The sequence below is a fragment of the Ideonella sp. genome (genome assembly GCF_036277275.1).
Taxonomy (GTDB): domain Bacteria; phylum Pseudomonadota; class Gammaproteobacteria; order Burkholderiales; family Burkholderiaceae_C; genus Ideonella.
This window is the reverse complement of sequence record NZ_DASUNH010000062.1, coordinates 1-42,756: the sequence shown is the minus strand read 5'-3', so window position 1 is coordinate 42,756 and position 42,756 is coordinate 1. Positions and strand designations below refer to the sequence as shown.

The following is a 42,756-nucleotide window of genomic DNA, read 5'->3' as shown; positions in this document are numbered from 1 at the left end:
GACGAGCAGGTGGCGAGCCTCGCGCTGGCTGAAGGGCATCGCCGCGTGCACTTGGCGCGCGGCACGCACCGGCTGCTCGTCAAGCTGTTCAACGACCGCGACCGCGCGTTCTTCTCGGTGGTGCTGGCGCCATGACGTTCTCTTTCCATTCCCGCGTTCATTTCACGAAGGCCTGACCGTGCAATTCAACTTTCTCGAACAACTGGCCGCCGGCGGCGCCGGCATCTGGGTCATCGCCGCACTGTCGGTGCTGGCCATCGCCGTCGCGCTCGAACGCTTTCATCGCTTCCGTGCCAGCGCGGTCGTGCCGGCAACGCTGGTCGACGAGGTGGTGCCGCTGTGGCAGGCCGGCCGGTTCGACGAGCTGGAGCAACTGCTGAAGCAACGCGACAGCGTGCTGTCCCGCGCACTGCGCTTCGTGCTGGCGCACCGCGCACGCTGGTCGGTCGACGAGCTGTCGACGCGGGCCGGCGAGTTCGCCTCGCGGCAGCTGCGCGCGCAGCAGCAGCGCGCCTATCCGCTTGCGGTGGTAGCCACCGTCGCACCGATCGTCGGCCTGCTCGGCACGGTGATCGGCATGATCGAATCGTTCCACGTCATCGCGTTCACCGGTGGCATGGGTGATGCGTCGCTGCTGGCCGGTGGCATCTCGAAGGCGCTGCTCAACACCGCCGCGGGCCTGGCCGTGGCACTGCCTGCGCTGGCGCTGCACCACTTCTTCCGCCACCGGCTGGTCACCTTGGGCCTGGCGCTGGAAGAGCAGCTCGAGCGGGTGTTCGACGCCTGCGTGCGCAGCGGGAGCCACTGATGCGCATCGATATCGGCGACGACGAACAGCCCGAGATCAACCTGATCGCGCTGATCGACTGCATCTTCTTTCTGCTGATGTTCTTCATGGTGGCCACGTCGTTCAAGCACCAGGACGACAACAAGCCGCTGACCGAACTGCCGATCACGCTGCCTCAGTCTGCGGTGTCGCTGGACAAGGCCACCGCGGCACCCGACGTGCTGGTGCTCGGCGTCGACGCGAAGGGCGGCGTGTACTGGGGCCGCGAACGGGTGACGAAGGTGGTGCTGCGCGAACGGCTGCACGCCGCGGCCGTGCGCAACCCGGCGCAGCCGATCCGTATCGATGGCGACACGCAGGCCGCCTACCAGGAGGTCGTCCACCTGCTCGACCTGTGCGCCTTCGAGGGCCTGACCCAGGTCTCGATGCGCACGCGCAATGGACGCTGACGACCCCCGGCGGACCTGCGCAGTGAGCCCGTGGCGAGTCATCGGCAGGTGACGCCGGCTGTTCGCACACTTCCTGCGCTACATCAATGCGCGACGCACCGGCCGCTCCGCGTCGGCGCGCAACCCGAATGGGCCGAGGATGCGTTTGTGCTGCGTCAAGGCCGCGAGGGCGGACCGTCGATCCAATGGCCTTGGGTGGTCGGGCATGCGGCGCTTCGCCATGAGCGAAACGCCGGGATGCCCATGCTGCCGATCGTCTACCACACCATCGAATCGCCTTGAGCATGACCCTTACCGAACAGCTGCTTGAAGCACTGGCGCGCCGCGGCGCGACCGAGGTCTTCGGCATCCCTGGGGATTTCGCGCTGCCGTTGTTTCTCGAGATCGAACGCTGCCGCCGGTTGCCGCTGTACACCTTGTCGCACGAGCCGGCCGTGGGCTTTGCCGCCGACGCCGCGGCACGCGTACGCGGTGGTCTGGGCGTGGCCGCCGTCACCTATGGCGCCGGTGCCTTCAACCTGGTCAATGCAGTGGCCAGTGCCTATGCCGAGCGTGTGCCGCTGGTGGTGTTGTCGGGGGCGCCGGCCGCTCAGGAGGCCAGCAGCGGCTTCATGCTCCATCACCAGGTCAAGACGCTCGACTCGCAGTGGCGGGTCTTCGCGGAGCTGACAGTCGACCAAGCCAGGCTGGACGACGCCCGCCAGGCGCCAGCGCAAATCGCTCGCGTGCTGGACGCCGCCCTGCGCGAATCGCGCCCGGTGTACCTCGAAATCCCACGCGACATGCCACTGCGCGCTTGCGCGGCGGTCCCGGCCCCGATGACGGAACCGTCGGATACGCTGACCTTGGCCGCCTGCGCGGACGAACTGCTGGATCGCTTGCGCGCGGCCAAGCGGCCGATGCTGATGGTCGGCGTCGAAGTGCGGCGCTACGGCCTCGAGGCGCGTGTCGCTGCGCTGGCCCGCCGGTTGGCCATCCCCGTGGTCACGACCTTCATGGGCCGCGGCCTGCTGGCGCAAGCGGACGTCGCCCTCGAAGGCACCTACCTCGGCCTGGCCGGCGATCCGGCGCTGTCGACGGCGGTTGAAGAGTCCGACGGCCTGCTGCTGCTCGGCGTCATCCTGTCGGACACCAACTTCGCGGTCTCGGCGCGACGCATCGATTTCCGCCGCGCGATCCTGGCGTTGGGTGGCCAGGTGTCGATGGGTCACCACGTCTACCACGACGTGGCACTGGCGGCGCTGGTGGACGCGTTGCTGGAACGCGTGCCCCCGCGCGCCGTGGCGCCACGCCGGCAGGCGTGCACACCTGCCGCCGGCCAGCGTGCGCCGGTCGACCCAGCCTCGGCGGTGCGGCCGGCCGACGTCGCCGATGCGGTCAATGCGCTGATGGCCGAGCACGGCGAGATGCCGATCGCCTGCGACGTGGGCGACTGCCTGTTCACGGCCATGGACATCGGCCCGACGCCGCTGGTCGCGCCCGGCTACTACGCCACCATGGGCTACGGCGTCCCTGCCGGCCTGGGGATTCAGGCGGCGACGGCCGAACGGCCCATCATCCTGGTCGGGGACGGCGCGTTCCAGATGACCGGCTGGGAACTGGGCAACGCCGCGCGCAATGGATGGGACCCGATCGTGCTGGTCTTCAACAACGCCGGCTGGGAGATGCTGCGCGCCTTCGAGCCGAGAGCGCACTTCAACGACTTGGGCCGCTGGGACTTCGCGCAAATGGCGCCAGGGCTCGGTGGCGATGGCCACCTGGTCACGACACGCGGCGAGTTGACCGCGGCGCTGGCGAGTGCGCGGGCGAAGCGCGGCCGCTTCCAGCTGATCGACATCCGGCTGGCGGCCGGGGCCTGCTCGCCAACGCTGACCCGCTTCGTTCAGGCCGTGCGGCGCCTGTCTGCGCCGTCGCCCAGCACGCCGGCGCCGGCCGAACTGGCATCGCCCCTGCAAGAAAGCTGACGCGGCCGGCGCGGCCGTGCGTCAGCACCCCGGACCGTCGCCGCACCCGCACGAACCCACGGGACGCAAGGTCAACGGTGCCACGCTACAGTGGCCCGCCCCTTCTTCCGACGGCCTCGCCGTCTTCTTCGCATGCACCCGATCACCTTGCAGGCGCTGGCTGCCTTTCCGCAGCAACTGGAAGCGCACTACGCCGCCGTGCCGGCCGAATTCAAGCACTGGACGCCGCCATCGTGGGCAGGCGTGCCCAGTGAGCCGCTGACCGCCATCGAGCAGGTCTGCCATGTGCGCGACATCGAGGTCGACGGCTACCAGGTCCGCCTGCAGCGCACGCTGCGCGAAAACCACCCGACTCTCGTCTCGCTGGACACCGACGGGCTCGCGAAGGAGCGCCGCTACGGCGATGCGAACGCCGCCGACGTGTTGGCTGACTTTCGCCGGGCCCGCGCGCAGACCGTGGCGCTGCTGGGCAGCCTGACGCCCGCGCAGTTCGACCGCACCGCGCTGTTCGAAGGCTACGGCCCGGTGACGCTGCGCGGCCTGGTGCACTACCTGTGCAGCCACGACCAGCAGCACCTGGCCGGGCTGCAGTGGTTGATGGGCCAGATCGAGGCCTCGCGCCTGCCGGCCGAGCCCGCACCGGCATAGGGCTTGCAGGGCGTCGTCGAATGACCGCCCTGTCGATCCTTTTCATCGGCCTGCTGCTCGGGGTGCAGCACGCGACCGAAGCCGACCACTTGGCGGCAGTCGCCACCTTGGCCACCCGCCCCACCGGCTGGCGGCAGGCGGTGCGCCACGGGATGGCCTGGGGACTGGGCCACACGCTGACGCTGCTCGCCTTTGCCGGAATGCTGTTGGTGCTGGGCCAGGTGGTTTCGCCGGCGCTGGAGCGCGGGTTGGAAACCGGCGTCGGCATGATGCTCGTGCTGTTGGGCGCCGACGTGCTGCGCCGCCTCTGGTGCGACCGCATCCACCGCCACTTGCACCAACATGCGCAGGCGGCAGGCACCCACACAGTGCAGGCGTCGGCGCCTGTGCATGCGCACCCCGGCCGCTGGCCGCTGCGCGCGTTGGCGGTCGGCATGATGCACGGGCTGGCCGGCTCGGCTGCGCTGGTGCTGATGAGTCTGCAGGCCACGCCGGCACCGGCGCTGGGGCTGGGCTACGTCGCGCTGTTCGGGCTCGGCTCGATCGCCGGCATGGCGGTGTTGTCGGCGGTCATCGCGCTGCCGCTGCAGCGGTCTGCCCGGCGCCTGACCCGCCTGCACCGGGTGCTGCAGGCAGGCGTCGGCTTGTTCAGCTGCGCACTCGGCGCCTTCACGATCGCACGGCTGGCTTGCTGAGCGCCCCCGCCGATACCAGGCGCCCCGGCTGCTGCACGGCCTTGGCAACGGTGCGCGCTGTGGGGCCCGACCCGGGCGCTTGCGGCGGCATGGCAAGCTCATCGTGATCGCCGATCACGAAGACGCCCACGGCGTCGACCAGACTGGCCGCCTGCTGATGCAGGCTCTCGGCGGCAGCGGCGCTCTCTTCCACCAACGCGGCGTTCTGCTGGGTGACCTGGTCGAGCTGGGTCACCGCATCGCCGATCTGCCCGATGCCCTGCGTCTGCTCGATCGTGGCCGAGCTGATCTCCTCGATGAGGTCGCTGACGCGCTTGACCTGTGCCACGATGTCGTCCATCGCCCGGCCGGCTTGGGCCACTTGGTGGCTGCCCGACTCGACCTTCTCGACGCTGTCAACGATCAGCGACTTGATCTCCTTGGCGGCCGCGGCCGAGCGCTGTGCAAGCGTGCGCACCTCACTGGCCACCACGGCGAACCCACGGCCCTGTTCCCCGGCGCGCGCGGCTTCGACGGCCGCGTTCAATGCCAGGATGTTGGTCTGGAATGCGATGCCGTCGATGACCCCGATGATGTCGGCCATCTTCTTGCTCGATTCGGTGATGCCCCCCATCGTCTGCACGACCTGCCCGACGACGAGGCCGCCATGGCCGGCCGCGGCCGACGCCGACCCGGCCAGCTGCGTGGCCTGGTGCGCTGTATCGGCGTTCGTCTTCACCGTGGCCATGAGCTGCTCCATCGAGGCCGCGGTCTGCTGCAGGTTGCTGGCCTGCTCTTCAGTACGCTGGCTCAGGTCGGCATTGCCGCCGGCGATCTGTGACGAACCGGTGGCGATGCTGTCGCTGCTCGCCCGCACCTGGCTCACAAGGCGGCGCAGTGATCGCTGCATTTCGTACATGGCCGCTACCACGCTGCCCGGAACGGCGCGCGATGTGTCGATGGCGGCGTTCAAGTTGCCTGCGGCGACTTCGCTGGCGGCCCGTGCAACGGCCTCCGGCTCACCGCCGAGCGACCGCGTGACGCCACGCGTGATGAGAACGCCGATCGTGATGCCACTGATGGCAGAAACGCCCGTCAGTATCAGCATCAGCAGGCTGATGAAACGGAACTCCTGCCTGCCTTCTTCTGCGGCTCTTGCACCGTTCTGCTCCTTCAGTTTCGTGAGCACCGCGAGCTGCTCGTCAACGCTCTTGTTGCGCTGGCGAACGGATTGGTCCAACCGGCTCAGATCAGGGTCGGCAGCTGTCAGCGCCACCTTGGATACCGCAGCGAAATACGCATCCGCCTGCGGGATCAGCTGCTCGATCAGGGAGTCGAGCTTGGCCAGTTCCTCTTTTCCCTTCGCCAGGTAGAACAACGGGCGCGCTTTGTCGAGCCAGGACCGCAGGCCTTCGACCGATTGCTTGAAGACTTGCAGCGAAGCCTGGCGTTCCTGCTCAGTGCCAGCCAGGGCGAACTGCGCCCGGGCGCGACCCATGGCGATCAAATTGATGTTCGCCTCCTTGACGTAAGAGATGCCCAGCAGCTCCCGTTCATAGAGCGACTCGCTCGCGTCGTTGAGGCGGAGCAGCCCATGGATTCCGGACGCAGCGACCATGGCGCCCAGAAGGATCATCGTGGCGAAGGCCAGCAAAAGGCGCGTCCCGAGGCGAAGGCGTTTGAACATAGGGTCCGTCAATGGTGAAGCGCCCTTGGGAGGGCTACCCACAAGCTTTCGGATCACCCACAAGCTCCTGTAGGGCGCTCATGCGCTGTTGGACGCACGGGTGAAGGGAGGTTGATCTCTGTCAAAGAATGACGTCGGCGACCGGCTTTGCGGGCAAATGTGCCGGGAACGGGCTTCCAGAGATGGCCGATGGCGAAGGTCACGCTCTGCGAAGCGCGGGCTCGCGGCAGGCCGCTGTCATCGTTTGTCATCACTTCGCCGCCGTGCGGCTGGGCGCCGGGCGGCTGCCCGCTCCTAACATCGGCGCCATGAGCGAGACCCCGATCACGGTGCTGATTGCCGACGACGAGGCCGAATTGCGTGGGCTGCTGCAGCGCTACCTCGGTGAGCAGGGGCTGAAGGTGCGGGCGGTGCACGACGCCGCGTCGGCCGAGCGGCTGCTGGTGCGTGAACGCTTCGACGTGCTGGTGCTGGACGTGATGATGCCGGGCGAAGATGGCCTGTCGCTGTGCCGGCGCCTGCGCCATGCCGGCGAGACGGTGCCGATCCTGATGCTGACGGCACGCGGCGACCCGATCGACCGGATCATCGGGCTGGAGATGGGCGCCGACGACTACCTGCCCAAGCCCTTCAACCCGCGCGAGCTGCTGGCACGCATCCAGGCAATGGTGCGGCGGCAGAAACTGCTCGGTGCGCACGGCGGCCCGCTCGGCGACCAGCCGGTGCACTTCGGCCGCTACACGCTGCATGCCGCGCGGCGCCAGCTCGAACGCGACGGTGAGCCGGTGGCGCTGACCACCGGCGAGTTCCAGTTGCTGCACGCCCTGGTGATGAACCCGAACCGCGCCCTGGGCCGCGAAAAGCTGATCGAACTCGTCAAGGGCCAGGACCGCGAGCACGAGGTGACCAGCCGCAGCATCGATGCGCAGGTGATGCGCCTGCGGCGGGTGATCGAGGAAGACCCTTCGACACCGCGCCACATCCAGACGGTGTGGGGCCGTGGTTATGTCTTCGTGCCGGATGGCGGCAGCACACCCGGCGGCGATTGACGATGGCCTGGCTGCCGCGCACGCTGTTCCAGCGCAACCTGCTGCTGATCGTCGCGTTGATCCTCGTCGGCCAGCTCGGCAGCGCCTGGCTGTTTCGGACCCTGGTAACACTGCCTCGCACGACGTTGCTGATGGAAAGTACGGTGCGCGAGCTGCAGGCCATCGAAAGTGGCTTGGCCACGCTGCCAGTCGAGCAGCGGCGGTTGTTCGTCGAACGCTTCAACGCCCAGGTGCAACAGGCGGTGGATCGCAGCGAGGGGCCGGCGCAAGAGCTTCACAGCTGGCGTGCCACCCGGCTGCAGCGCGTGTTCCTGGATCAGCTGGCCGAGCGCTGGGCACAAACCGGCCGCACGCTGCAGTGGCGGCACCCGGGAGGTCGCCTGGTGCAGGTGCGACTGGCCATCGACGACCAGCCTCATTGGGTCACGTTGCCCGGCTTGCCACCGGCGCCTGTGGTCTCGACCGCCTGGATCGCGGCCAGCCTGGCCACCGCGTTGCTGGCGATCATCGGGGCCTGGGCGATCCAGCGCCGCATCAACCGGCCGCTGAACGCACTGGTCAGGGCCTCGGCCGCACTGGGGCGCGGTGAGCGGCCCGAGCCGCTGCCGGTGGACACCCCGCGCGAGATCGCCAGCGTCTCGCAGGCCTTCAACGACATGGTGGCCAGCCTCGCGCAAAGCGAGCGCCAACGGGCGCTGATGCTGGCCGGGCTGTCGCACGACCTGCGAACGCCGCTGGCCAAGATGCGACTGGCCACCGAAATGCTCGACGGCCGTGCGGAGGCCGAACTGCTGGCCACGGTCAACCGCAACATCGAGGCGATGGACAGGCTGCTCAGCCGCTTTCTCGATTTCATGCGCAGCAGCCAGGGCGAGCGCGAACCGCTGGTCGAAGCCGACCTGAACGTGCTGGTACACGAGGCATTGGCGCTGTGTCCGCATGACGACGTGCAGCTTCGATTGAGCCCGCTGCCGTTGCGCGCGATGCGGCCACACGGCGTCGTGCGGCTGGTGCTGAACCTGGTCGTCAACGCCCAGCGCCATGGCGCACCGCCGATCGAAGTGGCCACCGGCGAACAGCACGGCGCGCTGTGGCTCGAGGTGCGCGACCGTGGGCCGGGCATCGAGGCTGCTCGCGTCGAAGCGCTGAAAGAGCCGTTCGCCCGCGGTGACCAGGCGCGCGGCGGCCCCGCCGGCGCCGGCCTCGGGCTGGCGATCACCGACCGGGTTGCCAAGGCGCACGGTGCCCGCTTCGATCTGTTGCCGCGCGAAGGCGGCGGGCTCGTCGCGCGGGTGACGTGGCCGGCATGACGCGCTGGGTGACAGGCGTCGACTGGGCGCCCAGGCCCGACCGCCTGTCGACGCGCCGCCTGGATGCCCGGCCAGCATCACCGCGGTGAAAATTCAAAACGACAAAGAAAGAAAACAAAAAGAAATATAAGGAAAGCATTTTCTCGATAAAACTTTTCGAAATCGATTTCACGAAAAGAGGTGTTTACCCGAATCGAACAAGCCTTTACCAAGGCAAGCATTCTCACTTCTGGCCTCAAACGTATACTGCTGCCGTCACTTCTGCCCGCCTTGCGTGATTTCGTATGAACCAATTTCGAAAGCTTCGTATCACGCCGATTCGAAAACTTCGACTGGCGCGCCAACCCCGCGTCCGACGCTCCCGGCGTTGGCTTGCCACCCTGGGCTGCACGGCGGCCTGCAGCGTGGGCTGCGGCAGCGCCATTGCCGCGCCGGCGGTGAAGGAAGCACCGGGTCAGGAAAACGCCATGGCGCTGATCGAAACCCCGGCCCACATCAACCGCCTGGCCTGGGCCTGGCTGCGCGAGTTTCAGCGCGACCTGCAAGACGATTGCGACAACCGGCTCGAAACCAACCGACGATGAACGCCCCGATGAACCGTTCGCGGTCGAGCTGCGCTTCGATCGGCTGAGTCCACGCAGCGAGCATGCGGACGCGAACCGCGTCACACTGCACCCCGCCGCCGGATTAGTGGCGACAGCAGGAGATGCGCCATGCCCTTGGTCACCCGTCGCCACGGCCTGCAATTGCTCAGCACACCACTGCTGTCGGTGCCACTGCACTGGCCGGCCTTGGCCGCCACCCCGGGTGCGGCGGCGCTGCAGTCCTGGCCCTTGCGCACGCCTGAGCGCACCGGCATTCACGACGTGGCACCGGCGCCCGATGGCGGCGTCTGGTTCACCGCGCAGCGCAGCGGCCACCTCGGCTGGTTCGATCCGAAGAGCGCACGTGTCGAGTTGGTGGCACTCGGCCCCAACTCCGCGCCGCACGGCGTGATCCAGGGGCCGGACAAGGCGGCGTGGATCACCGATGGCGGCCAGGGCGCCATCGTGCGCGTCGGCTGGCCGGACCGCGAGGTGCGTCGCTTCCCCCTGCCCGACGGCGCACCGTACGCGAACCTGAACACCTGCGCCTTCGACGGTGACGGCGTGCTGTGGTTCACCGGCCAGAGCGGCATCGTGGGCCGGCTCGACGTGGCGCGTGGCGACATCCGCGTGAAGGATGCGCCGCGCGGCCGCGGGCCATATGGGATCTGCACGACACCGGCCGGCGACATCTGGTGGTGCTCACTGGCCGGCTCGTTCATTGCCAAGGTCGACCGGCGCGGCGGCGAATCGACGATCGTCGAGCCACCGACCAAGAACCAGGGCGCGCGCCGCGTCTGGAGCGACAGCCGCGGCCGGATCTGGGTCAGCGAATGGAACAGCGGCCAGCTCTCGATGCACGATCCGAAGGACAAGAGTTGGCGCCAATGGAAGCTGCCGGGCGATGCTCCGCGCACCTATGCTGTCTATGTCGACGGCCGCGACCACGTGTGGGTCAGCGACTTCGGTGGCAATGCGGTGCTGCGGTTCGACCCGGCCAGCGAACAGTTCGAGCGCTTCCCGATGCCTCGCGAAGCCGCGAGCGTGCGCCAGATTCTCGGCCGGCCGGGCGAAGTGTGGCTGCCGGAGAGCGGCACCGAGCACATCTCGGTGATCCGTACCTGATCCGTCTTCAGGCGGACGACGTGCCGCGAACCCATTCCGCCCAGAACTCGATGCAGGCCCGGATCTTCGGCAGCCGCTGCCGGGCACTCGCCATCACCGCGTAGATCGGCACCGACTGCGGATCGACGAAAGCCGCCAACACCGGCACCAACCGCGTCCCGCGCACCAGCGGATCGGCCGCCACCGTCGCCAAACGACCGATGCCCAGGCCCTGCAACACCATGTTGGCGGCCAGGCCGGTGTCGTTGGTGCGCCAGAAACCGTCGGCCACCAGCTTGATCGGATCGCCGCCGACGACGAACGGCCAGTGGTTCAGCTGCGGCGCTGCGGTGTTGGTGATCAGGCGGTGGCGGTGCAACTCATCGGGGTGACTCGGCAGGCCGACGTTGTCGGCGTAGGTCGGTGATGCATACAGCGCGCGGCCCAACGTGCCGATCTGGCGCGCGACCATCGTCTCGGGCAGCGTCGTGGCGGTGCGGATCGCGATGTCGATACCGTCGCGTGCCATGTCGGCCAGACGGTCACTGACCTCCAGCTCGATCCGCAGCGCCGGATGGCGCTCGTTCAGCGCAGCCAGGCTGGGCAGCAGCAGGTACTGCGCAATCACCGTGCTGGCCGCCACGCGCACCAGCCCGCTGGCCTCGCGCGCCTGGGCCGCGAACTCGCCCTCCAGCGCTTCGAGCGTGCCTGTCAGGCGCTGGCAGTAGCCGAGAAAGGTCTCGCCCTCGGCCGTCAAGGCCAGGCCGTGTGTCGAGCGGTGGATCAGCCGCGCGCCACAGGTCTTCTCGATCCGCGACAGGGCACGCGAGACCTGGCTCACCGGCACATCACGCTCACGCGCCACCGCCGACAGCGTGCCCAGTGCGGCCACGCGGGCAAAAAGCTTCAGGTCGTCGAAGGCCAGATCGTCCATCGTTGCGATGGTAGGCCGGCTCGCTGCGCGATCGGTGTTGCGGCGACTGCAAAACGGCTTTGGTCGGTGTGCCGTTTCCGGCCCGAAGCCCGCTGCCTAGAGTGCCCTCACCGACAAGAACCGAGGCCGACACCATGCGCAACGACACCCTCTTCCCCCGGCTGACCGCGCCCGAACGCGCACGGCTGATCACCCTGGCCCAGGCCGAAGCGACGCGGCTGCGGGCTCAGGCGATCCACGATGCCTGGTCAACGCTGTTCCGTGCCATCGCATGGTTGACCACGGGCGGCTGGCGCCGGCGGCGGCGTGCACTTTCGCCGTAGGCGGTGTCGGGCCGTTCTCGGGGAAACTCCTGAACCTTCGCAGCGGGCGTAAGCTGCGGGCCGGCAGGGATGGCACCTGCCGGCAAGAAAACAAAGACGGAGACCCGAAGAATGAGCGCTTCCACCGATTCGCTGCGGCACGACCGACTGGCTGCCGTGCTGTCCCTGGCCGCGGCCCGACTGGCGCCAGAGCGCCGCGCACTGTTCGAGGGCTTTGCGCGCGAATGCTTCCGCCAGCTCGACGCCGACGACCTGGCCGAGCGAACGTCCGAAGACCTCGCCGGCGCGCTGCTGTCGCACTGGCAGTTCGGCGCCACCCGCAGCCCTGGCGGCCCGAAGGTGCGGGTGCTGAGCCCGACGGTGGCCGAAAACGGCTGGGCCTCGCGCCACACGGTGATCGAGATCGTCAACGACGACATGCCCTTCCTGGTCGATTCGACGTCTGCCGAGATCAACCGCCAGGGGCTGACGCTGCACCTCATCGTGCACCCGATCTACCGTGTCGAGCGCGCCGCCGACGGCACCCTCACCGGCATCAGCGCCGGCACCGATACCGGCCCCGGCACGCCCGAATCGTGGATGCACATCGAGATCGACCGCCTGGTCGACCCACAGCAGAAGGCCAGCCTGGTCGCCGGGATCGAGCATGTGCTGAGCGACGTGCGCGCGGCGGTCGAAGACTGGAAGCCGATGGTCGCGCGGCTGCACGAGACGATCGCCGAGCTGGCCCAGACGCCCGACGTGCTGCCCGCTGAGCAGGTGGCCGAAGGCGGCGCCTTCCTCGAATGGCTGGCCGACGACCACCTGACGCTGCTGGGTTACCGCCAGCACGAGCTGGTCAACCTGGCCGGCGACAGCGCGCTGCGGCTGGTGCCGGGCAGCGGGCTCGGTGTTCTTCGAGAGACCGAAGCCGACAAGGCCTCGTCGGGCCTGTCGCAACTGCCGGCCAATGCGCGCGAACTGGCCCATGCGCCGACGCCGGTGCTGGTGGTCACCAAGGCCAACACGCGCTCGACCGTACACCGGCCGGGCTACACCGACTACGTGGGCGTCAAGCGCTACGACAAGAGCGGCAAGGTGATCGGGGAGCACCGCTTCGTCGGCCTGCTCACCTCCACCGCCTACAGCGCCCGCGTGGCCGAGACGCCGCTGCTGCGCGGCAAGGTCGAGGCCATCGCCAACCGCGCCGGCCTGCCGCCGGGTGGGCACTTGTCGAAAGCGCTGGTGCACATCCTCGAGACCTTTCCCCGCGACGAGCTGTTCCAGATTTCTGACGACGAGCTGTATGAAACGGCCCTGGGCATCCTCGCGCTCGGCGACCGCCAGCGCTTGCGCCTGTTCGTGCGGCGCGACCCGTTCGACAGGTTCGTCTCGTGCCTGGTCTATGTGCCGCGCGAGGCCTATGCGACCGACCTGCGCATCAAGTTCCAGCGCATCCTGATGCAGGCCTTTGCCGGCACCAGCGCCGAGTTCGATGTGCTGCTGAGCGACACGGTGCTGGCGCGCATCCACTTCACCGTGCGCACGACGCCGGGCCAGGTCCCCGCCATCGACCGCAAGGAGCTGGAGCGCAAGCTGGCCGAGGCCGCGCGCCGCTGGGATGACGGTCTGCGTGATGCGCTGACCGAGGCCGAGGGCGAAGCCCGCGGCATCGCGCTGTTCAAGGGCTGGAGCACCGCCTTCCCGCCCGAGTACCGCGAACGCGTGCCGGCCCGTGCCGCCGTGCCGGACGTGCGCACCGTGGCCTCGCTGTCGGCGGCGTCGCCGCTGGCGCTGGCGTTGTACCGCCCGCTGGGTGGCGGCCCCACGGCACTGGGGTTCAAGGTCTATCGCCGCGGCGAGCCGATCGTGCTGTCCGACAGCCTGCCGATGCTCGAGCACATGGGCGTGCGCGTGCTGGGCGAGCAGAACTACAGGCTGACGGCCGACGGCGCTTCGATCTCGCTGCACGACTTCGATCTGCAGGCGACGGTGTCCGACGAGATCGAAGACGAGACGCTGGCCAGGCTGTTCGAAGACTGTTTTGCCCGCGTCTTCCGCGGCGAGGTCGAGAACGACGACCTGAACCGGCTGGTGCTGCGCGCCGGGCTGGCGGCGGACGAGATCGTCGTGCTGCGGGCTTATGCGCGCTACCTGAAGCAGATCGGTTTCGCGTTGTCGCAAGGGGCGGTCGAAGCGACGCTGACCACCCACCCGCGCATCGCCCGCATGCTGGTGCATCTGTTCAAGTTGCGGCTCGACCCGAACGGGCGCGACGAGCAAGCCGCGGCCTCGCAAGTCAACGCGATCGAACAGGCGCTGGACCGCGTCAGCAATCTGCAGGAAGACCGTGTGCTGCGGCAGCTGCTGGCGCTGATCCAGGCCACGCTGCGCACCAACTTTTGGCGCACCGGCATCGGCCACTCGGGCGCGCCGGGGCCGCGGCGGTCGTTCCTCAGCTTCAAGTTCGAATCGGCCAAGGTGCCGGGCCTGCCCGAGCCGAAGCCGCTGTTCGAGATCTTCGTCTACTCGCCGCGTTTCGAAGGCATCCACCTGCGTGGCGGCAAGGTCGCGCGCGGCGGGCTGCGCTGGTCGGACCGGCCGGAAGACTTCCGCACCGAGGTGCTGGGTCTCGTGAAGGCGCAGATGGTGAAGAACACCGTCATCGTGCCGGTGGGCTCCAAGGGCGGCTTCGTGCTGAAGAAGGCGCCACCGTCGACCGACCGCGACGCGTTCATGAAGGAAGGCGTCGCCTGCTACCAGGACTACCTGCGTGGCCTGCTCGACCTGACCGACAACCTGAACGGCACCACCGTCGTGCCGCCGCCGCAGGTCGTCAAGCTCGATGCCGACGACCCGTACCTCGTCGTCGCAGCCGACAAGGGCACCGCGACCTTCTCGGACTACGCCAACGCCGTCAGCAAGGAATACGGCCATTGGCTCGGCGACGCATTCGCCTCCGGCGGCAGCGTCGGCTACGACCACAAGGCCATGGGCATCACCGCCCGCGGCGCCTGGGAAAGCGTCAAGCGCTTCTTCCGCGAGCGCGGCACCGACATCCAGACCACCGACTTCACGGTCGTCGGCGTCGGCGACATGTCGGGCGACGTGTTCGGCAACGGCATGCTGCTGTCGCGCCACATCCGCCTGATCGCGGCGTTCGACCACCGCCACATCTTCATCGATCCCACCCCCGATGCGGCGGCCTCGTTCGCCGAGCGCGAGCGCATGTTCAAGCTGCCGCGGTCGTCCTGGGCCGACTACAACGCCGAGCTGATCTCGGCTGGCGGTGGCGTCTGGGCACGTTCGGAAAAGTCGATCCCGATCTCGCCGCAGGCGCGCGCTGCGTTGGGCATCGAGGCCGATCGGCTGGCGCCGACCGAGTTGTTGTCGGCGATCCTGAAGGCGCCCGTCGACCTGCTCTACAACGGCGGCATCGGCACCTATGTGAAGGCGACCAGCCAGACCCATGCCGACGTGGGCGACCGCGCCAACGATGCGATTCGCATCAACGGCCGCGAGCTGCGCTGCAAGGTGATCGGCGAAGGCGGCAACCTCGGCTTCACGCAACTGGGCCGCATCGAGGCAGCGCTAAACGGCGTCTCGCTGAATACCGATGCGATCGACAACTCGGCCGGCGTCGACACCTCGGACCACGAGGTCAACATCAAGATCCTGCTGGGGCTGGCGGTCGCCGACGGCGAGATGACCGAGAAGCAGCGCAACTCCACGCTGGCGCAGATGACCGACGAGGTCGCTGCGCTGGTGCTGCGCGACAACTACTTCCAGACCCAGGTGCTGTCGGTGACGCAACGGCTGGGCGCCAAGCTGCTCGACCAGGAAGCGCGCTTCATGCGCTTCCTCGAAAAGGCCGGGCGGCTGAACCGCGCGATCGAGTTCCTGCCGACCGACGACGAGATTGCCGAGCGCGCGGCCCACGGCATCGGGCTGACCACGCCCGAACGCGCGGTGCTTTTGGCCTACTGCAAGATGTGGCTGTTCGACGAGATCATCGCGTCCGACCTGCCGGAGGATCCGTGGATCGGCAGCGCGCTGGAGCGCTACTTCCCGGCTGCACTGCGCGAGAGCATGGCCGGCTACATCCCGCGCCACCCGCTCAGGCGCGAGATCGTCGCGACCCATGTGCTCAACAGCATGGTCAACCGCGTCGGCTCGACCTTCGTGCACCGCCTGGCCGACCAGACCGGCGCGAAGCCGGCGCAGGTCGTGCGCGCCTACCTGTGCACGCGCGAGGTGATGGGCCATGTGGCGCTGTGGCAGCAGGTCGAGGCGCTCGACAACGTGGTGCCCGACGCGGTGCAGTCCGAGATGCTGATCGAGGAAGGCTGGCTCACTGCACGGGCCACCACCTGGTTCCTGCGCTACAAGCGCCTGAACGAGCCGATGGAGCAGACCTTCACCCGCTTCCGCGATGCGGTCGAGGCTCTGCGCGAGCCGCTGGCCGCGCAGGCCGCGTCTTCCCCGCAAGCCCAGGCCTGGGTCGCCGCCGGCGTGCCGGCCGCGCTGGCCCACCGCGTGGCCAGCGCCGACGGGCTGTACGCCGCCCTCGACATCGCCGAAGTGGCCGAGGGTGCCAAGCGCCATGTGACCGAGGTCGGCGAGGTGCACGTCGGCGTGGCCTCGCGCCTGGGCCTGGCCAGCCTGCGCCAGCAGATCGACGCATTGCCCGCCAGCAGCCATTGGCAGAGCCTGGCGAAGAACGCACTGGGCGACGATCTGGCCGGCCTGCAGCGCGCGATCACCCAAGAGGTGCTGGGCTCCAGCGAAGGCGGCTCGGCGCAGATGCTGGCCGCCTGGGAAGCGGCCAACGCGGTGGCGCTCGAACGAGCCCAGCGGGTGCTGCTGGAGCTGGCCGACGCGAAGAACGCCGATCTGGCGATGCTGTCGGTCGCGCTGCGGGAGCTGCGCAACCTGGCCTGAGTCAACGCTCCGTATGGACGGGCGCGCGAAGCGCCGCCCCCTTCAAGTGGCGTGCGCGGTCTTGCAGGCCGCGGGGGGGGCCAGAGGCCCCCCTTCGCCAGGCATGAACAGTCCTCAGGACTGTTCATGTCCGGGCTCAGCCCCCTTCCGGGGGCAGGCCCCGGAAGGGGCCGTGGGGCTAAGGTTGATGGCAGACGGCCTCGATGTTGTGGCCGTCGGGGTCGCGCACGAAGGCGCCGTAGTAGTCCTTGTGATAGTGCGGCCGCAGGCCCGGCGGGCCGTTGTCGGTGCCGCCGGCTTCGATGGCGGCTTTGTAGAAGGCGTCCACCAGTGCGCGGCTGTCGACGCGGAACGCCACGTGGATCGGCGGCTTGTTCGGCTCGCCGCCGTGGATCCAGAAATCCGGCTTCGGCGCCTCGCCGAAGCCGGCCACGCCGACCCCGCCGGTGAACTCCTTCGGCACTTCCATCAGCATCGTGTAGCCAATCGGTGCCAGTGCGTTGGTATAGAAGCGCTTGCTGCGCTCGTAGTCGCTGACGCCAACGCCGGTGTGGTCGATCATCGGAGGCCTCCTGGTGCCTTTGAGTTGAAAGGGCGGATCCTGCGCCAGCGCCTCGAAAGCTTCAAGCCCGGCCCGACATTTTTGCGACGCCTCGGCATCGGGCTCGACAGGTTGCCGTCTGGATGGCGTGGCGGACGAGCCCGCCCTGCCCCGCTGGGGCCGGGCCTCGCCAAGTGGTGAAGTCACGGCGCCCCGTGGCAGGGTGGTGGATCGTCGTATGAGCCTGTTCCCGGTCATCCTGTCCCCACACCCCTGACAAGAGCGCTGGAGGGACCGAGCGCAACCGCAGGCTGTTGCCGAAACGAGCTGTCACCAACTCGCCCCGTCGACATGACTTGCGGGATGCCGCACCGCTGAACCCTGCAACCACAATCGCCGCGATGCAAACCGCTGAACGCCCTCGCCGCTTCATCGTGATCCCGAAGGACGGGCTGGCCGACGAGACCAGCTCGCCTGCGAAGACCGCACGCTGGCTGGCGGCGCCGGTCATTACCACGGCGCGCGCGGCCGACCATGGCCCCGCCGCCGTCGCCAAGACCGGCGCACCGGCGCTGACGATCGTCAACACGGCGCCTGCCGACGGCTCGGTGCTGGTTGATGCCGACCATGTGACGCTCGACGAGGTCAAGGCACGCGCGCCAGAAGGCGCCAAGGTCTTCGAGGAGCAGTGGTACCCGCTGGAGCGGGCGCGCGGCCCGTGGCAGGCACTGCGCGCACCGGCCAAGGCCAGCGGCGGCGCGCGGCACAAGGTCTTCCGCTGGACGGTCACCGTGCGGGTCGACGGCGACAAGCCCCGGTTGCTTGGCGACGCGCTGGTCACGGCGATGCTCGACGAGGACCAGGGCATCGGCATCGCCGCGACGACCGACCGCTACGGTCGCGCTCAACTCGACTTCGACGAACGGCCCGCTGGAGTGCAGGCGCTGTACGTCGACCCGCTGCACGGCGGCTGGCCGGTCCGGCTGGAGGCGGTGGCCGTGTCGGAAGACAGTTTCGACCTGCGGGTGCCGCCGGTCGAGCTGCACGCCCCGGATGCCCGCGGCCTGGTCTACGGGCGGCCAGCGGCCGTCGCCGGACAAGGCGTGACGGTCGGCGTGGTCGACACCGGCGTCGGCCCGCACGAGGTGCTGGCCATTTCCGGTGGCCGCAATACCACCGAAGAGCAACCCCGCCGCTGGCGCGACTGGGACGGCCACGGCACCCATGTCGCCGGCGTCGTGGCCGCCACCGCCAGCGAATGGCGGCGCGGCGAAGCCAGCCACGTGCAACTGCACGCCTACCGGATCTTCGAGGACGGCGTCGAGGAGGCATCGACCTTCGCGATCGCCGCCGCGATCAAGCAGGCAGCGCTGGACGGCTGCGACCTGGTCAACCTGAGCATTGGCGGCAGCACCGCCGACGGCGCGGTGCGCGACGCCGTCGAACAGGCCTGGGGCCTGGGCTGCGTGTGCGTCGCAGCCACCGGCAACGATGGCAGGGCCAATGTTGCCTACCCGGCGCGCTACCCGAAAGCGGTTGCGGTGTCGGCGATCGGCCTGCACGAAAGCTGGCCAACCGGCGCCCACCTCGACTGGACCCTCAGCGCCGCGGTCGGCAAGCACCTGGGCGGCAAGCCGAGTTTCTTGGCCAAGTTCTCGAACCGCGGCGACAAGGTCGCGCTGACGGCGCCGGGTGTCGCGATCGTCTCGACGATCCCGAACGACCGCTGGGGGGTGATGTCCGGCACCTCGATGGCCACGCCGGTGGCCACCGGCGTGCTGGCCAGGCGGCTGGCGGGCAGCGCCGTGCTGGCGATGCCGCGTGACGCCCGGCGCGCCGAGGCGATCCTGGCGCTGGCCTCGGAGCACGCCGAAGACCTGGGGTTGCCGGCGGCTATGCAAGGCAAGGGGCTGGCGCGATAATTGAGCCCATGGCGAGGTATGTGTTTCATTTGCCGTTGAGTCTGGACTCCAAGGCCGTGTCTGCCGCGAAGCGCAAGGCCACAGCGCTCGGCGCAACCGTCGTGCGGACGGCCGCCGGGCAAATGCTGGTCGAAACCACCCCCAGCAAGGCAGCCCGGGTGGCCGAAGCGCTGCCCGATTGGCGGTACGCGCTGGAACGCGTGGCAGCCCGACTGCCCGAGAAATCGCCGCTGTCGCGGGCCAAATACGCTGCCGCCCGCTGACATCCACGGCCCCCCGCCGGGTCAGAACATCCGAAGGGCCCTTCATCGCGAAGGGCCTTTCCGCTTTCAGGGGCCACGCGAGCCCCCGCCCCTTCAGTCCGCGTCGCGCACCAGCAGCAGCTTGCCGCCCCAGTGGTCGCGCGTCACCACCCCTTCGGCAAACCACACACGCCAGCTGTAGACAGGGTTCTCGGTCCAGTGCGTACCGCTGTGATAGATCTCGGTGTAGAAGCCCGGAAAGACCGAGCGGTCGATCGACGGACGGTTCACGCGGGTGTCGACCAGGCTGGCCAGCTCTTTCACATTGGGTGCCCGCCAAGCCTTGCCACTCGAACTGGCCTGCGCCCTGGCATGGTCGATGGCCATCGGCACGGTCAGGAAGGTCGTCGGGGTCCCGCTGCAGGTTTCGCCCGTCCACGCCTGGCCTTCGGCACAGCGGCGCCAGATCAGGCGGGTGGACTTGTCCCGCGCCTCGGCACCGTCGACCACCCAGCGGTGGGCCGGCATCGCCTGGCCCTGGCGCACCAGGCGGATCGCAAAGTGGTCGAACTCGCCGCTTTGCCAGATGGTTCCACCGTACCCATAGGCCACCGCCCAGCGATAGTGCGGGCCGCCACCATTGACGACGGCGCTGCTCGATGTCCAGTGGAAATCCGACGCCGAGTGAGGGAACCAGGCCGTGTCGATCATCGGGCCGCCGTCTGGCACGCTGTAGTCGACCAGGCTCTGCATTTCGCGCAGCTTCGGCAACCGCCAGTCGGTAGCACCGCACAACGCCATCGCATTGACGGCCGCCACATAGCCGCTGGCGTCATCCGCCTGGCCGCTGCCTCGATTGGTGAAGCGGTCATTCACGTCGCGCGGGCCACCATCCGCGGTCTTGACCTCCCACATCGAGCCGGTGACCCGGTCTCGCACGCAAGACCAGGCGGCCGCGTCGCGCGGCAGCACCTCGCCGTTGGCACCGATCTTTTCGAAGCTGAAGCCGGCGCGGCCATCGGCCTTGCGAGGCGACAAGGCGTCGCGGCCGAACTCGCCGTCGTGGCCCGTGCCTGCGCATTCGGGCGTGAAGACGTAGCCACGCACGTCGTCGTAGACAACACATTGCGTCACGCCGGTGTCATTCAGGCGCGCCTTTCGCAGGGCCTGGATGTCGGCCTCCGCACCGATGCCCATAGCGGGCATGGCAGCCATCGACACGGCCCATGGAAGACCCCGCATTCCGATGGAACGCAGCGACCGTCGGGCCCGAACGGCCGGGTGGTTGGAGTGCGGCATGTCGAGTACATCCTTTTTGATGGTTAGATGTCCCAGTATGCAGCCATCCGCGGCCTCGGGCATCAGAACGGCATGGAAAGCGCGCCGCGCGGAGCCTACTTGTCGATGAAGTGCGGGTCGTTGGCCATTTCCTTGAAGGCCTCGAGGCCGGTTCCCTGCAACTCATAGCCCGAGCCTTCGTAGGTGCGGTCTTCCTTCTTCAGCTTGCCCGGGTTCTGCCACCACAAGAAGGCCTTGATCTGCGGATGGGTCTTGAGGAATTCGCGTGCCGTCTTCAACCACAGGGTCTGCGGGTCGGGGTTCTTCTTGGGGTCGCTGACCGCGCCAGTCTCGGCGACCATCAGCGGCTTGCCCATCGGGGCGGCGGCGGCATAGAAGGCCAGCATGCCCGGGTCGGTGGCGAATGACTTGGCCTGGTTGCCCTTGTTGTAGTTGTCGATGCCGATCCAGTCGACATAGTCATTGCCGGGATAGAAGTACTTCCACTGCCCTGTTTCCCAGGCGTTGTGGCCGGGCGCGAAGACCCACTCGATGTTGTTCGCGCCAACCTTGCGGAACAGGTCAACGATGTGCCGCCATGCGGCGATGTACTTGGTGCCGGCCCGCTGCAGATCGGTCTTGACCTTGAACCCGGTGAAGCAGGTATTCACCTGGTTGTTGGTCATCTCGTAGTTGTAGCGCACCAGGATCGGCGGGCCACCGAGCGCCTTGACCTGCTCGGCCTGCTTGCGCATCTGCTCGTCATAGGTGCCTGCAATGATCGCGTCGGCCGTCGCGCAGCCCTTGGAGGGGTCGCTGCGCTGGAAGACGACCCGCCAGGACAGCATCGAGCGACGACCGTTGGCCCGGTTCCACTTGACGCGGTCGGTGTCGGGGAACAGCGCCCAGTCCTGGTGGTCGTTGTCGATCGTCAGCTTGCGGCCGATCGCCTTCTCGAAGGCCTCGAACTTTTCCTTCGAACGCACATCGTGCTGCGAACCCACGTGGGCCCCCAGCATCACGTTCGGTTCGGCCAAGGCGTTGGAGCCGGCCAGCAGGGCCAGGCAGAAAAGCGGCAGCAGGCGGTTCATCATCGTCACTCCTGAAATCCAGGGGAAAGGGGCGGCAGCGAAAGGCACTGTTCAGAAGGGCCTCGTCGTCCGGATGGAGCAACCGATGTGCCCGCAGCGTCGCCGGTTCCAACCGCCGCGCAGGTTAGCGGAGGTCACGTTGCTCCGTATGCCCCGATCGTTTCCATCGGTTTCGCGCAACACCATGGCGGCTGCGCGCCGCACGTGCATGGCGCGTCGTCACGCACCCGAGGCAGTTCAGGTCGGCACCGGCGCAGCGCTGAACGGCCAGGGGGCACCGTCGCCGACGTTGGGGCTCAACGCCTGCGCGACCACGTCCAACGGCCGGTTGCTGGTGGTGCGGATCTCGCCCTCGTGCAATGCCTTCTGCGGCCCGCCGTAGACGGTCGCGAGCAGGCTTTCGGGCTGCGCCTCTTCGGTCGCATGCAGGCCGACCCATGCATCGCGGCCCGCACGCTTGGCCGCATACAACGCGAGGTCGGCCAGCCGCACCACGTCTTGCCAGCCCAGCGCATGGGGGCGCCACGGCAAGTACGGCAGGCAGGCGAAGCCGATCGAGCACGTCACCGTCAGCAGCTTGCCGCCCTCGGTCAGGAACGGCGTCTCCGCCACCACCGTGCGCATCCGCTCGGCCAGCTCTTCGGCGCGGGCACGGTCGGTATCGCGCGCGACGGCCAGAAACTCTTCGCCGCCCCAGCGCACCAGGTAGTCGGACTCGCGCATCACCGATCGAAGCCGGCGTCCGAACTGCACCAGCACCGCGTCGCCGACCGCATGGCCGTGCACGTCGTTGACACGCTTGAAATGGTCGACGTCGAGCAGGAAGAACACGCTGTCGGTGTCGACCGGCGTGCCGCCGCCGGCACGCGCTTCCTGCCAGCGGCGCAGGCTGGCCGCGATGTCCTGCTCGATGTGGTCGGTCAGGAAACGGCGGTTGTGCAGGCCGGTCAGCGGGTCGGTGATGCTGGTCAGTTCGAGCACCAGCGACTTGTCTTTCAAGGCCTTGTGCAGTGCCTCGAGTTCGGCCGTGCGCTCGCGTACCTTGCGCTCGAGCTGGACGTGGCGGGCCCGCAGCAGGCGTGTGCGCAGTTGCACGATGACCACCAGCAGGCTGAACACCGCGAGCGCCACCCCGAGGCGGAACCACAGCGTCTGGTGCCAGGCCGGCCGCACACGGACGGCCAAGCCGACGACGCGCTCGCTCCAGACGCCATCGCGGTTCGAGCCGCGCAGCATCAGCCGGTAGCTGCCGGGCGGCAGGTTGGTGTAGGCCGCAAGCCGGCGCGTGGCCTCGGTCTCGATCCAATCGGCATCAAAGCCTTCGAGCTTGTACGCGTAGCGGTTGCGCTCAGGCGCGGAGAAATCGATGGCGGAGAACTCGACCGCCAGGCTGTTGGCTTCGGGGGGCACGATCAGCGCAACGGCCGCCGAGGCCGCACCGGCAGACTCGGCCGCCGCAAAACGCGCGGCCGGCATGCTGCGGCCGCCGACCTTCAGGTCACTGATCACCACCGCCGGGTGGTAGCGCCAGGGCTGCAGCCGTTCGGGCCGCACGATCGTCAGCCCCCCGGCGCCGCCGAACAGCAACTCACCTTCGGCGGTGCGAGCCGCCGAGCCGGTCCAGTAGGTGGGGAAGACAACGCCTTCGGCCCGTCGTAAAGCACGCACACCCATCCCGGCAGGGTCGATCATCGCCAGGCCGTTGTCGGTGCTGGCCCAGATCTGGCCTTTCGAGTCTTCCAGCAAGGCATTGACGTTGCCGTCGGGCAAACCCTGCGGCGTCCCCAGGCGCGTGACGCGGGCGGTGCCATCGTGCAGCGGCAGCACGTCGATGCCGCCGCCGTAGGTGCCGACCCACAGCCGTCCGTTCGCATCGGGCAGCAGCGCAGTGACGAAGCCCGCCGACAGCCCGCGCGGCGATGCCGGATCCGGCAGATAACGCGTCACCTCGCCGGTGGCGGGGTCGTAGTGGTTCAGGCCATTGCGCGTGCCGACCCACAAGGTGCCGTTGGCGCCTTTGGCCAGCACGACGACGCGCTGATCGCTCAGCCCACCCGGCGCCGCCCCGCGCAGCACCGGCGTGGCGATGCGGCTGCGCAGGTCCAGCTTCCACAACCCGTCGGTCTGACCGCCGATCCACAAGGTGTCGCCGTCGGCCAGCACCGCCCAGGTCGACGCGGCTTGATCGCGACCGGTCAGCGTCACCCGGGCCACGCGACGACCGTCTGCACTGGCGTGGTACAGGCCGCGCTTGGTACCGATGAAGACACCGCCATCGGGCGCGTGCTCCATGCCCAGCACGATGTCCTGCGGCAACGCAGTGTCGGGATGGGCCGCATCGGGTTTCAGCAGACCGACGCGCGCGCCGGTGCCATCCAGGATGTCGACGCCGCTCTTGTGGGTCCCGAGCCAGAGCCGACCCTGCGGCATCGGCAGGATCCAGCTGATCTCGGTGCTGGCGCGGGCCGCCAGCGGGGCATCGCCGGAGGCGGCGCCGAAGCGCGTGAGGATCGCCGATTGGCGCGGGTCGTGCCGGCTGACGCCGCGGTTGGTGGCCACCCAGACCAGGCCGGCGCGATCGCGGTGCAGGTCGCGCAGCGCGTTGTCGGGCAGGCTCATCGGCCAGGTCGGCACGTTGCGGATGCGGTGGGTTTCGCCACGCGCCAGGTCGACCGAGACGATGCCCTGGCCGACCATGCCGATCCACATCTCGCCGGGCTGCACCTCGGCCAGCGTGACGACCTGGCGGTCGCGCAGCAGGTCGACCCCGTCGGGCGACGAGGTCTCGTAGACCGGCCGCGCCGGGCCCTGGCCATGGTCTTCCAGCACGAACGTGCCGTGTTGCAATGTGCCGACCCAGAGCCGCCCGGCGCTGTCTTCGGCCAGCGTCTGTGGTTCGGGCTGCGCGGCGTGGCCTGACAGCAGCCGCACCTGCACGAAATGGTCGCCGTGCGGTTCACGGCGGAACAGCCCAGCGGAGCTGCCGACCCACAGCGCCCCGAGCGAATCGCGCAACACCACGTGCACCCGCACGCCGGCCAACCCGGCCCAGCCGGAACCGCCGGCTGTGGCACTCACGATGCTGCCGCTGGCCGGGTCCAGGTGGTCGAGCCCGCCGTCGGTGGCGACCCACAGCCCACCGGCGCCGTCGTCGACGATCGAGCGCACGCTGACGTGGCTCAGGCCCTTGTCACCGATCGGGTAGCTGACGAAACGGTCGCCGGCCGCGTCGTAGCGCACGATGCCGGCCGAGCTGGTACCCACCCACAGCGTGCCGTTGGCGTCGCCGTGCAGTGTCTGGATGAAGTTGTCGGGCAAGGCCCCTGGCGCATGCAGGTCAGCCTTGTAGACGCGGAAGCGATAGCCGTCCCAGCGCGCCAGGCCGCCCAGCGTGCCGACCCACAAGAAGCCTTGCCCGTCTTCGGCGACCGCCGTCGCGATTTCATTGGGCAGGCCGTCGTCCTGCGTCAGGTGCTGGAAAGCGATCTCGGTCAGGTGCGACCAACGCTTGGCCAGCGGCGGCACCGGCAACTCGCCCGCGGCCCTGGCTGCCATGGCCGTCCCCGCGGCGGCGCCGACGAGGCCCAGCACCAGCAGACCGCGAACGATCAGCATGGCACGACGGCAGAACAGCAAGCAGGCGGGTCGGGACACAGTGCAAACGGGGGTCGGCAGGTCAAGTTACCCGCGGTTGCAGATTCTCTCCGACCTGCGCCGGCGCGCAATGTGGCGAAATGCCTATTCGACGCCGGGGATTGCCCGCGTCAATGCGGCGCCGCGGCCCGGCGTTGCTGCGCAATCCACAGGTCGATCCGCGCTTCGAGCGCAGTCAGCGGCACCGAGCCCGTCTCCAGCACCGCGTCATTGAAGCCACGCAGGTTGAAGCGTTTGCCCAACGCCAGTTGCGCCCGCTGGCGCAGCTCCGAGATTTTCAGCTGGCCGATCTTGTAGGCCAGCGCCTGGCCAGGATCACCGATGTAACGGTCCACTTCGTTGACGATGTCCAGCTCGGTCTTCGGCGCGTTGTCCTTGAAGTAGGCGATCGCCTGCTCGCGGCTCCAGCCCTTGGCATGCAAGCCGGTGTCGACCACCAGGCGCACCGCCCGCCACATCTCGTAGGTCAGCTGGCCGTAGCGCTCGTACGGGTCGTCGTACAGGCCCATGTCGTAGCCCAGTTGCTCGGCATACAGCGCCCAGCCTTCGCTGTAGGCAACGAAGTACGCCGTCTTGCGGAACATCGGCATCTCGGGCAACTCGAGCGCGCGGGCAAACTGGAAGTGGTGGCCCGGCACCGCCTCGTGCAGCGCGAGCGGCAGCATTTCCCAGCGGGGGCGCGACTCGGGCTGGTACAGGTTGGCGTAGAAGAAAGCCGGACGGCTGCCATCCGTGGCCCCACCCTGGTAGTAGCCGGCGGTCGCGTCGGGCGCGGCTTCGGCCGGGATCGGGCGTACGCCATAGGGCATGCGCGGGACGGTGCGAAAGACACGCACCAGCTCGGGGTCGATGCGCTTGGCCACCGCACGATACGCCTCGAGCAGCGCTTCGGGCGTCGGGTAGAAGAACTTCGGGTCGCTGCGCAGGTGCTTGAAGAATGCTTCACGCGTACCCTGGAAGCCAATCTCGGCCTGCAGCTTGTCCATCGCCGCGCGCAGCCGCGCCACCTCCCTCAGGCCAGTCTCGTGGATCGCGTCGACGCTCAGGTCAGTGGTCGTGTAGTAACGCGCACGGAAGGCGTAGTAGGCCGCGCCGTCGGGCCCATCTGTCGCCGCCACCGTCGTGCGCGCCTTTGGAAGGTAGTTGGCGTTCACATAGTCGAGCAGCTTGCGGTAGGCCGGCACGATGCGTTCGCGCACGTGCTGCAGTGCCTCGGCGCCGAGCGCCTGGCGATCGGCTTCGGCCACCGCGGCTGGGAAGCGCTGGAACGGGCGGTAGAACGGGCTGGCCGCCGGGTCGTCGACGATCTGCGCGCCAATCTGCGCCGGGACGCGCTCGATCAGCACCCGCGGCGGCACGTGGCCGGTGCGCACGCCCTCCTGCATCAGCGCGATCACCTGGTCGATCACCAGCGGCAGCGTGGCCATGCGAGCCAGGTAGCGCCGGTAGGCGGCCACATCGTCGAACGGCATGATCTCGGCGATGCCCGCAGCCAGTTGCACGCCGCTGCGCTGGTTGATCGGCTCCAGGTACTCGCGAAACCGCTGGCGCTCGATGGTGTGCTTGAGCTGCCATTCGAAGGTGTCGTAGTGCACCCGGTCGGCCGCCGACAAGGCCTTCCGGTTGATCGTGTGCAGCTTCGCCAGCGCCGCGCGGTCCGCGGCTTCCTGCTTGGCGATCGCGGCCAGGCTCATGTCGCTCCAGCGGTCGTCGTAGCGCGTGTCGCCGTTGTAGCTGGCCGTCTCGGGGCTCTCGCGCAGCGTGCGCTCCCACTGGTCGGCGAACAGCTGGTGCAAGGCACGCGAGGCCGGCGCGGCGCCGGTTTTTGCATGCACTGGCCAGGCGGCCATCGAGCCCGTCACGAGGGCCGCCACCATGATCACGAAACGCAGCATGCAAGTCTCCGGCAGGTCCAGGCGAAGCCGCGATGCTAGTGCGCTTTGGCCCGAATAACTGGCGCCGAGAGCCGCCCTGCACGAACGATGATGCGGTCGCCGCGCCCTACCCGCCGCTGGCTACCATTCGCGCATGCCCCACGCCACCGCCTCGATCGGCGACATCGCCGGCCTGAAGATCGGCCACTTCACCGACGCACGCCGCCCCACCGGCTGCACCGTTCTGCTGTGCGAGGCCGGCGCCGTGGCCGGTGTCGACGTGCGCGGCGGTGCCACCGGCACGCGCGAGACCGCGTTGCTGGCGCCCGGAGCGCTGGTCGACCGAATTCATGCGCTGTTGCTGACGGGCGGCAGCGCGTTCGGGCTGGACGCGGCCAGCGGTGTGATGCGGTGGCTCGAAGAGCGCGGGCACGGCGTCGCGGTCGGTCCGGCACGGGTGCCGATCGTGCCGGCCGCGGTGCTGTTCGACCTCTGGCTGGGCGACCCGAGCATTCGGCCTGACGCAGCGGCCGGCTACGCGGCCTGCGAGGCCGCGCGCGCTGGCGACGTCGAAGAGGGCAACGTCGGGGCCGGCGCCGGGGCGACCGTCGGCAAGCTGTTCGGCCTGCCGCATGCGATGAAAGGCGGCGTCGGCTGCGCGGCGCTGCACCTGGGCGCCGTCACCGTTGCGGCGCTGGTGGTTGTCAATGCGCTGGGCGACGTGTTCGACCCAGCCACCGGCGCGTTGGTGGCTGGCGCTCGGGACGATGGTGGCCAACGCTTGCGCAACAGCCTGGCGGCGCTGGCCCGCGGCGAAGGGCCGGCGGCCTTGCTCGCGGGCCTCAACACCACGATCGGCCTCGTCGCCACCGATGCGACACTCGACAAGGCCCAGGCCAACCGCCTGGCCGCAATGGCGCAGGCCGGCTTGGCCCGCAGCATCGTGCCCGCCCACACCCAGCATGACGGCGACCTGCTGTTCGCGCTCGCCACCGGCGGCGTGCCCGGGGCCGTCGAACATGCCCAGCTCAGCGTGCTTGGCGCACTGGCTGCCGAGGCCGTCAGCCAGGCCGTACTGCGCGGTGTGCGTGCAGCCACCGGCCTGCCCGGCCTGCCGGCAACGCGCGACCTTTCCCCTACCCCATGAAACTCTCCCACATTCTGTTCAGCCAAGGCTTTGGCACCCGCCGGGTCTGCGCCGGCCTGGTCGACGCCGGCCTGGTGCGCCACGACGGCCAGGCCCTCGACGACCCCGACGTCGACCTGCCCACAGAGAGCCTGGTGCTGGAGGTCGAAGGCAAGCCCTGGCCCTTCCACGCCCAAGCGCTGGTGATGCTGCACAAGCCCGCCGGCTACGAGTGCTCGCAAAAGCCCAAGCACCACCCCAGCGTGCTGACGCTGCTGCCCGCGCCGCTGCGCCAGCGCGGCGTGCAGCCGATCGGCCGGCTCGACGAAGACACCACTGGCCTACTGCTGCTGACCGACGACGGCAAGCTGATCCACAAGCTCACCTCGCCCAAGCACCATGTGCCCAAGGTCTACGAAGTCGGCTGCAAGCACCCGGTCGACGCGACGCAGGTCGAGCGCCTGCTGGCCGGCGTGGTGCTCGACGACGACCCGGCGCCGGTCCGCGCCGCGGCCTGCGAGGCGGTCGGCGAGCGCGGCCTGCGCCTGACCTTGACCGAGGGCAAGTACCACCAGGTCAAACGCATGGTGGCAGCAGTCAGCAACCGCGTCGAGACGCTGCACCGCAGCACCTTCGGCCCGCTGACGCTGCCAGCCGACCTGGCCCCCGGCCAGTGGCGGTGGGTGCCCGGCTGGCCGGGTTGACCAGCATCCCGGCAAGGGGTGCGCCCCCTATGATGGGCTGGCAATGGACACGCTTGCTCCGGCACGACCACCGCTGGGCCCGCCGCCGGACCCGGACGATCGGCAAGCGATCGCCCAGCAGGTCGCCATCGAGCGCGTGCGCATCCTCTATGAGCGCACACCGCAGGCGCTGTGGGGCGGGCTGGCCTTTGCCGCATTGCTGGCCTGGGGCTGCGCGCCGATCGTCGGTGCCGGCTTGGCGTGGGGCTGGTATGGCGTCAAGGTGCTGCTCTGGGCCGTTCGCTACACGCAATGGCGCCGCTTCACGCGCGACGCCGAGTGGGCGCCACGCGCCGAGCATTGGCGCCGCCAGCACGACCTGCTGGCCACGCTGGACGGCGTGACCTGGGGCCTGGCCGGCCTCGTCGCCCACGCGACCAAGCCCACCCTGCTCGACGGCGTGGTGCTGGCGTCGCTGGTCGGCGTGGCCTCGGTCGGCGTGTTCACACTCAGCAGCCACATGCGCCATGCGACGCATTTCATGGCCGCCACGCTGTTCCCGGTCTTTGCCTTCCACCTGGTGCAGGGCGGCGTCTACGCCTGGTTGGTGTCGGGCGGCCTGGCAATCTACTTCGCGGTCATCGTGGTCGAAGGCCTGAGCAGCCATGGCCGGATGCTGGAGCTGTTGCGCCTGCGCTTCGAGAACGCGGCGATCGCCGACCAGCGCCACCGCGCGCTGCTGCTGGCAGAGCATTCCAATGCCGCGAAAGGCCGCTTTCTTGCCACCGTGAGCCACGAGTTGCGCACGCCGCTGAACGGCATCCTCGGCATGTCGCAGCTGATGGCACTGGAGGGCCTGCCGCCCGAGCAGGCCAGCCGCAACCAGGTGGTGCAGCGCTCGGCCGAGCACCTGCTCAGCGTGATCGGCGACCTGCTCGATGTGTCGCGCATCGAATTCGGCCGGATCGAGCTGCACCCCCAACCGGTGGCGCTGCCCGCGCTGCTCGACGAAGTGGCGTCGTTATTGCGGCCGGTAGCCCAGGCCAAGGGGTTGAATCTGCAGCTGGTGGCCGGGCCGGCACTGCCGCCGCACGTGCAGTGCGACCCGGTGCGCGTCAAGCAGGTGCTGCACAACCTGGTCGGCAACGCGATCAAGTTCACCGCCGAAGGCGAGGTGCGGCTGGCGGCTGGCCAGCGCGATGGGCTGATCGTCTTCACCGTCAGCGACACCGGCGAGGGCATCGCACCGGCCGAGGTCGAGCGCATCTTTTCCGCTTTCGAGCAGGTGCCGTCGAACACCGACTCGCGGCACAGCGGCACCGGCCTGGGCCTGACGATCTCGCGTCACCTCGCCCGCGCCATGGGTGGCGACGTCGTCTGCCGCATTGCCGCCGGCCCCGGCGCGGTGTTCGAGTTCACGATGGCCGAGGTGCCGGCCAACACCGCACCGGCCGCCGCCATCGCCGTGGCGGCGCCGCCACCGGCCCTGCCGCCGGCGTGCGTGCTGGTGGTCGAAGACAACGCGGTCAACGCACTGGTCGCGACCGGCATGCTCGAACACCTGGGCCTGCGCTGGCGCCTGGCCAGCAACGGCGAGCAGGCACTGGAGCAGTTGGCCCGGCAGCCCTTCGACCTGGTGCTGATGGACTGCCAGATGCCGGTGCTCGATGGTTTCGAAGCCACCCGCCGCTGGCGCGCCATCGAAGCCGATCGACCCCATGCGCCGCGGCTGCCAATCGTGGCGCTGACGGCCTTCGCGGTCGAGGGCGACAGCGCCCAGTGCCTGGCCGCCGGGATGGATGGGCACCTCGCCAAGCCCTTCACGCTGCAAGCCCTGGCCGCCGAGCTGGCGCGCCATCTGGTGCCCCATCCCCCGGACAGCTGCCATTGACATCGGGATTCGACCAGGTGGCGGTGTTCGTACGGTCGGGGGACAGGACACCGGCCCCGGCATAACATCCGGCCCCATGCGCATTCTTCGTGGACTGCACCACCCCCACGCGCAGCCCGGCCCGGGCTGCGCACTGACAATCGGCAACTTCGATGGCGTGCACCGCGGCCACCAGGCCATGTTGGCGCTGCTGAACAACGAGGCCAGGCACCGCGGGTTGCGCAGCTGCGTGATGAGCTTCGAGCCGCATCCGCGTGACTACTTTGCCAGCAAGGCCGGCACGCCCGACAAGGCACCAACGCGCATTGCGACGTTGCGCGACAAGCTCGGCGAACTGGCCCGCTGCGGCGTCGACGATGTCGTGATCCTGCGCTTCGACCACGCGCTGGCCAGCCTGTCGGCCGAAGATTTCATCCAGCAGATGCTGATCGACCGGCTGAACGCGCGCTACGTGCTGGTCGGTGACGACTTCCGCTTCGGCGCTCGCCGCGCCGGCGACTACGCGCTGCTGGATGCCGCCGGCGCGAGACTTGGCTTCGACGTCGCGCGGATGATGAGCTACGAGGTGCACGGCATTCGGGTGTCCAGCTCGGCCGTGCGCGAGACGCTGGCCGCCGGTGACATGGAGCGCGCCGCCACGCTGCTGGGCCGGCCCTATGCCATCAGTGGCCACGTGGTGCATGGCAAGAAGCTGGGGCGCGAGCTGGGCTTTCGCACGCTGAACCTGCGCTTCCCGTTCAAGCGCCCGGCGGCGCACGGCATCTTCGTCGTGCGGGTCCATGGGCTGGGCGGCGTGGTGCTGCCCGGTGTCGCGAGCCTGGGCGTGCGGCCGACGGTCGAAGACGCCGGCCGCGTGCTGCTCGAAACCCATTGCCTCGATTGGCCGGATACGTTGAGCCCGGAGGCCGGCTACGGCGAGCTGGTCTCGGTGGAACTGCTGCACAAGCTGCACGACGAGCGGCGCTACGAATCGCTCGATGCGCTGCGCGCGGCGATCGCGCAAGACGAGGCTGACGCGCGAGCCTGGCTGCAAGCCCACATTTAGCCGGCCGGGAGCCTGCATCCTCAACCTGAGCGACGGCTCACACTCGGCCGCGAGCGCCCGGCCGCTAGAATCGGGCCATGCCTTCGAGCACCGTTCGCCCCACCACGCCCCGCGGGCACACCGCCACGCGGCGGCAGACCACGCGCGATCGAATTATTCCGGCCTGACGCGCTCGCCGCGTCTGCGCGCCCCGCGCGCCCGAGCCCCGAGGGGTTTGCCGTCATCGGCCCCCTGCCCATCCCGATCTGCCACGCGCACACGCAGCGCGCCCCGCCATGACCGATGCCACGCCCGACTACCGCAGCACGCTGAACCTGCCCGACACGCCCTTCCCGATGCGCGGCGACCTCGCCAAGCGCGAGCCGGGCTGGGTCAAGCAGTGGGAAGAACAAGGCACCTACAAGCGCCTGCGCGAAGCGCGCTGCGGCGCGCCCAAGTTCATCCTGCACGACGGCCCGCCGTATGCGAATGGCCAGATCCACATGGGCCACGCCGTCAACAAGGTGCTCAAGGACATGATCGTCAAGGCCCGCCAACTGGCCGGCTTCGACGCGCAGTACGTGCCCGGCTGGGACTGCCACGGCCTGCCGATCGAGAACGCGATCGAGAAAAAGCACGGCCGCAACCTGAGCCGTGACGACATGCAGGCGAAGAGCCGCGCCTATGCGACAGAGCAGATCGCGCTGCAAATGGGCGACTTCAAGCGCCTTGGCGTGCTGGCCGACTGGGACCGGCCGTACCGCACGATGGACTTCGCCAACGAGGCCGGCGAGATCCGCGCGTTCAAGCGCGTGATGGAGCGCGGCTTCGTCTACCGTGGCTTGAAGCCCGTCTACTGGTGCTTCGACTGCGGCTCGTCACTGGCCGAGTTCGAGATCGAATACGCCGACAAGAAGAGCCAGACGCTGGACGTGGCCTTCCTGTGCGCCGAGAACGACCGCCTCGCGGCCGCGTTCGGCCTGCCCTCGCTGGCTGGTGACGCCTTCGCCGTGATCTGGACGACCACCGCCTGGACGATCCCGGCCAACCAGGCGCTGAACCTGAACCCGAAGATCGAGTACGCGCTGGTTGAAACATCCAAGGGCTTCCTGGTGCTGGCCGCGGTGCTGGTCGAGAAGTGCCTCGCGCGCTTCGGCCTCGAAGGCCGGGTCGTCGCGACGGCGCTGGGCGAGAACCTCGGCGGCATCCATTTCAAGCACCCGCTGGCGCACGTCGACGCGGGCTACGACCGCCTGAGCCCGGTCTACCTGGCCGACTACGCGACCGCCGACGACGGCACCGGTATCGTCCACTCGTCGCCTGCCTACGGTGTCGACGACTTCAACTCCTGTGTCTCGCACGGGATGGCGTACGACGACATCCTGAACCCGGTGCAGGGCAACGGCTCTTATGCACCGCAGTTCCCGCTGTTCGGTGGCCAGAACATCTGGAAGGCCGTGCCGGTCATCATCGACACACTCAAGGCGGCCGGCCGCCTGATGGCGACTGAAACCATCACCCACAGCTACCCGCACTGCTGGCGCCACAAGACGCCGGTGATCTACCGCGCCGCGGCGCAGTGGTTCGTCCGCATGGACGAGGGCCAGGGCGTGTTCACGAAGGACAAGGCGCCGAAGACGCTGCGCCAGATGGCGCTCGACGCGATCGACCAGACCGGCTTCTTCCCCGAGAACGGCCGCGCCCGCCTGCGCGACATGATCGCCAACAGGCCCGACTGGTGCATCTCGCGCCAGCGCAGCTGGGGCGTGCCACTGCCCTTCTTCCTGCACAAGGATTCGGGCGAGCTGCACCCGCGCACGATGGAAATCCTCGACCAGGCGGCCGACATTGTCGAAAAGGGCGGCATCGAGGCCTGGAGCCGCGTGACGGCCGAAGAGATCCTCGGCGGGACCGATGCACCGAGCTACACCAAGAGCAGCGACATCCTCGAGGTCTGGTTCGACTCGGGCTCGACCTTCCAGCACGTGCTGCGCGGCACGCACGCCAAGGACGCCGCCGGCACGCCGGGCCACCACGAGCAAGGCCCCGAGGCCGACCTGTACCTCGAGGGCCACGACCAGCACCGCGGCTGGTTCCACTCGGCGCTGCTGATCGCCTGTGCGCTGGAGGGCCGCGCGCCCTACCGCGGCCTGCTGACGCACGGCTTCACGGTCGACAGCCAGGGTCGAAAGATGAGCAAGTCACTCGGCAATGGGATCGAGCCGCAAGAGATCAGCGGCAAGCTCGGTGCCGAGATCATCCGCTTGTGGGTGGCCGCCAGCGACTACTCGGGCGACATCGCCGGTGACAAGAAGATCCTCGACCGCGTGGTCGACGGCTACCGCCGCATCCGCAACACGTTGCGCTTCCTGCTGGCCAACATCAGCGACTTCGACGCTGCGACCGATTCGGTGGCTGCCGACGAGATGCTGGAGGTCGACCACTATGCGCTGGCACGCGCCAGCGAGCTGCAGGCCGAGATCCTGAAACACTTCACCGCGTACGAGTTCCACCCGGTGGTCGCGAAATTGCAGGTCTACTGCTCGGAAGACCTCGGTGCGTTCTACCTCGACGTGCTGAAGGATCGCCTCTACACGACCGCGCCGAAGAGCGTGGCGCGCCGCAGCGCACAGACCGCGCTGTGGCACATCACGCAGGCGATGCTGCGCTGGATGGCGCCCTTCCTCAGCTTCACGGCTGAAGAGGCCTGGCAGGTGTTCGCTCACGGCACCGCATCGAAGCAGACCATCTTCACCGAGACCTACTGGCCGCTGCCGACGCCCGACAGCGCGCTGCTGGCCAAGTGGAGCCGGCTGCACGAGATCCGCGACCTGGCGAACAAGGAGATCGAGGCGGTGCGGACCACCGGCGCGGTCGGCGCGTCGCTGCAGGCCAACCTGGTGATCACCGCGCCGGCGGAAGACGCCGTGCTGCTGCGCTCGCTGGGCGACGACCTGCGCTTCGTCACGATCACTTCGGCGGTCAAGGTGGTCGATGGCGCAGTGTTGTCGGTCGTCGTCACGCCGAGCACGTCGGCCAAGTGCGACCGCTGCTGGCACTACCGCGACGACGTCGGCACCGATGCGGCCCACGCCACGATCTGCGGCCGCTGCGTCAGCAACCTGTACGGTGCGGGCGAGACCCGCAAGGTGGCCTGATGGCGCGCCGGTCGTTCTCCAGCGCTTCGTCCGGCCCCAGCCTGTGGGTCTGGCTCGGCGTCGCGCTGGTCGTGATCCTGCTGGACCAGCTGACCAAGACACTGATCCTCGGTGACTTCCGGTACGGCGAAAGCCGCACCGTCACCTCGTTCTTCAACGTCGTGCGGGTGCACAACACCGGCGCGGCGTTCAGCTTCCTGGCGGGCGCTTCGGGCTGGCAGCGCTGGTTCTTTGTCGGCCTCGGCGCGGTGGCGTCGGCGGTGATCGTCTGGATGCTGAAGAAGCACCCGGGCCAGAAGCTGTTCTGCTTCGCGATTGCGATGATCCTGGGCGGTGCGGTGGGCAACGTGATCGACCGCCTGATCCACGGCTATGTCGTCGACTTCATCCAGCTGCACTATGCCGGCAGCGCGTTCCCGTCGTTCAACGTGGCCGACAGCGCGATCACACTGGGCGCGATCTGCCTGGTGCTCGACGAACTGCTGCGGGTTCGCAAGACCTGATCCGGCGAGAACGGGAAGCAAAGCGCCGCCTCATCGGGCGGCGCTTTCGTTTGGCAGACTGTCGAAGCTGGTCAGGCGCTGTTGCGAGCCACCTGCGCGGCCTGTGCCGGGGCTGGCGTGACCTTCAACGTCTCGCCTTGCACCGTCACATGGGTGCCGACAGCCATCGACTTGGCTTGCGTCACGCTGCGCAGCGAGCCGTCTTCCATCCGCACCTTCACGCGGTAGACCGTCTCGGTCTTGACCTTCTTCTCGATCGCATGGCCGGCCAGCCCACCGCCGACCACGCCGAGCACCGTCATCGCCGTCTTGCCGCTGCCCGCGCCCATGCGGTTGCCCAGCGCCCCCCCGACGACGCCACCGGCCACTGCGCCGACGCCGCTGCCCTTGCCTTCACGCTGCACAGGCTCCACGGCCTCGACGACACCGCAACTGTTGCAAACCGACACCATGGCCGGCGGGGTGCCGTGACTTTCACCACGGCCGGAAGGCGCCGGCGCGACAGATGGGCCGTTGCGCGAGGTGGTCGCAGGCACGGGATGTGCCGGCCGCGTCGCTGGCTTTGCAGCGGTCGTCGGAGCCGGTGGCGCCGGCTCGGCCGGCATCGGCGCTGCCGCGTCGCCAGCGATGGGTGGCGGCTTGGGCGCCGAGGGGTCTCGCACCGCATCGGCGGCATTCGCCACCACGGCGGCGGGCACGGCCGGCTCCTCGCTCGGCACCTGGGCCGGCGAGCGGATCACGAGGGCCGCGCCGAGGGCAGCCGCCGTCGTGCCGAGGAGGCCGATCACCAGCCAGGCACTGCGAGGAAAGGACGCTTGGGTCGGCCGGGGCCGAACGGCTGCGGTGGATGGATGCATGAGAACCCTCCAAACTGGTCGCCGAGGAAACCACACCGCGCGGCCCCTCGGTCTGCACAGCACAGATGCTGCGCGCTGCGTCGGGGTCGCAGGTATCCGAATGCATCGCCTGTACCACGGCCAAGGGACAGGTTGGACCGGATGCGCCGTCGCCGAGCAGACGCAGGGGGCCCAGCAAGCACGGGCTGTGCCGCCCCATGCCAGGGCGTGCCGGCCCGATCGCCCGCGACTCAGGCGGGATAGATCGCGCCCAGCACGCGCGGTCCACGCGCACCGGTTGCCTCCGGCCGGTTGCCGGGCTGGCGCAGCATGCAGGCGCGCGCCAGCCAGGCAAATGCGGCGGCTTCGACCTGCGATGGCGGCAGGCCGGCTTCGGCGGTCGACCCCACCGTCACGCCAGGCAAGAGGGCGGCCAGACGCACCATCAGGTGCCGGTTCAACGCACCACCACCGCACACACGCAAGTCGGTGGTGCCTGGCGCCTCGCGGCGCAGCGCATCGGCCGCGGCGCGGGCGGTGAACTCGGCCAGCGTAGCCTGCACGTCACCAGGATCGGCGACCGCGAAGGCGGCGAGCCGGCTGGCCAACCAATCCGGGTTGAACAGGTCGCGGCCGGTGCTCTTGGGCGGCGGCCGTTGCAGGAAAGGCTCGGCCAACAGCATAGCCAGCAGTTGGGGCAGCACCCGGCCGCTGGCGGCCCAGCCTCCAGCCTCGTCGTAAGGCAGGCCCCGGTGCAACTGCACCCAGTGGTCCAGCAGCGCATTGCCCGGCCCGCAGTCGAAACCGCGTACCACGCCTTGTGGATCGTCGCCAGCCGGCAGCAACGTCAGGTTGCCGATGCCGCCCAGGTTCAGCACCGCGCGGGGCGAGTCGGGCAAGCTGAAGACCTGCGCATGGAACGCGGGAACCAGTGGTGCGCCTTGGCCGCCGGCAGCCACGTCACGCGAGCGGAAATCCGCCACCACGGCAATGCCGCTCAGCTCAGCCAGCAGAGCCGGCTGGTTGACCTGGATGGTGTAGCCGGTGGTGTCGAACTCGCCCGGGCGGTGGCGCAGTGTCTGGCCGTGCGAGCCGACCGCGGTGACCGCACCGGGCGCCATCGCGCAATCGGCCAGCAGCGCCTGCACGACCCCGGCCTGCGCCCGCGCCAGGCCGTTGGCGGCCAAGGCAGCACGGTGCAGTTCGTTGTCGCCGGCACCGTTCAGCGCCAGCAGTTCGTCGCGCAGCGCTGGCGCGAAGGGGCGGTGCGCATGCGCCAGGACGTCGATGTCGTGGCGCGCAGGGTCGTCGGCGAACCGCGCGAGGACGCCGTCCACCCCGTCCAGCGAGGTGCCGGACATCAAACCGATATAGATCACCATGTGCCGGATTGTGGCCGGCAGCCGGTGGGCCGTCGCGGGCTTACTCGCCGCTGCCGGCCACACCCTGCAGCTCGTCGGCCGCTTCGAGCTGGGTTCGCATCGCGACGGCCCATTGGGCGAAGCGCGGGCGTTGCGACGCATCCAGCGCGATCGTCTCGGCGGTCTTGGCGATCTTCACCGGATCCTGGTGCTGGCCGTGGATCTGGAATTCGAAGTGCAGGTGCGGCCCGGTGGCCCAACCAGTGGCGCCGACGTTGCCGACGTTCTGGCCCTGGTCGACCCGCTGGCCCTTGCGCACATTGATGCGCGACAAGTGGGCGTACAGCGTGCTGCGGCCACCGTTGTGGGCAAGCTTCACGACGTTGCCGTAGCCGTTCTGCCAGCCGGCGAATTCGACGATACCGTCGCCGACCGAGCGCACCGGCGTGCCGCTGGGCGCGCCGTAGTCGGTGCCCAGGTGCGCGCGCCAGGTCTTGTGAATCGGGTGCAGGCGCATCGCGAAACCCGAGGTCACGCGCGAGAACTCCATCGGGCTGGCCAGGAACGCGCGCCGTTTGCTCTCACCCTTGAAGTCGTAATAGCCGCCCTTGCCTTCGGCGTTGCCGAACCACACGGCCTGATAGCTCCTGCCGTTGTTGACGAATTCGGCCGCCAACACGCGGCCGGTGCCTTGGTTCCAGGTGATCGGCTCGCCGTCGGCGGTCAGCGCTTCGTAGACGACGCTGAAAGCGTCGCCCTTGCGCAGCTCGCGGTGGAAATCGATGTCGGTCGAGAACATCTCGGCCATCTGCACCGCGATCGCGTCGGGGATGCCGGCGTCGTCGGTGGCCGCGAACAGCGAGCTGCGGATATGGCCGCCGGCCAGGCGGGTGCTGGCGCCCAACGCTGCAGTTTCGATCCGCGCGCTGAAGCCGCCGCCCTCGACGCGCTGGATCGTCAGGCGCTGAAAGCGCGACGGTGCGGTGGTGCTGCCGTCGTCGTCGGTCGCAAAACGGGCAACCAGCGTCTGCAGCCGGCCTTCGTCGTCCAGCTCGGCCGACACCATCTTGCCCGGCCGGCCGTTCAGCACGCGCTGGCCGGTACGGTCAGCACGCAGGAACTGCGCAGCCTCGGCATCGACCACGCCCAGACGGCGCAGCAGGCTGTCGGCGGTGTCGCTGGCGCGGGTGGTTTCGCTGCGGCGCAGTGCCAGATCGGCATCGGCCAGGGCCTCCAGCTGGCCTTTCAGCCCTTCAGGCTCGACCGACTCGGTGACCAGGCGACGCGGCAGCTCGGCCGCATCCGGCGCCAGGGGGGCGATACCGAAAGCGGTGACGCCGAAGCCGGCCATCAGGATGGCCACCGTCGTGGCCAGGCCGCGACGGTGGGCGGAGACAAACTCGCGCGCCGCGAGGGCGGCGGACCGCACCGGGGACGGTGCGGTCGAAGCGGGCGCCGGAACGCGGGAATCCAAAGACATTCAGTTTCATTCCGCGAGGAGATGAACACCTCGCAACAGCAACCTGCCCAACGGTCGACAAGTTCAACCCGACGCCGGCCGAGGCCGGCGTGCAAGGTTTGCAAAGGGTCGGGATCCAGGCCCTGGGCAGGGGGCTGGCCCGTAGAATCCGCCGCTTCAAGCCACCTTCGCGATGGCCCTGGGCGACTGGTCCGGGGCGATTCACGAGGAATCGGAGCCCGGAACAGGCATTGCGCGCGAGTATAGCCAAGCACTTTCCGGCGCTATCCCCAGTTTGCAATTCGTGACTTTTGTATGACAGAACCCGTGAACGGCAGCACGCCGCTCAGCAATTCTGTGCAGGAAGCGCTGGCCATCAGTCTGCGCGGATGCAGTGAACTGCTGCCCCAGGCCGACTGGGTCAAGAAGCTGCAGCGCGCCGAAGCCACCGGAAAGCCGCTGCGGATCAAGCTGGGCCTGGACCCCACCGCGCCGGACATCCACATCGGCCACACGGTGGTGCTGAACAAGATGCGCCAGCTGCAAGACCTGGGCCACACCGTCATCTTTCTGATCGGCGACTTCACCTCGATGATCGGCGACCCGTCGGGCCGCAACGCGACCCGCCCGCCGCTGACGCGCGAGCAGATCGAGGCCAATGCCAAGACCTACTACGCCCAGGCCAGCCTGGTGCTGGACCCGGAAAAGACCGAGATTCGCTACAACAGCGAGTGGAGCGACCCGCTCGGCGCGCGCGGCATGATCCAGCTGGCGGCCAAGTACACCGTGGCCCGCATGCTGGAGCGCGACGACTTCACCAAGCGCTTCCAGGCGAACACCCCGATCTCGGTGCACGAGCTGCTGTACCCGCTGATGCAGGGCTACGACTCGGTCGCGCTGAAGAGCGACCTCGAGCTCGGCGGCACCGACCAGAAATTCAACCTGTTGGTCGGCCGCGCGCTGCAAAGCGAGTACGGCCAGGAGCCTCAGTGCATCCTGACGATGCCGCTGCTGGTCGGGCTGGACGGCGTCGAGAAGATGTCGAAGTCGAAGAACAACTACATCGGCATCACCGAAGACGCGAACACGATGTTCGCCAAGCTGCTGTCGATCAGCGACACGCTGATGTGGGATTACTTCACCCTGCTGAGCTTCCGCTCCGAGACCGAGATTGCGAAGCTGAAAGCCGAGATCGAAGGGGGCCGCAATCCGAAGGATGCTAAGGTGCTGCTGGCCAAGGAGATCACGACGCGGTTTCACAGCGCGTCGGCGGCCGAGGCTGCAGAAGCCGATTTCGACAACCGCGCCAAGGGCGGCATCCCGGACGAACTTGAAGAGGTGTCACTGTCTGGTGCACCCATGGGCATAGGCGCCCTACTGAAAGCCGCCCGACTGGCCCCCAGCACGAGCGAAGCCAACCGCCTGATCGACCAGGGCGGCGTGCGCATCGACGGTGGGGTTGTTTCCGACAAGGGCCTGAAACTCCAGGCCGGTACATTCGTCGCCCAGGTGGGTAGGCGCAAATTCGCGCGCATCACCCTGTCCTGAGTCCCTTCAGTTCGCGGAGATCCCGATGAACCGTTCCAGAAAAATCGCAATCGTTGTTTCCGTGCTGGCCCTGGCCGGCCTGGCTGCCCATGCACAGGTCGAGCCCGTCAGCGGCACCACGCCTGCCGCCTCGCCTGCAGGGCCGGTGAAGGCTCCTGACGGCAGCGAAACCTGGCCCAGCGGCCTGGTCTTCCGCTCGCTGCGCGAGGGCAGCGGCGCCAGCCCCAGCCCGACCGACACGGTCAAGGTCCACTACCGCGGCACCTTCCCCGACGGCAAGGAGTTCGACAGCTCCTACACCCGTGGCCAACCGGCCGAGTTCCCGCTCAACCGGGTGATCCCCTGCTGGACCGAAGGCGTGCAGAAGCTGAAGGTCGGCGGCAAGGCCAAGCTGACCTGCCCACCGGCCATTGCCTACGGTGCCAAGGGCGCCGGCGGCGTGATCCCGCCGAACGCAACCTTGAACTTCGATGTCGAGTTGATCGGGATCGCGGGACGGTAAACAGGCCCCCACGGCCCCCCGGGGCCTGCCTTGCAGGCCGCGCCGAGCCAGAGGCTCGGCCCTTTGCTAGGCACGAACAGTCCTCAGGACTGTTCATGTCCGAGCAAAGCCCCCCGAGGGGGCTCGCGCAGCGGACCAGCAAAGCTGGATCCGCGCACGCCACTTGACGGTGAGCGGCGCTACGCGCGCTCAGTCAAAGGCCGAGTTCGCGACGGGTGGCGAGGACTTCGGGGAGCCAACGTGGCTCGCGTTCGCGGGCGCGCCGCTCGGCACGCGTGAGGGCCAGCCGGGCGGCTTCGATGTCGCTGAGGCGAGACCGTGCGATGGCCAGGTTGTTCCAGGCGGCTGCGCTGTCGTGGGTACGGGCAGCAGCTTCGAACAGCGATGCGGCGATGCCGGCGTCACCGCGTGCCAGCCAGAGATTGCCCAGGCCCAGTGTCGGCGCCAGTCCCTCAGGCCAGCGATCGTGGGCGCTGCGCCAGGCTTCCAGCACGGCGGGCGAGTTCACGCCCTGGCCGCGCTCGAAAGCGGCTACGGCGGCCGCGGCCGCCACATCATCGGCCGCTTGCGGCCATTGGCCAGGCGGCAGCGCGACCATGGACCAGGCGCCGGCCCGGACCCAGGTGTGCTCCAGCGTGGTCAGCGTCCATTCGGCATGGGCTGTCTGGCCGCTGTGCAGCCAGACCTGGCCGGTGTCGAGGTCGTAGCCGGTCAGCACCGCGTAGTGCCAGCGTGGCCACCATGGCAAGGCGAGGTTCAGCAGCAACGCCACCGGTGTTCCGGCGGCCAGTTGGGTGCAGACAGCCATCAGCTGCGGCGCCAGCGTGAAGGCCAGCGCGCCGTTGCGCCGTGTCGCGGCCAGCATCTCGATCTGCAGGCTGCCGCCACGGCCCGGCAGGTAGACCTGCCCGGTCAGCGTGCCCAGCTCGGCGGCCAGGCCCGCGGCGCGCAGCAGCATCGCCAGTGTGGCGGGGCCGCACAAGGTGTCGTCTTGGGCGACGAAGGGCACCGGCAGGTTCACCCGGCGCGGCAGGCCCGCCGGGGGCGTGGTGCGCAGCGCGCCGGTCATCGGCGCGGCCAGCACGCTGCAGGCTGTCAGTGCCGGCGCCCCGACGGCCGCTGCGCCGGCCTGCAGCAGCGAGCGCCGGTTGGTCACCGTTTCAGCGCGCAGAGCGGGTGAACGGGAACACCTTGGTCAGGCCCAGGATGTCGGTGACCAGCAGCAGCACGAAGATGAACAGCAATGCGCCCAGCAGGTCGCTGGCGCCGGCCGGCGACGTGTCGATCTGGTCGACCAGCAGTTGGGCTTCGGCATCGGTCAAGGCGGCCACCCGGGCGCGCGCCTGCGCCAGGTCCACCCCACGCGCCTGCAACCCGGCCTGCACATCGGTGCGGTCGAACTGGCTCAGCAACTGCGCACGGGCGCCTTCGCTGGACGCCTGCGAGGCCTCGGCAGTGGCCAGTTGCTCGGCGCCGATGACACCGGCATGGGCCGATTGCATCAAGCCGGCGAAGCTCAGGCTGCTCGCCAGCACCCAGGTCACGACACGCATTGCGGGCTTCATCTGTATCTCTCCAACGGGGTAGTTTGTCGGCACCGGGCCCACCCGCATGGCAGGCCGGCGGTGTA

General features: G+C 68.8%; 32 protein-coding genes. 20 read left to right on the top strand and 12 right to left on the bottom strand.

Going from position 1 to position 42,756, the window contains the following annotated elements:
• Positions 1 to 178: 178 nt before the first annotated feature.
• The 5 genes from VFY73_RS11550 (at position 179) to VFY73_RS11530 (ending at position 4,543) form a co-directional block, all read left to right on the top strand.
• Entirely contained in the window at positions 179 to 808 is a 630-nt protein-coding gene (locus VFY73_RS11550) for a MotA/TolQ/ExbB proton channel family protein (protein WP_329718794.1), read from the top strand.
• Positions 808 to 1,236 carry a biopolymer transporter ExbD gene (locus tag VFY73_RS11545; RefSeq protein WP_329718792.1) on the top strand — a complete coding sequence of 143 codons (429 nt, stop codon included), beginning with the start codon at positions 808 to 810 and terminating at the stop codon, positions 1,234 to 1,236. Before VFY73_RS11550 ends, VFY73_RS11545 begins: the two co-directional genes overlap by 1 nt.
• Before the next feature lie 284 nt (positions 1,237 to 1,520).
• Positions 1,521 to 3,200 (top strand): indolepyruvate/phenylpyruvate decarboxylase, encoded by a 1,680-nt coding sequence (ipdC, locus tag VFY73_RS11540; protein ID WP_329718790.1) that lies wholly within the window; start codon positions 1,521 to 1,523, stop codon positions 3,198 to 3,200.
• 132 nt (positions 3,201 to 3,332) lie between these two features.
• Positions 3,333 to 3,848: a DinB family protein gene (locus VFY73_RS11535; protein WP_329718788.1), complete on the top strand. Its 516-nt coding sequence runs from the start codon at positions 3,333 to 3,335 to the stop codon at positions 3,846 to 3,848.
• 20 nt (positions 3,849 to 3,868) lie between these two features.
• Entirely contained in the window at positions 3,869 to 4,543 is a 675-nt protein-coding gene (locus VFY73_RS11530) for a sulfite exporter TauE/SafE family protein (RefSeq protein WP_329718786.1), read from the top strand.
• Here the strand turns inward: VFY73_RS11530 and VFY73_RS11525 are convergent.
• Positions 4,518 to 6,209 (bottom strand): methyl-accepting chemotaxis protein, encoded by a 1,692-nt coding sequence (locus tag VFY73_RS11525; RefSeq protein WP_329718784.1) that lies wholly within the window; start codon positions 6,207 to 6,209, stop codon positions 4,518 to 4,520. The genes VFY73_RS11530 and VFY73_RS11525 overlap by 26 nt on opposite strands.
• A 308-nt stretch (positions 6,210 to 6,517) precedes the next feature.
• On the opposite strand from VFY73_RS11525, the gene VFY73_RS11520 reads away from it, so the two are divergent.
• From VFY73_RS11520 to VFY73_RS11510, 3 genes are all read left to right on the top strand, one after another.
• Entirely contained in the window at positions 6,518 to 7,258 is a 741-nt protein-coding gene (locus VFY73_RS11520; RefSeq protein ID WP_329718782.1) for a response regulator, read from the top strand.
• 2 nt (positions 7,259 to 7,260) lie between these two features.
• A complete protein-coding gene (locus VFY73_RS11515) occupies positions 7,261 to 8,568 on the top strand; it encodes an ATP-binding protein (RefSeq protein WP_329718780.1) in 1,308 nt (435 codons plus the stop codon).
• A gap of 713 nt (positions 8,569 to 9,281) precedes the next feature.
• Positions 9,282 to 10,277, top strand: coding sequence for a virginiamycin B lyase family protein (locus VFY73_RS11510; RefSeq protein ID WP_329718778.1), 996 nt, complete (start codon positions 9,282 to 9,284; stop codon positions 10,275 to 10,277).
• 7 nt (positions 10,278 to 10,284) lie between these two features.
• Here VFY73_RS11510 and VFY73_RS11505 read toward each other — a convergent pair whose 3' ends face one another.
• The gene (locus VFY73_RS11505) at positions 10,285 to 11,190 is read right to left on the bottom strand and encodes a LysR family transcriptional regulator (protein ID WP_329718776.1); all 906 of its coding nucleotides are present in this window, start codon (positions 11,188 to 11,190) and stop codon (positions 10,285 to 10,287) included.
• A gap of 134 nt (positions 11,191 to 11,324) precedes the next feature.
• Between VFY73_RS11505 and VFY73_RS11500 the strand changes: the two genes are divergently transcribed.
• Complete coding sequence (locus VFY73_RS11500) at positions 11,325 to 11,513, top strand: hypothetical protein (RefSeq protein WP_329718774.1); 189 nt, start codon at positions 11,325 to 11,327, stop codon at positions 11,511 to 11,513.
• A 111-nt stretch (positions 11,514 to 11,624) separates the two neighbouring features.
• A complete protein-coding gene (locus tag VFY73_RS11495) occupies positions 11,625 to 16,433 on the top strand; it encodes an NAD-glutamate dehydrogenase (protein ID WP_329718772.1) in 4,809 nt (1,602 codons plus the stop codon).
• A 178-nt stretch (positions 16,434 to 16,611) separates the two neighbouring features.
• On the opposite strand, the gene VFY73_RS11490 is transcribed toward VFY73_RS11495, so the two are convergent.
• Positions 16,612 to 16,995, bottom strand: coding sequence for a VOC family protein (locus tag VFY73_RS11490; RefSeq protein WP_329718770.1), 384 nt, complete (start codon positions 16,993 to 16,995; stop codon positions 16,612 to 16,614).
• 380 nt (positions 16,996 to 17,375) lie between these two features.
• Here VFY73_RS11490 and VFY73_RS11485 point away from each other — a divergent pair, with 380 nt between their 5' ends.
• Positions 17,376 to 18,896 carry a S8 family serine peptidase gene (locus VFY73_RS11485; RefSeq protein ID WP_329718768.1) on the top strand — a complete coding sequence of 507 codons (1,521 nt, stop codon included), beginning with the start codon at positions 17,376 to 17,378 and terminating at the stop codon, positions 18,894 to 18,896.
• A gap of 8 nt (positions 18,897 to 18,904) precedes the next feature.
• Entirely contained in the window at positions 18,905 to 19,159 is a 255-nt protein-coding gene (locus VFY73_RS11480; RefSeq protein WP_329718766.1) for a hypothetical protein, read from the top strand.
• A gap of 93 nt (positions 19,160 to 19,252) precedes the next feature.
• Here VFY73_RS11480 and VFY73_RS11475 read toward each other — a convergent pair whose 3' ends face one another.
• The 4 genes from VFY73_RS11475 to VFY73_RS11460 all read right to left on the bottom strand — a co-directional run bounded on the left by VFY73_RS11475 (position 19,253) and on the right by VFY73_RS11460 (position 27,056).
• The gene (locus VFY73_RS11475) at positions 19,253 to 20,344 is read right to left on the bottom strand and encodes a DUF1566 domain-containing protein (protein ID WP_329718764.1); all 1,092 of its coding nucleotides are present in this window, start codon (positions 20,342 to 20,344) and stop codon (positions 19,253 to 19,255) included.
• A 188-nt stretch (positions 20,345 to 20,532) separates the two neighbouring features.
• Positions 20,533 to 21,507 (bottom strand): glycoside hydrolase family 26 protein, encoded by a 975-nt coding sequence (locus tag VFY73_RS11470; protein WP_329718762.1) that lies wholly within the window; start codon positions 21,505 to 21,507, stop codon positions 20,533 to 20,535.
• Positions 21,508 to 21,744: 237 nt separating this feature from the next.
• The gene (locus tag VFY73_RS11465; RefSeq protein WP_329718760.1) at positions 21,745 to 25,122 is read right to left on the bottom strand and encodes a ligand-binding sensor domain-containing protein; all 3,378 of its coding nucleotides are present in this window, start codon (positions 25,120 to 25,122) and stop codon (positions 21,745 to 21,747) included.
• A 149-nt stretch (positions 25,123 to 25,271) separates the two neighbouring features.
• The gene (locus VFY73_RS11460; protein ID WP_329718758.1) at positions 25,272 to 27,056 is read right to left on the bottom strand and encodes a DUF885 domain-containing protein; all 1,785 of its coding nucleotides are present in this window, start codon (positions 27,054 to 27,056) and stop codon (positions 25,272 to 25,274) included.
• A 133-nt stretch (positions 27,057 to 27,189) separates the two neighbouring features.
• Between VFY73_RS11460 and VFY73_RS11455 the strand changes: the two genes are divergently transcribed.
• The 6 genes from VFY73_RS11455 (at position 27,190) to lspA (ending at position 35,420) form a co-directional block, all read left to right on the top strand.
• Positions 27,190 to 28,182, top strand: a complete 993-nt coding sequence (locus VFY73_RS11455; RefSeq protein ID WP_329718756.1) for a P1 family peptidase — start codon at positions 27,190 to 27,192, stop codon at positions 28,180 to 28,182.
• Entirely contained in the window at positions 28,179 to 28,865 is a 687-nt protein-coding gene (locus tag VFY73_RS11450) for a 16S rRNA pseudouridine(516) synthase (protein WP_329718754.1), read from the top strand. Before VFY73_RS11455 ends, VFY73_RS11450 begins: the two co-directional genes overlap by 4 nt.
• Positions 28,866 to 28,908: 43 nt before the next feature.
• Complete coding sequence (locus tag VFY73_RS11445; protein ID WP_329718752.1) at positions 28,909 to 30,735, top strand: ATP-binding protein; 1,827 nt, start codon at positions 28,909 to 28,911, stop codon at positions 30,733 to 30,735.
• Positions 30,736 to 30,811: 76 nt separating this feature from the next.
• Entirely contained in the window at positions 30,812 to 31,780 is a 969-nt protein-coding gene (locus VFY73_RS11440; protein ID WP_329718750.1) for a bifunctional riboflavin kinase/FAD synthetase, read from the top strand.
• 275 nt (positions 31,781 to 32,055) lie between these two features.
• Positions 32,056 to 34,917, top strand: coding sequence for an isoleucine--tRNA ligase (gene ileS / locus VFY73_RS11435; RefSeq protein WP_329718748.1), 2,862 nt, complete (start codon positions 32,056 to 32,058; stop codon positions 34,915 to 34,917).
• Positions 34,917 to 35,420: a signal peptidase II gene (lspA, locus tag VFY73_RS11430; RefSeq protein WP_329718746.1), complete on the top strand. Its 504-nt coding sequence runs from the start codon at positions 34,917 to 34,919 to the stop codon at positions 35,418 to 35,420. The genes ileS and lspA overlap by 1 nt, the downstream gene beginning before the upstream one ends.
• 71 nt (positions 35,421 to 35,491) lie before the next feature.
• Here lspA and VFY73_RS11425 read toward each other — a convergent pair whose 3' ends face one another.
• The 3 genes from VFY73_RS11425 to VFY73_RS11415 form a co-directional block, all read right to left on the bottom strand.
• A complete protein-coding gene (locus VFY73_RS11425) occupies positions 35,492 to 36,277 on the bottom strand; it encodes a glycine zipper 2TM domain-containing protein (RefSeq protein ID WP_329718744.1) in 786 nt (261 codons plus the stop codon).
• A gap of 230 nt (positions 36,278 to 36,507) precedes the next feature.
• Positions 36,508 to 37,638 carry an anhydro-N-acetylmuramic acid kinase gene (locus VFY73_RS11420; RefSeq protein WP_329718742.1) on the bottom strand — a complete coding sequence of 377 codons (1,131 nt, stop codon included), beginning with the start codon at positions 37,636 to 37,638 and terminating at the stop codon, positions 36,508 to 36,510.
• Between the two features lie 40 nt (positions 37,639 to 37,678).
• Positions 37,679 to 39,046 (bottom strand): M23 family metallopeptidase, encoded by a 1,368-nt coding sequence (locus VFY73_RS11415; RefSeq protein WP_329718740.1) that lies wholly within the window; start codon positions 39,044 to 39,046, stop codon positions 37,679 to 37,681.
• 345 nt (positions 39,047 to 39,391) lie between these two features.
• Here VFY73_RS11415 and tyrS point away from each other — a divergent pair, with 345 nt between their 5' ends.
• Together tyrS and VFY73_RS11405 are read left to right on the top strand one after the other, a co-directional pair.
• A complete protein-coding gene (tyrS, locus tag VFY73_RS11410; protein WP_329718738.1) occupies positions 39,392 to 40,624 on the top strand; it encodes a tyrosine--tRNA ligase in 1,233 nt (410 codons plus the stop codon).
• 25 nt (positions 40,625 to 40,649) lie between these two features.
• Positions 40,650 to 41,126: an FKBP-type peptidyl-prolyl cis-trans isomerase gene (locus VFY73_RS11405; protein ID WP_329718736.1), complete on the top strand. Its 477-nt coding sequence runs from the start codon at positions 40,650 to 40,652 to the stop codon at positions 41,124 to 41,126.
• A gap of 193 nt (positions 41,127 to 41,319) precedes the next feature.
• On the opposite strand, the gene VFY73_RS11400 is transcribed toward VFY73_RS11405, so the two are convergent.
• Both VFY73_RS11400 and VFY73_RS11395 read right to left on the bottom strand, forming a co-directional pair.
• Positions 41,320 to 42,282 (bottom strand): PA2778 family cysteine peptidase, encoded by a 963-nt coding sequence (locus VFY73_RS11400; protein ID WP_329718734.1) that lies wholly within the window; start codon positions 42,280 to 42,282, stop codon positions 41,320 to 41,322.
• A gap of 4 nt (positions 42,283 to 42,286) precedes the next feature.
• Positions 42,287 to 42,691, bottom strand: a complete 405-nt coding sequence (locus VFY73_RS11395) for a PA2779 family protein (protein WP_329718732.1) — start codon at positions 42,689 to 42,691, stop codon at positions 42,287 to 42,289.
• Positions 42,692 to 42,756: the final 65 nt, after the last annotated feature.

Excerpts from the sequence above, each read along its gene's own strand:
- VFY73_RS11545 (WP_329718792.1), top strand. The coding sequence starts at position 808 with ATGCGCATCGATATCGGCGACGACGAACAGCCCGAGATCAACCTGATC.
- ipdC (WP_329718790.1), top strand. The coding sequence starts at position 1,521 with ATGACCCTTACCGAACAGCTGCTTGAAGCACTGGCGCGCCGCGGCGCG.
- VFY73_RS11535 (WP_329718788.1), top strand. The coding sequence starts at position 3,333 with ATGCACCCGATCACCTTGCAGGCGCTGGCTGCCTTTCCGCAGCAACTG.
- VFY73_RS11530 (WP_329718786.1), top strand. The coding sequence starts at position 3,869 with ATGACCGCCCTGTCGATCCTTTTCATCGGCCTGCTGCTCGGGGTGCAG.
- VFY73_RS11525 (WP_329718784.1), bottom strand. The coding sequence starts at position 6,209 with ATGTTCAAACGCCTTCGCCTCGGGACGCGCCTTTTGCTGGCCTTCGCC.
- VFY73_RS11520 (WP_329718782.1), top strand. The coding sequence starts at position 6,518 with ATGAGCGAGACCCCGATCACGGTGCTGATTGCCGACGACGAGGCCGAA.
- VFY73_RS11515 (WP_329718780.1), top strand. The coding sequence starts at position 7,261 with ATGGCCTGGCTGCCGCGCACGCTGTTCCAGCGCAACCTGCTGCTGATC.
- VFY73_RS11510 (WP_329718778.1), top strand. The coding sequence starts at position 9,282 with ATGCCCTTGGTCACCCGTCGCCACGGCCTGCAATTGCTCAGCACACCA.
- VFY73_RS11505 (WP_329718776.1), bottom strand. The coding sequence starts at position 11,190 with ATGGACGATCTGGCCTTCGACGACCTGAAGCTTTTTGCCCGCGTGGCC.
- VFY73_RS11500 (WP_329718774.1), top strand. The coding sequence starts at position 11,325 with ATGCGCAACGACACCCTCTTCCCCCGGCTGACCGCGCCCGAACGCGCA.
- VFY73_RS11495 (WP_329718772.1), top strand. The coding sequence starts at position 11,625 with ATGAGCGCTTCCACCGATTCGCTGCGGCACGACCGACTGGCTGCCGTG.
- VFY73_RS11490 (WP_329718770.1), bottom strand. The coding sequence starts at position 16,995 with ATGATCGACCACACCGGCGTTGGCGTCAGCGACTACGAGCGCAGCAAG.
- VFY73_RS11485 (WP_329718768.1), top strand. The coding sequence starts at position 17,376 with ATGCAAACCGCTGAACGCCCTCGCCGCTTCATCGTGATCCCGAAGGAC.
- VFY73_RS11480 (WP_329718766.1), top strand. The coding sequence starts at position 18,905 with ATGGCGAGGTATGTGTTTCATTTGCCGTTGAGTCTGGACTCCAAGGCC.
- VFY73_RS11475 (WP_329718764.1), bottom strand. The coding sequence starts at position 20,344 with ATGCCCGCTATGGGCATCGGTGCGGAGGCCGACATCCAGGCCCTGCGA.
- VFY73_RS11470 (WP_329718762.1), bottom strand. The coding sequence starts at position 21,507 with ATGAACCGCCTGCTGCCGCTTTTCTGCCTGGCCCTGCTGGCCGGCTCC.
- VFY73_RS11465 (WP_329718760.1), bottom strand. The coding sequence starts at position 25,122 with ATGCTGATCGTTCGCGGTCTGCTGGTGCTGGGCCTCGTCGGCGCCGCC.
- VFY73_RS11460 (WP_329718758.1), bottom strand. The coding sequence starts at position 27,056 with ATGCTGCGTTTCGTGATCATGGTGGCGGCCCTCGTGACGGGCTCGATG.
- VFY73_RS11455 (WP_329718756.1), top strand. The coding sequence starts at position 27,190 with ATGCCCCACGCCACCGCCTCGATCGGCGACATCGCCGGCCTGAAGATC.
- VFY73_RS11450 (WP_329718754.1), top strand. The coding sequence starts at position 28,179 with ATGAAACTCTCCCACATTCTGTTCAGCCAAGGCTTTGGCACCCGCCGG.
- VFY73_RS11445 (WP_329718752.1), top strand. The coding sequence starts at position 28,909 with ATGGACACGCTTGCTCCGGCACGACCACCGCTGGGCCCGCCGCCGGAC.
- VFY73_RS11440 (WP_329718750.1), top strand. The coding sequence starts at position 30,812 with ATGCGCATTCTTCGTGGACTGCACCACCCCCACGCGCAGCCCGGCCCG.
- ileS (WP_329718748.1), top strand. The coding sequence starts at position 32,056 with ATGACCGATGCCACGCCCGACTACCGCAGCACGCTGAACCTGCCCGAC.
- lspA (WP_329718746.1), top strand. The coding sequence starts at position 34,917 with ATGGCGCGCCGGTCGTTCTCCAGCGCTTCGTCCGGCCCCAGCCTGTGG.
- VFY73_RS11425 (WP_329718744.1), bottom strand. The coding sequence starts at position 36,277 with ATGCATCCATCCACCGCAGCCGTTCGGCCCCGGCCGACCCAAGCGTCC.
- VFY73_RS11420 (WP_329718742.1), bottom strand. The coding sequence starts at position 37,638 with ATGGTGATCTATATCGGTTTGATGTCCGGCACCTCGCTGGACGGGGTG.
- tyrS (WP_329718738.1), top strand. The coding sequence starts at position 39,392 with ATGACAGAACCCGTGAACGGCAGCACGCCGCTCAGCAATTCTGTGCAG.
- VFY73_RS11405 (WP_329718736.1), top strand. The coding sequence starts at position 40,650 with ATGAACCGTTCCAGAAAAATCGCAATCGTTGTTTCCGTGCTGGCCCTG.
- VFY73_RS11395 (WP_329718732.1), bottom strand. The coding sequence starts at position 42,691 with ATGAAGCCCGCAATGCGTGTCGTGACCTGGGTGCTGGCGAGCAGCCTG.